Origin of the sequence: Martelella lutilitoris, from assembly GCF_016598595.1 — a bacterium.
Classification (GTDB): domain Bacteria; phylum Pseudomonadota; class Alphaproteobacteria; order Rhizobiales; family Rhizobiaceae; genus Martelella; species Martelella lutilitoris_A.
This window is the reverse complement of sequence record NZ_CP066786.1, coordinates 3222874-3279033: the sequence shown is the minus strand read 5'-3', so window position 1 is coordinate 3279033 and position 56160 is coordinate 3222874. Positions and strand designations below refer to the sequence as shown.

At 62.6% G+C, this 56160-nt stretch carries 53 protein-coding genes and 1 pseudogene (2 of these 54 cut by a window edge); 38 read left to right on the top strand and 16 right to left on the bottom strand.

All coding sequences use genetic code 11. The features are described from left to right. Positions 1 to 2756: the 5' portion of a hybrid sensor histidine kinase/response regulator gene (locus JET14_RS15775; RefSeq protein ID WP_200334725.1), read on the bottom strand. 646 nt of this gene lie to the left of the window's left edge; the window shows 2756 of its 3402 coding nt (coding positions 1–2756); the start codon lies at positions 2754 to 2756; its stop codon lies beyond the left edge, outside the window. Between the two features lie 185 nt (positions 2757 to 2941). Here JET14_RS15775 and JET14_RS15770 point away from each other — a divergent pair, with 185 nt between their 5' ends. The 14 genes and pseudogenes from JET14_RS15770 to JET14_RS15705 all read left to right on the top strand — a co-directional run bounded on the left by JET14_RS15770 (position 2942) and on the right by JET14_RS15705 (position 15633). After that, positions 2942 to 3757: an aspartyl/asparaginyl beta-hydroxylase domain-containing protein gene (locus tag JET14_RS15770; protein ID WP_200334724.1), complete on the top strand. Its 816-nt coding sequence runs from the start codon at positions 2942 to 2944 to the stop codon at positions 3755 to 3757. A 151-nt stretch (positions 3758 to 3908) separates the two neighbouring features. Continuing rightward, positions 3909 to 5204, top strand: coding sequence for an urea ABC transporter substrate-binding protein (gene urtA, locus JET14_RS15765; protein WP_183485739.1), 1296 nt, complete (start codon positions 3909 to 3911; stop codon positions 5202 to 5204). A gap of 91 nt (positions 5205 to 5295) precedes the next feature. After that, the gene (urtB, locus tag JET14_RS15760; RefSeq protein ID WP_200334723.1) at positions 5296 to 6936 is read left to right on the top strand and encodes an urea ABC transporter permease subunit UrtB; all 1641 of its coding nucleotides are present in this window, start codon (positions 5296 to 5298) and stop codon (positions 6934 to 6936) included. Then, a pseudogene (urtC, locus tag JET14_RS15755) lies at positions 6933 to 8021 on the top strand (urea ABC transporter permease subunit UrtC); the annotation flags it as partial. The gene urtB and the pseudogene urtC, both read left to right, overlap by 4 nt. An 83-nt stretch (positions 8022 to 8104) precedes the next feature. Continuing rightward, positions 8105 to 8863, top strand: a complete 759-nt coding sequence (gene urtD / locus JET14_RS15750) for an urea ABC transporter ATP-binding protein UrtD (protein WP_200334720.1) — start codon at positions 8105 to 8107, stop codon at positions 8861 to 8863. Positions 8864 to 9124: 261 nt separating this feature from the next. Further along, the gene (gene urtE / locus JET14_RS15745; RefSeq protein WP_200334718.1) at positions 9125 to 9820 is read left to right on the top strand and encodes an urea ABC transporter ATP-binding subunit UrtE; all 696 of its coding nucleotides are present in this window, start codon (positions 9125 to 9127) and stop codon (positions 9818 to 9820) included. A gap of 254 nt (positions 9821 to 10074) precedes the next feature. Next, positions 10075 to 10881, top strand: coding sequence for an urease accessory protein UreD (locus JET14_RS15740; RefSeq protein WP_246750639.1), 807 nt, complete (start codon positions 10075 to 10077; stop codon positions 10879 to 10881). Between the two features lie 33 nt (positions 10882 to 10914). Beyond that, entirely contained in the window at positions 10915 to 11217 is a 303-nt protein-coding gene (locus JET14_RS15735; protein WP_200334716.1) for an urease subunit gamma, read from the top strand. 10 nt (positions 11218 to 11227) lie between these two features. Next, a complete protein-coding gene (locus JET14_RS15730) occupies positions 11228 to 11791 on the top strand; it encodes a hypothetical protein (protein ID WP_200334715.1) in 564 nt (187 codons plus the stop codon). Beyond that, a complete protein-coding gene (locus tag JET14_RS15725; protein WP_200334714.1) occupies positions 11778 to 12083 on the top strand; it encodes an urease subunit beta in 306 nt (101 codons plus the stop codon). Before JET14_RS15730 ends, JET14_RS15725 begins: the two co-directional genes overlap by 14 nt. A gap of 2 nt (positions 12084 to 12085) precedes the next feature. Beyond that, on the top strand, positions 12086 to 12442 hold the full coding sequence (locus JET14_RS15720; protein WP_200334713.1) for a GFA family protein: 357 nt from the start codon (positions 12086 to 12088) through the stop codon (positions 12440 to 12442). 24 nt (positions 12443 to 12466) lie between these two features. After that, complete coding sequence (ureC, locus tag JET14_RS15715) at positions 12467 to 14179, top strand: urease subunit alpha (protein WP_200334712.1); 1713 nt, start codon at positions 12467 to 12469, stop codon at positions 14177 to 14179. Positions 14180 to 14240: 61 nt separating this feature from the next. Continuing rightward, positions 14241 to 14849: a LysE family translocator gene (locus JET14_RS15710; RefSeq protein ID WP_024708961.1), complete on the top strand. Its 609-nt coding sequence runs from the start codon at positions 14241 to 14243 to the stop codon at positions 14847 to 14849. 244 nt (positions 14850 to 15093) lie between these two features. Next, positions 15094 to 15633 carry a peroxiredoxin gene (locus tag JET14_RS15705; RefSeq protein ID WP_024708962.1) on the top strand — a complete coding sequence of 180 codons (540 nt, stop codon included), beginning with the start codon at positions 15094 to 15096 and terminating at the stop codon, positions 15631 to 15633. A gap of 66 nt (positions 15634 to 15699) precedes the next feature. Here the strand turns inward: JET14_RS15705 and JET14_RS15700 are convergent, their stop codons facing one another. The 6 genes from JET14_RS15700 to JET14_RS15675 form a co-directional block, all read right to left on the bottom strand. Next, on the bottom strand, positions 15700 to 16644 hold the full coding sequence (locus tag JET14_RS15700; RefSeq protein ID WP_200334711.1) for an acetamidase/formamidase family protein: 945 nt from the start codon (positions 16642 to 16644) through the stop codon (positions 15700 to 15702). Positions 16645 to 16657: 13 nt separating this feature from the next. Beyond that, the gene (locus JET14_RS15695; RefSeq protein ID WP_200334710.1) at positions 16658 to 17458 is read right to left on the bottom strand and encodes a FadR/GntR family transcriptional regulator; all 801 of its coding nucleotides are present in this window, start codon (positions 17456 to 17458) and stop codon (positions 16658 to 16660) included. Then, complete coding sequence (locus tag JET14_RS15690) at positions 17455 to 18444, bottom strand: ABC transporter ATP-binding protein (protein WP_200334708.1); 990 nt, start codon at positions 18442 to 18444, stop codon at positions 17455 to 17457. Before JET14_RS15690 ends, JET14_RS15695 begins: the two co-directional genes overlap by 4 nt. Beyond that, entirely contained in the window at positions 18437 to 20377 is a 1941-nt protein-coding gene (locus JET14_RS15685; RefSeq protein WP_200334706.1) for a dipeptide/oligopeptide/nickel ABC transporter permease/ATP-binding protein, read from the bottom strand. Before JET14_RS15685 ends, JET14_RS15690 begins: the two co-directional genes overlap by 8 nt. Further along, complete coding sequence (locus JET14_RS15680; RefSeq protein WP_200334704.1) at positions 20377 to 21321, bottom strand: ABC transporter permease; 945 nt, start codon at positions 21319 to 21321, stop codon at positions 20377 to 20379. The genes JET14_RS15685 and JET14_RS15680 overlap by 1 nt, the downstream gene beginning before the upstream one ends. Before the next feature lie 376 nt (positions 21322 to 21697). Beyond that, positions 21698 to 23257 (bottom strand): ABC transporter substrate-binding protein, encoded by a 1560-nt coding sequence (locus JET14_RS15675; RefSeq protein WP_200334703.1) that lies wholly within the window; start codon positions 23255 to 23257, stop codon positions 21698 to 21700. A 338-nt stretch (positions 23258 to 23595) separates the two neighbouring features. On the opposite strand from JET14_RS15675, the gene JET14_RS15670 reads away from it, so the two are divergent. Further along, on the top strand, positions 23596 to 24834 hold the full coding sequence (locus JET14_RS15670) for a Zn-dependent hydrolase (protein WP_200334702.1): 1239 nt from the start codon (positions 23596 to 23598) through the stop codon (positions 24832 to 24834). Positions 24835 to 24840: 6 nt separating this feature from the next. Here the strand turns inward: JET14_RS15670 and JET14_RS15665 are convergent, their stop codons facing one another. Continuing rightward, the gene (locus JET14_RS15665; RefSeq protein WP_183485794.1) at positions 24841 to 25020 is read right to left on the bottom strand and encodes a hypothetical protein; all 180 of its coding nucleotides are present in this window, start codon (positions 25018 to 25020) and stop codon (positions 24841 to 24843) included. A gap of 150 nt (positions 25021 to 25170) precedes the next feature. Here JET14_RS15665 and JET14_RS15660 point away from each other — a divergent pair, with 150 nt between their 5' ends. The 3 genes from JET14_RS15660 to upp all read left to right on the top strand — a co-directional run bounded on the left by JET14_RS15660 (position 25171) and on the right by upp (position 28100). Continuing rightward, positions 25171 to 26391 carry a phosphopentomutase gene (locus tag JET14_RS15660; RefSeq protein WP_200334701.1) on the top strand — a complete coding sequence of 407 codons (1221 nt, stop codon included), beginning with the start codon at positions 25171 to 25173 and terminating at the stop codon, positions 26389 to 26391. After that, complete coding sequence (locus JET14_RS15655; protein ID WP_200334700.1) at positions 26388 to 27356, top strand: adenosine deaminase; 969 nt, start codon at positions 26388 to 26390, stop codon at positions 27354 to 27356. Before JET14_RS15660 ends, JET14_RS15655 begins: the two co-directional genes overlap by 4 nt. A gap of 114 nt (positions 27357 to 27470) precedes the next feature. Then, on the top strand, positions 27471 to 28100 hold the full coding sequence (gene upp, locus JET14_RS15650) for a uracil phosphoribosyltransferase (protein ID WP_024708973.1): 630 nt from the start codon (positions 27471 to 27473) through the stop codon (positions 28098 to 28100). A 7-nt stretch (positions 28101 to 28107) separates the two neighbouring features. Here upp and JET14_RS15645 read toward each other — a convergent pair whose 3' ends face one another. Both JET14_RS15645 and JET14_RS15640 read right to left on the bottom strand, forming a co-directional pair. Continuing rightward, positions 28108 to 28560 (bottom strand): GNAT family N-acetyltransferase, encoded by a 453-nt coding sequence (locus tag JET14_RS15645; protein ID WP_200334699.1) that lies wholly within the window; start codon positions 28558 to 28560, stop codon positions 28108 to 28110. Further along, entirely contained in the window at positions 28557 to 29507 is a 951-nt protein-coding gene (locus JET14_RS15640) for an aldo/keto reductase (RefSeq protein WP_200334698.1), read from the bottom strand. The genes JET14_RS15645 and JET14_RS15640 overlap by 4 nt, the downstream gene beginning before the upstream one ends. A 168-nt stretch (positions 29508 to 29675) precedes the next feature. Between JET14_RS15640 and JET14_RS15635 the strand changes: the two genes are divergently transcribed. The 3 genes from JET14_RS15635 to ybaK all read left to right on the top strand — a co-directional run bounded on the left by JET14_RS15635 (position 29676) and on the right by ybaK (position 31571). Beyond that, entirely contained in the window at positions 29676 to 30665 is a 990-nt protein-coding gene (locus JET14_RS15635) for a Gfo/Idh/MocA family protein (RefSeq protein ID WP_200334696.1), read from the top strand. A 74-nt stretch (positions 30666 to 30739) separates the two neighbouring features. Then, positions 30740 to 31093, top strand: coding sequence for an ArsC family reductase (locus tag JET14_RS15630; RefSeq protein WP_200334695.1), 354 nt, complete (start codon positions 30740 to 30742; stop codon positions 31091 to 31093). 4 nt (positions 31094 to 31097) lie between these two features. After that, complete coding sequence (gene ybaK, locus JET14_RS15625; RefSeq protein ID WP_024708978.1) at positions 31098 to 31571, top strand: Cys-tRNA(Pro) deacylase; 474 nt, start codon at positions 31098 to 31100, stop codon at positions 31569 to 31571. A 9-nt stretch (positions 31572 to 31580) separates the two neighbouring features. Here ybaK and JET14_RS15620 read toward each other — a convergent pair whose 3' ends face one another. Together JET14_RS15620 and JET14_RS15615 are read right to left on the bottom strand one after the other, a co-directional pair. Further along, the gene (locus JET14_RS15620; RefSeq protein WP_200334694.1) at positions 31581 to 32168 is read right to left on the bottom strand and encodes a hypothetical protein; all 588 of its coding nucleotides are present in this window, start codon (positions 32166 to 32168) and stop codon (positions 31581 to 31583) included. Positions 32169 to 32409: 241 nt separating this feature from the next. After that, positions 32410 to 33198 (bottom strand): hypothetical protein, encoded by a 789-nt coding sequence (locus JET14_RS15615; protein WP_200334693.1) that lies wholly within the window; start codon positions 33196 to 33198, stop codon positions 32410 to 32412. Between the two features lie 182 nt (positions 33199 to 33380). Here JET14_RS15615 and JET14_RS15610 point away from each other — a divergent pair, with 182 nt between their 5' ends. Then, positions 33381 to 34637 (top strand): aminopeptidase, encoded by a 1257-nt coding sequence (locus tag JET14_RS15610; protein ID WP_200334692.1) that lies wholly within the window; start codon positions 33381 to 33383, stop codon positions 34635 to 34637. A 70-nt stretch (positions 34638 to 34707) separates the two neighbouring features. Here JET14_RS15610 and xseA read toward each other — a convergent pair whose 3' ends face one another. Next, complete coding sequence (xseA, locus tag JET14_RS15605; protein ID WP_200334691.1) at positions 34708 to 36192, bottom strand: exodeoxyribonuclease VII large subunit; 1485 nt, start codon at positions 36190 to 36192, stop codon at positions 34708 to 34710. A 111-nt stretch (positions 36193 to 36303) separates the two neighbouring features. Here xseA and JET14_RS15600 point away from each other — a divergent pair, with 111 nt between their 5' ends. The 3 genes from JET14_RS15600 to JET14_RS15590 are packed head-to-tail and all read left to right on the top strand — an operon-like array spanning position 36304 to position 38202. After that, entirely contained in the window at positions 36304 to 36567 is a 264-nt protein-coding gene (locus tag JET14_RS15600) for a spike base protein, RCAP_Rcc01079 family (protein ID WP_200334690.1), read from the top strand. Continuing rightward, positions 36564 to 37853, top strand: a complete 1290-nt coding sequence (locus JET14_RS15595; RefSeq protein WP_200334689.1) for a phage head spike fiber domain-containing protein — start codon at positions 36564 to 36566, stop codon at positions 37851 to 37853. Before JET14_RS15600 ends, JET14_RS15595 begins: the two co-directional genes overlap by 4 nt. Beyond that, positions 37846 to 38202 (top strand): hypothetical protein, encoded by a 357-nt coding sequence (locus JET14_RS15590; RefSeq protein ID WP_200334688.1) that lies wholly within the window; start codon positions 37846 to 37848, stop codon positions 38200 to 38202. The genes JET14_RS15595 and JET14_RS15590 overlap by 8 nt, the downstream gene beginning before the upstream one ends. Positions 38203 to 38303: 101 nt before the next feature. On the opposite strand, the gene dnaA is transcribed toward JET14_RS15590, so the two are convergent. After that, positions 38304 to 39794, bottom strand: a complete 1491-nt coding sequence (gene dnaA / locus JET14_RS15585) for a chromosomal replication initiator protein DnaA (RefSeq protein ID WP_432443088.1) — start codon at positions 39792 to 39794, stop codon at positions 38304 to 38306. An 858-nt stretch (positions 39795 to 40652) separates the two neighbouring features. Continuing rightward, on the bottom strand, positions 40653 to 40919 hold the full coding sequence (gene rpsT / locus JET14_RS15580) for a 30S ribosomal protein S20 (protein ID WP_200334686.1): 267 nt from the start codon (positions 40917 to 40919) through the stop codon (positions 40653 to 40655). Between the two features lie 326 nt (positions 40920 to 41245). Here rpsT and JET14_RS15575 point away from each other — a divergent pair, with 326 nt between their 5' ends. Beyond that, positions 41246 to 42238, top strand: a complete 993-nt coding sequence (locus JET14_RS15575) for a 2-hydroxyacid dehydrogenase (RefSeq protein ID WP_200334685.1) — start codon at positions 41246 to 41248, stop codon at positions 42236 to 42238. 14 nt (positions 42239 to 42252) lie between these two features. Here JET14_RS15575 and mutM read toward each other — a convergent pair whose 3' ends face one another. Next, positions 42253 to 43143, bottom strand: coding sequence for a bifunctional DNA-formamidopyrimidine glycosylase/DNA-(apurinic or apyrimidinic site) lyase (mutM, locus tag JET14_RS15570; RefSeq protein WP_200334684.1), 891 nt, complete (start codon positions 43141 to 43143; stop codon positions 42253 to 42255). A gap of 140 nt (positions 43144 to 43283) precedes the next feature. On the opposite strand from mutM, the gene ubiE reads away from it, so the two are divergent. The 12 genes from ubiE to JET14_RS15510 all read left to right on the top strand — a co-directional run. After that, positions 43284 to 44060, top strand: coding sequence for a bifunctional demethylmenaquinone methyltransferase/2-methoxy-6-polyprenyl-1,4-benzoquinol methylase UbiE (gene ubiE, locus JET14_RS15565; protein WP_200334683.1), 777 nt, complete (start codon positions 43284 to 43286; stop codon positions 44058 to 44060). 9 nt (positions 44061 to 44069) lie between these two features. After that, positions 44070 to 45659 (top strand): 2-polyprenylphenol 6-hydroxylase, encoded by a 1590-nt coding sequence (gene ubiB / locus JET14_RS15560; RefSeq protein ID WP_200334682.1) that lies wholly within the window; start codon positions 44070 to 44072, stop codon positions 45657 to 45659. Between the two features lie 403 nt (positions 45660 to 46062). Further along, positions 46063 to 47358: an RsmB/NOP family class I SAM-dependent RNA methyltransferase gene (locus tag JET14_RS15555; RefSeq protein ID WP_200334680.1), complete on the top strand. Its 1296-nt coding sequence runs from the start codon at positions 46063 to 46065 to the stop codon at positions 47356 to 47358. A gap of 151 nt (positions 47359 to 47509) precedes the next feature. Then, the gene (locus JET14_RS15550) at positions 47510 to 48796 is read left to right on the top strand and encodes an imelysin family protein (RefSeq protein WP_200334678.1); all 1287 of its coding nucleotides are present in this window, start codon (positions 47510 to 47512) and stop codon (positions 48794 to 48796) included. A gap of 62 nt (positions 48797 to 48858) precedes the next feature. Further along, entirely contained in the window at positions 48859 to 50388 is a 1530-nt protein-coding gene (locus tag JET14_RS15545; RefSeq protein ID WP_200334676.1) for a di-heme oxidoredictase family protein, read from the top strand. 14 nt (positions 50389 to 50402) lie between these two features. Continuing rightward, positions 50403 to 51491, top strand: coding sequence for an imelysin family protein (locus JET14_RS15540; protein ID WP_246750343.1), 1089 nt, complete (start codon positions 50403 to 50405; stop codon positions 51489 to 51491). A 5-nt stretch (positions 51492 to 51496) separates the two neighbouring features. Then, on the top strand, positions 51497 to 52582 hold the full coding sequence (locus tag JET14_RS15535) for a DUF1513 domain-containing protein (RefSeq protein ID WP_246750342.1): 1086 nt from the start codon (positions 51497 to 51499) through the stop codon (positions 52580 to 52582). Between the two features lie 43 nt (positions 52583 to 52625). Then, positions 52626 to 53081 (top strand): TspO/MBR family protein, encoded by a 456-nt coding sequence (locus JET14_RS15530; protein WP_200334672.1) that lies wholly within the window; start codon positions 52626 to 52628, stop codon positions 53079 to 53081. A 61-nt stretch (positions 53082 to 53142) separates the two neighbouring features. Continuing rightward, the gene (locus tag JET14_RS15525) at positions 53143 to 53595 is read left to right on the top strand and encodes a PaaI family thioesterase (RefSeq protein WP_200334671.1); all 453 of its coding nucleotides are present in this window, start codon (positions 53143 to 53145) and stop codon (positions 53593 to 53595) included. Beyond that, entirely contained in the window at positions 53596 to 54225 is a 630-nt protein-coding gene (locus JET14_RS15520; RefSeq protein ID WP_200334670.1) for a 5'-methylthioadenosine/S-adenosylhomocysteine nucleosidase, read from the top strand. A gap of 37 nt (positions 54226 to 54262) precedes the next feature. Further along, positions 54263 to 55828 (top strand): glutamine-hydrolyzing GMP synthase, encoded by a 1566-nt coding sequence (guaA, locus tag JET14_RS15515; protein ID WP_200334669.1) that lies wholly within the window; start codon positions 54263 to 54265, stop codon positions 55826 to 55828. A gap of 294 nt (positions 55829 to 56122) precedes the next feature. Next, a protein-coding gene (locus tag JET14_RS15510; RefSeq protein ID WP_200334668.1) for a tyrosine-type recombinase/integrase crosses the window boundary here: on the top strand, positions 56123 to 56160 show its 5' end (the start). It continues 1219 nt past the right edge of the window; the window shows 38 of its 1257 coding nt (coding positions 1–38); it begins with the start codon at positions 56123 to 56125; its stop codon lies off the right edge, out of view.

The following is a 56160-nucleotide window of genomic DNA, read 5'->3' as shown; positions in this document are numbered from 1 at the left end:
GGCCCGTCATAGCCCGCAGCGACGGCGGTGGCACCGGCCGCGCGCGGCGGCTGCGGCCGGTCGATGGAGGCGAGCATGAGGCGTACGGTAAAGCGCGTGCCCGAGCCCTCCCGGCTTTCCACCTCGATTTCGCCGCCGAGCGTGTTGACCAGAAGCCGCGTGATGGTGAGGCCGAGGCCGAGCCCCGGCTTTTCCCTGCCGCCGCCGCGCTCGAACGGTTCATAGATGCGCGAAAGATCCTTCTCGGCGATGCCGCTGCCCGTGTCGGTGACGATAAAGGTCGCCACCTGGCTGCGATAGCGCGCCACAAGCGACACGCTGCCGGTATCGGTGAACTTCACCGCGTTGGAGAGCAGGTTGACGAGGATCTGGCGCAGGCGCTTTTCGTCGGTGCGCACATAGGCCGGCAGGTTGCGGTCGAGCGTGTGCTCGAATATCAGTCCCTTGGCCCGGGCCTGGGTCTCGAACATGTCGATGATCTGGTCGAGAAATTCGGCGAGGTTGATCTCGTTGGAGAAAACCTGAAGCCGTCCGGATTCGATCCGTGAGATGTCCAGCAGCCCGTCGATCAGGCCCGAGAGATAGTCGGCCGAGCGGCGGATCGACTTGATCGCCGGCTGTCGCGCATCGGGTATGGTCGGATCGCGCTCCAGCAGCTGTGCATAGCCGGAGACGGCGTTGAGCGGCGTTCTCAATTCATGCGAGAGGCCGACGACATAGCGGCTCTTGGCGCGGTTGGCGGCTTCGGCGCTCTCCTTCGCGGCCTGGAGCGCGGCATCGGTTTTCTCGTGGGCTGCGATTTCCTTCAAGAGCAATGTCGTCTGGCGCGAGGATTCCTCCTCCGCCACCATGCGGCTGTCATGGGCGAGCACATAAAACCAGGCGATGATGCAGGCGAGCATGGCGAAGACGAAGAACACGATCAGCGCCGTGTCATAGACCACAGAGGCCGTCTCCGGCGCTGCGCGGGCCATCTGGTAGGCGATCATCGAAAGGATCGCTCCGATGAAGGTGACCGAGAGCGCCGCCGTGATGCCGTAGCGGCCAAGCCGGGAGGAAAGCTGCTCGACCAGCCGGGCCGGCAGCAGCGCGCCGGCGACGGTCGCGATCTGCGTGTTGAGCCGGGCTCTGGGTTTGCACAGGTCATGGCAGCGGCTGTCGAGCGAACAGCAGAGCGAGCAGATCGGTCCTGCATAGGCCGGGCACCAGGCCATGTCCTCCGGCTCGAAGGGATGTTCGCAGATCGAGCAGGTGATCGCTGTCTTCGACTGCCAGCCCCGGCGCTGCCTGCGCGCCAGATAATAGCGCCCGCCCGTGCCCCAGGCGATCAGCGGCGAAGCGATGAGGGCGACGACGAGCGCGATGAAGGGGGCGAAGGAAACGGCGAGCGCGCCGAACAACCCGAAATGGGCTACAAGTGCGACGAGGCAGGAAAGCGCCATCGCGCCGAGGCCGACGGGGTTGATATCGTAGAGATGCGCGCGCTTGAATTCGATCCCCGGCGGAGACAGGCCGAGCGGCTTGTTGATGAAGAGGTCGGCGGAGATGGTCGACAGCCACGCCATGGCGACGATCGAGAACACGCTGAGCGAGGCTTCCAGAAGCCGGTAGATGCCGAGCTGCATCAGGAGCAGCGCGATCGCCACGTTGAAGACCAGCCAGACGACGCGGCCGGGATGGCTGTGGGTGAGGCGGGAGAAGAAGTTCGACCAGGCGAGTGAGCCCGCATAGGCGTTCATGACATTGATCTTCAGTTGCGAGACCACGACGAAGGCGGCCATCAGCAGAAGCGCGGCGGTCTCATTCGGGATCATGTAGCCGAAGGCGGTCAGGTACATATGCGCCGGGTCGGCCGCCGCCGTTGCCGGCATGCCGGTGGAAAGCGCCAGCACGGCCAGGAACGAGCCGGCCATCAGCTTCGGCACGCCGACGACGACCCAGCCGGGGCCAGCGAGGAAGATCGCCAGCCGATGGCGGAACTTGCGCTTGCCCGTTGCCGGCAGGAAGCGCAGGAAGTCGACCTGCTCGCCGATCTGCGGCATCAGCGCGAAGATGACGCCGGCTGCCGCTGCAAAGCCGGCCAGCGTGAACGGCGCGGCTGAACCGGGGGCGGCACTTTCCGCCCGTATGCCGCCAAAGGCGCGCCACAGCTCGAACTTTTCGAAGTCCATGAAGGCGATGAAGATGAAGGGCAGGATGTTGAGGATGATCCAGAAGGGCTGCGTGATCAGCTGGAAGCGCGAGATCATCTGCACGCCGTAGGTCACGAGCGGGATCACCAGCACGGCCGAGATGATGTAGCTGATCCACAGCGGAATGCCGAAGGCGAGCTCCAGCGCCCCCGACATGATCGATGCTTCGATGGCAAACAGGATGAAGGTGAAGCTCGCATAGATCAGCGAGGTCACCGTCGAGCCGATATAGCCGAATGAGGCGCCGCGCGTCAGAAGATCGATGTCGACGCCGTGGCGGATCGCATATCTGGCGATCGGAAGGCCGGCGAGCAGCATGACGGCGGAGGCGACGATGGCGGCGAAGAAGGCGTTGGTCGTGCCGTAGGACAGCGTGATCGTGCCGCCGATGGCTTCCAGCGCCAGGAAGGAGATCGCGCCGATGGCCGTCTGCGATATGCGGCTTGAGGAAAACCGGCGCGCGCTCTTGGCGGTGAAGCGCAACGCATAGTCCTCAAGCGTCTGGTTGGCGACCCAGCGGTTATATTCGCGCCGGACGGGAATGATGCGTTGGCGTGGTGTCATGGAGCGTGTGCGGTGGCGGCCCTTGAAAAGAAACTTGGCTTTTTCGAATGTTCAGGCAATGGCTTTCGATGGCAAGCGAAATCGCGGGCCGATTCGCGCCATTCGCCGCACTTTTTCCTTTTTCCGGGGAATGTTAGGATGAAAGCGTTCATTCGAAGCTGCAAAGCCGCAAATAGGAGAGGTTCATGACGAACACCGAAACGAAAAACAATGACGGCCAGAGCTTCGGGACCGACGGCATCGCGCCGATGGAGCGTCCGAGCGCGGTGACGCGGTTCTTCATGGGCGTCGTCAACTGGGCGGAAAAGCTCAATTTCAAGCACGCGATCTACGGCAATCCGCCCGTTTATGACAATGCAACCTTTCCCTGGTCGAAGGAGATCGAGGCGGCAGCGCCCGCCATCCGCGCCGAACTCGACAAGGTGCTGGAACGCCAGAGCGAGCTTCCGAGCTTCCAGGATATCTCCACGGACGTGAAGACGATTTCCGATGACAATCACTGGAAGACCTTCTTCCTGCTCGGCTACGGGCTGAAATCGGAACAGAACATCAAGGCCTGCCCGAAGACCTGGGAGGCGATGCAGAAGATCCCCGGGCTGACGACGGTGATGTTCTCGATCTTCGAGCCGGGAAAGCACCTGCCGGCCCATCGCGGCCCCTATAACGGCGTGCTGCGTCTTCATCTGGGCATGATCGTGCCCGAGGCCGAGCCCGATCAGCTCGCGATCCGGGTCAAGGACCAGATCTGCCACTGGGAAGAGGGCAAGGTGCTGATCTTCGACGATGCCTATGAGCACGAGGCCTGGAACCACACGGACAAGACCCGCGTCGTCCTGTTCGTCGATTTCGTCAAGCCCACGCGTTTTCCCGCCCGCTTCATCAACTGGCTCTTGATGAACATGGCGATCTTCACGCCCTTCATCCGCGAAGGTCTCGACAACCACAAGGACTGGGAAAAGAAGTTCTATGCCGAGGCCGAGGCGCTTCGGAACCGGCCATAAGGCAGCCTTGCGGGCAGTCTTCCACCCTGCCTACGTCAAATGACGTATGTGGGGTTCTCTTTCCCTCGACGATAGTTGTCGCAGGCGTTTTCTGACGGACGCCGCGATTTCCAAGCGCCTTTGAAGGCGACAATCCGTTGAGGGGAAAAACATGAATTTCAAAAAGGCAATGACCGGCGCGGCACTTCTGGCGGCGCTCACCGCTTCGACCGCAACCGGCGCGCTGGCGCAGGAAGACACGATCAAGGTCGGTATCCTGCACTCGCTCTCCGGCACGATGGCGATTTCGGAGACGACGCTGAAGGACGCCATGCTGATGCTCATCGAAGAGCAGAACGCCAAGGGCGGTCTTCTCGGCAAGCAGCTTGAGCCGGTCGTCGTCGACCCGGCCTCCGACTGGCCGCTCTTTGCCGAAAAGGCGCGCGAACTGATCGAAGGCGATGGCGTTTCGGCTGTCTTCGGCTGCTGGACGTCCGTGTCGCGTAAATCGGTTTTGCCGGTCTTCGAAGAGCTGAACAGCATCCTCTTCTACCCCGTCCAGTATGAGGGCGAGGAAAGCCAGCGCAATGTGTTCTACACCGGTGCCGCGCCGAACCAGCAGGCCATTCCGGCCGTCGACTACCTGATGGAAAATGAAGGCGTCGAGCGCTGGGTTCTCGCCGGCACCGACTATGTCTATCCGCGCACGACCAACAAGATCCTCGAAGCCTATCTGAAGGATCACGGCGTTGCCGAAGAAGACATCATGATCAACTACACGCCCTTCGGCTTCTCCGACTGGCAGACGATCGTGTCCGACATCAAGAATTTCGGCTCCGAAGGCAAGAAGACGGCCGTGGTCTCCACCATCAATGGTGACGCCAACGTGCCCTTCTACAAGGAACTCGCCAACCAGGGCATCGCCGCTTCCGATATCCCGGTCGTCGCCTTCTCCGTCGGCGAGGAAGAGCTTGCCGGTCTCGACACCGCGCCGCTCGTCGGCCATCTGGCCGCCTGGAACTACTTCCAGTCCGTCGATACCGACGCAAACTACGACTTCATCGACGCCTGGCATGCCTTCACCGGCGATGACGCGCGCGTGACCAACGACCCGATGGAAGCCCACTACATCGGCTTCAACATGTGGGTCGATGCCGTTGAAAAGGCCGGCACCACCGATCCGGATGCCGTCATCGACGCGCTTGTCGGCGTATCGGTTCCGAACCTTTCGGGCGGCTATTCGGCCATGATGCCGAACCACCACATCACCAAGCCGGTCCTGATCGGCGAGATCCAGGATGATGGCCAGTTCGACATTGTCTACGAAACGCCCGGTCTCGTCGCCGGCGATGCCTGGTCCGATTACCTGCCGGATTCGAAGAACCTGATTGCCGACTGGCGCGCGCCGATGTCGTGCGGCAACTTCAATGTCGAAACCGGCCAGTGCGGCGGTATGGCTGCCGAATAAGAACGGCAACTCGGCTCCCGGCGCGTGTTTCGCGCCGGGTGAACAGGGGGACAGTCCTTTTCGAGGCGGACTGTCAACGTTGGGGGCGCACATGTCCATTTCTTTACTACCGCGCTATTTCAGAACCTTTCTCTTATTTGCAATACTGGTACTGGCATGTGCGCCCTCGCTTTCACGGGCTGCCGATGACGTCGGATCGCTGATCGACCGGTTCTCCGAAGCCCGTAATTTCAACCAGACGGAAGACATTGTTAAGGCGCTTGCGGCCACCGGTGATCCGGCGGTTATTCCGGTCTTGAAAACGCTCGCCGATGGCGATCTCTACTACCGCGAGGATGACGGCAAGGTCTTCATGACCGCCGACGGCGAATCCCGTCGCAACCTGCTTCTGATCGACCCGCTGACCGGCGAAGAGCTTGGCGAGATGTCCAAGCGCGAACTCGAGAAGATCAAGGTCAACAACAATCTGCGCAGCGCCATCGATGCCGCCCTTGCCGGCATGACGCTGATGAGCCCCGATCCCGCGGTTCGCCTCTCGGCCGCCCGTTCCATGATGGATGCGCCGAGCGAGGACAATCTGGCGCTGATCGAAGAGGCGCTTGCGGCCGAAGAGGACGGCGAGATTGCCGCAGTCCTTGGCAAGGCCCGCGCCATCTCCATCCTGAATTCCTCCCGTCCGATCGAGGCCAAGGCCGAAGCGATCGACGACATCGCCGCGATCGGCGGTCGCGATGCGATCTCCATCCTTCTCTCGGCGCGCGGTTCGCTCGACCCGGAACTGCAGGACGAGGTCGATGCCGCCCAGGCGAAGATCGAAAAGCGCCTTGCCTTCTGGGACGCGGCGCAGAATGTCTGGTACGGGCTGTCGCTCGGCTCTGTGCTGCTTTTGGCGGCGATCGGCCTTGCCATCACCTTCGGCGTCATGGGCGTCATCAACATGGCGCATGGCGAAATGGTGATGATCGGCGCTTACTCCACCTTTATGGTGCAACAGGTGATCCGCACCTCCTATCCCGGCCTGTTCGACTGGTCGCTGGCAATTGCCCTCCCTGTTGCCTTCCTGATCACGGCCGCCGTCGGCCTCGTGATCGAACGCGGCGTCATCCGCTTCCTCTATGGCCGCCCGCTGGAAACCCTGTTGGCCACCTGGGGCGTTTCGCTGATCCTGCAGCAGGCGGTTCGCAGCATTTTCGGCCCGACAAACCGCGAGGTCGGCAATCCGTCCTGGATGTCCGGCGCCTTCGATCTCGGCGGCCTCGTCATCACCTGGTCGCGGCTCTGGATCGTGGTCTTCTCGCTTGCCGTCTTCCTCGGCCTTCTGATGCTGATGAAGCGTTCCGCCTTCGGCTTGCAGATGCGGGCGGTAACGCAGAACCGGCGCATGGCCGCCTCCATGGGCATCCGCACGCCCTGGGTCGATGCCTTCACATTTGCCCTTGGATCGGGCGTTGCGGGGCTTGCCGGCGTCGCGCTGTCGCAGATCGACAATGTCTCGCCCAATCTCGGCCAGTCCTACATCATCGATAGTTTCATGGTCGTGGTCTTCGGCGGCGTCGGCAATCTCTGGGGCACCTTCGTCGGCGCCTTCTCGCTCGGCATCCTGAACAAGTTCCTCGAGCCCTATGCCGGCGCCGTTCTCGGCAAGATCCTGGTGCTCGTCTTCATCATCCTGTTCATCCAGAAACGGCCGCGCGGTCTGTTCGCACTCAAGGGAAGGGCGGTTGAATCATGATTACGGCCTATATTCTCCGCTCGCTCGACCGCAGGGTTTCGATCGCGATTGCTATTCTCTTCTGCATTGCCCTTCTGGTGCCGGTACTGAACCTTGTCATCCCGGCGGGCAGCCCGTTTCACCTGCCGACCTATCTGGTCTCGCTCTTCGGCAAATATCTCTGCTACGCGTTGCTGGCGCTCTCGCTTGATCTCGTCTGGGGCTTCTGCGGCATTCTCTCGCTCGGTCACGGCGCCTTCTTCGCGCTCGGCGGCTATGCCATGGGCATGTACCTGATGCGCCAGATCGGTTCGCGCGGCGTTTACGGCGACCCGGTCCTGCCGGATTTCATGGTGTTTTTGAACTATCAGGAACTGCCCTGGTTCTGGCACGGCTTCGACATGTTCTGGTTCGCCATGCTGATGGTGCTTCTGGTGCCCGGTGCGCTGGCCTTCGCCTTCGGCTGGTTCGCCTTCCGCTCAAGGGTCAACGGCGTCTACCTGTCGATCATCACCCAGGCGATGACCTATGCCCTGCTGCTCGCCTTCTTCCGCAACGACATGGGCTTCGGCGGCAATAACGGCCTGACGGACTTCAAGGACATTCTCGGCTTTTCCGTGCAGGCCGACGGCACGCGCGCGGCGCTCTTTGCAGCCTCCGCCATCTTCCTTGCCATCGGGCTCTTCATCACCTCGGCCATCGTCCGCTCCAAGTCCGGCAAGGTGCTGGTCGGCGTGCGCGATGCCGAAAGCCGGGTGCGGTTCCTGGGCTACCGGGTGGAAAACTACAAGCTCTTCACCTTCGTCGTCTCGGCCATGATGGCGGGCGTTGCCGGTGCGCTCTACGTGCCGCAGGTCGGCATCATCAATCCGGGCGAATTCGCGCCGGCCAATTCCATCGAAGTCGTCATCTGGACCGCCGTCGGCGGGCGGGCAACGCTGATCGGCCCGATCATCGGCGCCATTCTGGTCAATGGCGGCAAGACGATCTTCACCGGGCTTTTCCCCGCCTTCTGGCTGTTTGCGCTCGGCGGTCTCTTCGTTGCCGTCACCCTGTTCCTGCCCAAGGGGATTGTCGGCACGATTTCCGACCGGTTTTCGAAAAAGGGCAATGACGCGGCGGCCCGCAACGAACGCTCCGAAGAGGCCGAGGCCGGCATGGACGTAACCCCGAGCGAGGAGGGTGCACGATGAGCCCGATGGAAAAACGCGCGAAGAGCCTGCTCTATCTCGACAATGTCTCGGTGTCCTTCGATGGCTTCAAGGCGCTGAACAACCTGTCCTTCTTCATCGAACCCGGCGAGTTGCGGGCCGTCATCGGCCCGAACGGCGCGGGCAAGACGACGATGATGGACATCATCACCGGCAAGACCCGGCCGGATACGGGCGAGGTGTTCTTCGCCGACACGATCGACCTCACCCGACGTGACGAGGCCGACATCGCCCAGCTCGGCATCGGCCGGAAATTCCAGAAGCCGACGGTGTTTGAGAGCCACACGGTCTGGGACAATCTGGAACTGGCGCTCAACCGCAGGCGCGGCGTGTTCTCCACGCTGTTCTACCGGCTGACCAGCGAGGATCGGACCCGCATCGAGGACATCCTTGAGACGATCCGCATGACGGCGCGCAGGCAAGAGCTTGCCGCCAACCTTTCCCACGGTCAGAAACAGTGGCTCGAGATCGGCATGCTTCTGGCGCAGGAGCCGAAGCTTCTCCTGGTCGACGAACCCGTCGCCGGTATGACCGACGCCGAGACCGTGGAGACCGCGCACCTTCTGCGCGAAATCGCGAAAACGCGCGCCGTCGTCGTCGTCGAACACGACATGGGCTTCGTCCGCGATCTCGGCGTCAAGGTCACCTGCCTCGCCGAGGGCTCCGTCCTGGCCGAGGGCTCGATCGACTACGTCTCGAACGATCCGAAGGTCATCGAGAACTATCTGGGGCGGTGAGGGGATGGCGGGTCAGAGGAAATGGACACCTTCGTCAAGCCGCCTGGATCCTCGGGTCAAGCCCGAGGATGACACGTTGGGAAAGGTTCGCGCTTTCTCTGCACCTTTTTCTGCGGAGGATAATGTTGATGAGATCGCTTTAGTGGCGCCGCGCACACCACCCGCGTCATCCTCGGGCTTGACCCGAGGATCCAGGCGAACAGCCGTGGCATCGGCCAAACCGCTCCGACCTCTTCATGCTTTCCAGAGAGAACACTCGCCATGCTGACCATCGATAACGTCAATCTTCACTACGGTGCGGCGCAGGCGCTGCGGAATGTCTCGCTTTCCGCCGATATGGGCAAGATCACCTGCGTGCTGGGCCGAAACGGCGTCGGCAAGTCGTCGTTGCTGCGCGCCGTCACCGGCCAGCATCCGACATCGGGCGGCGCGATCAGTTTTCAGGGCGAAAAGCTCGATGGGTTGGCGCCCTACCACCGGGCCAAGCGCGGAGTCGGCTACGTGCCGCAGGGGCGCGAGATCTTCCCGCTGCTGACGGTCCGGGAAAACCTGGAGACCGGCTTTGCGCCGCTTGCCGCGCGCGACCGCACGATCCCGGACGACATCTTCAGCCTGTTTCCCGTGCTGCAATCCATGCTGTCGCGTCGCGGCGGCGATCTTTCCGGCGGCCAGCAGCAGCAACTCGCCATCGGCCGCGCCATGGTCACGCGACCCAAAATTCTGGTGCTGGACGAACCGACGGAAGGCATCCAGCCCTCGATCATCAAGGATATCGGCCGGGCGATCCGATACCTGCGCGACAGTACCGGCATGGCCATTCTTCTGGTCGAGCAATATCTCGATTTCTGCCGCGAACTCGCCGACCAGGTCTATATCATGGATCGCGGCGAGATCGTCCATCACGGACCCGCCGACACGCTCGATACGCCGGAGGCGCGCCGCCACCTGACTGTCTGATGCTTCCGCGCGCAGCCTGCGGAGAAAATGTGCGCGTCAGGCGGGCATGTGCTGCTATTGTGTCCACAAAACCGGGATGCCTGAGCCGCGGATGCCTCGGTTTTCAGCGAAAAACGAAATCCATTTCGCTGGCGGCACGAAACTTGCTTTTCCTTGTGTGAGAAGAAAATACGAGGTCAATCAATGTGCGGTCAGAGAAAATGCGGCTTGGAGGAAGCGTCCCCCGGGACGGAGTGGACGTCTTGATACGAGACATGCCGGGACGGGCGCAGCGCACCTTCGGCAGGGGCGAGATCAGGGCCAAGCTTTCCGCGGGCAGGACGCGGCTTGATGAGTTCTATCAGGAGGGGGCTGCCAAGATCCGCATCCCCGAGAGCTTCGACGGGTCCATGGAGGCCGTGCTGATCAATACCTCCGGCGGGCTGACCGGCGGCGACCGACTGCAATGGGTGATGACGGCCGATCCGGGCACGACGCTGACGGTGACCACGCAGGCCTGCGAGAAGATCTACAAGTCCGACAGCGGTCCGGCGACGATCGAGAGTGAATTGCGCGTCGGCGAGGGGGCGCGGCTCGACTGGCTGCCGCAGGAGACCATTCTTTTCGATGAAGCCGCGCTGCATCGCCGGCTTGATGTCGACCTTGCCGAAACGGCCGAGTTTCTGGCGATCGAGGCGGTGCTCCTCGGCCGCAAGGCGATGGGCGAGGCGGTGCGGCGCGGCCAGTTCCGCGATCGCTGGCGGGTGCGCCGGAAAGGCACGCTGATCCATGCCGAGGATGTGCGCATGACCGGCGATATCGAGAATCTCGTATCGCAGGCCGCCGTGCTCGGCGGCGATGTCGCCTTTGCGACGCTGCTCTACTGCGGGCCCCGCGCCGAGGCGCTGATGCCCAGGGTGCGCGAGGCCCTCGGGACGTCTGCCGGCGGCGCCAGCGAATGGAACGGCAAGCTTGTTGCCCGCGTCGTCGCCCCCGACGGCTATCAGTTGAGAAAAAGCCTGATTCCCGCCTTAAGGGTCTTGCGGGAGAATGAAAATCTGCCGAAAGTCTGGCATCTATGAAATCCGCAAGCTGTGACAGCGAGAGAGTGACGCATGAACCTGACGCCGCGTGAGAAGGACAAACTGATGGTTTCCATGGCCGCCATGGTGGCGCGCCGCAGGCTCGAACGGGGCGTCAAGCTCAACTGGCCGGAAGCCGTCGCGCTGATCACCGACTATGTGGTCGAGGGTGCGCGCGACGGCCGCCCCGTGGCCGAGCTGATGGAGGCGGGCGCCCATGTGCTGACCCGCGACCAGGTGATGGAAGGCGTGCCGGAAATGATCCACGACGTGCAGGTGGAAGCAACCTTCCCCGACGGCACCAAGCTGGTGACCGTGCACGAGCCGATCAGGTGAGGGCGGCAGTATGAGCGCTCTTGATGAGCAGCAGTCGGCCTACTTAACGACGGAGATGAGCGAGCTTCGTCGGCAGATCAACGAAATCAGCCAATTGATCAACCGAGTCCAGTTGTTCGCAGTTACGAGTGCTGGAGCTGTTTATGCCATTGGTTTCGGCTACAGCGACATAGAAGGTGACTGGTGGAAACGCAGCCTTTTTGTTCTTCCTCCGGTGCTGAATACTTTTCTGTATTTCCAGTACGTATCCCTTTGGCAAGAGGCTGCTGAAATTCGCGATTACATCGTGCTTATCGAAAGACGAGTCTTGGGGCACGTTAGCGGGTATACTAGATTCTATCGTGCCCGTCGATCTGAGCGCGGCAAGAGTTCGGTCAGGAGAGTCCGGACCTTTTGGTGGCTGGGTTTAACCCTTATTCCGGTCTTCGTAGGGGTCTCGCGCGAGATTGGTGTGGCGGTAACCTCGCGGCACGGTTTTGGAATGGAGGATTATCTTTTATGTTTGGCTATCGTCGCTCCTGCATTGGTATCACTTTGGTATATACTTGGAGGCTTTGAAAATGATCCCCGGTGAAATGATCCCCGCAGAGGGCGAAATCGAGATCAATGCCGGTCTGCCGACCGTCACCGTCACTGTCTCCAATACCGGCGACCGGCCGGTTCAGGTGGGCAGTCACTACCATTTTTTCGAGGCCAATCCGGGGCTTGCCTTCGAGCGCGACAAGGCGCGTGGCATGCGGCTCGATATCGCAGCCGGAACGGCCGTTCGCTTCGAGCCCGGCCAGACCCGCGACGTGACGCTGGTGCCCTTTGCCGGCAACCGCACGGTCTACGGGTTCCGACAGGAAATCATGGGGAAGCTCTGACAATGGCTGTTCGGCACTACCACGGAAGCTGTCAGTGCGGAGCTGTCGATTTCGATGTTGATATCGAACTCGGCCACACCGTCACCTGCAATTGCTCGCGCTGCAGGCGTCTCGGTTCGGTGCTGGCGTTTGCGCCGCGCGAAGACTTCACGCTGAACAGCGGCGAGGACAACCTGACCGAATACCTGTTCAACAAGCGCCAGATCCATCACCTGTTCTGCAAGACCTGCGGCATCGAGAGCTTTGCCTATGCCACGGGCCCCGACGGAACGGCGATGGTGGCGGTCAACGCCAATTGCCTTGACGGGGTCGATCCCCGCAGCCTCAGCTCACAGCATTACGACGGCGCGGCCGTATAAATTTCCCGCCCCAGGAGGAACTCCATGCCTTTCAAGATGTCTCGCGCCTCATATGCGTCCATGTTCGGGCCGACCACGGGCGACAAGGTGCGCCTTGCCGATACGGAACTCTTCGTCGAGGTGGAAAAGGATTTTACCCGCTATGGCGACGAGGTGAAGTTCGGCGGCGGCAAGGTGATCCGCGACGGCATGGGCCAGAGCCAGGCGTCGCGCGCGGAAGGCGCGGTCGACACGGTGATGACCAATGCGCTGATCATCGACCACTGGGGCATCGTCAAGGCCGATATCGGCATCAAGGACGGCCGCATCGCCGGCATCGGCAAGGCCGGCAATCCGGATACGCAAGCCGGCGTCGACATCATCGTCGGGCCGGGCACGGAGGTGATTTCGGCCGAGGGCAAGTGCGTCACCGCCGGCGGCATGGACGCCCATATTCACTTCATCTGCCCGCAGCAGATCGAGGAGGCGCTGATGTCAGGCCTCACCTGCATGCTGGGCGGCGGCACGGGGCCGGCTTATGGCACATTCGCCACCACCTGCACGCCCGGTCCCTGGCATATCGAGCGGATGATCCAGGCCGCCGACGCTTTCCCGATGAATCTCGCCTTCTCCGGCAAGGGCAATGCCTCGCTGCCGGGCGCGCTGGAGGAGCAGGTGCTTGGCGGCGCTGCCGCGCTGAAACTGCATGAGGACTGGGGCACGACGCCGGCGGCGATCGACAACTGCCTCACCGTGGCCGACAAATACGACGTCCAGGTAATGATCCACACGGATACGTTGAATGAATCGGGCTTCGTCGAGGATACCGTGGAGGCCTTCAAGGGCCGCACCATCCACGCCTTCCATACGGAAGGGGCGGGCGGCGGCCATGCGCCGGACATCATCAAGATCTGCGGCCTTTCCAACGTCATCCCGTCCTCGACCAACCCGACGCGGCCCTATACGGTCAACACGATCGCCGAACATCTCGACATGCTGATGGTCTGCCATCACCTGTCGCCGTCTATTCCCGAAGACATCGCCTTCGCCGAGAGCCGCATCCGCAAGGAGACGATCGCGGCGGAAGACATCCTGCATGATATCGGCGCCTTCTCCATCATCTCTTCGGACAGCCAGGCCATGGGTCGCGTCGGCGAGGTCATCATCCGCACCTGGCAGACGGCCGACAAGATGAAGCGTCAGCGCGGACGTCTGGCGCAGGAGACCGGTCAGAACGACAATTTCAGGGTGAAGCGCTACATCGCCAAATACACGATCAACCCGGCGATCGCCCACGGACTTTCCCACGAGATTGGTTCGGTGGAAGTGGGAAAACGGGCCGACCTCGTCATGTGGAACCCGGCGCTTTTCGGCGTCAAGCCGGAGATGATCATCATCGGCGGCACGATCGCGGCCGCCCAGATGGGCGATCCGAACGCCTCGATCCCGACGCCGCAGCCGATGCATTACCGCTACATGTTCGGCGCCTATGGCAAGTCGCGCACCAATTCCTCCGTCACCTTCGTCTCCGAAGCCTCGCTCGATGCCGGCCTGGCCCACAAGCTGGGCGTTGCCAAGCAGCTTCTGCCGGTCAAGAATACGCGCGGCGGCATTTCCAAGGCCTCGATGGTGCACAATTCGGCAACGCCGGACATCTCCGTCGATCCGGAAACCTACGAGGTGCGCGCCGATGGCGAGGTGCTGACCTGCGAACCGGCGGATGTTCTGCCGATGGCGCAGCGGTATTTCCTGTTTTAGAGGAAGCTCGGACGGAGGCGGCCTGAAAGGGTCTCCTTCCTTGCTATCAAAGGGGCCAAGCATGACCGCATGGGAAGTATTCATACCGGCCTGTTTCGCGCTCAACTGCGCGCCGGGACCGAACAATATGCTGGCCTTTTCCAACGGCGCGCGGCTCGGCGCGGTGCGTGGCCTGCTCGGCGGCATGGGGCGGATGCCGGCCTTTGCCTTTCTGATCGCGATCACGGTCGCGGGGCTCGGCGCTGTTCTTGCCGCGTCCGCCACCGCCTTTCTGGTCATCAAGCTCGTCGGCGCGGTCTATCTCGTCTATGTCGGCATCCAGATCCTCATCAAGGCGAGGGCGCTTGCCGAGATGCAGGCGCTTGACGCCAGCATTGCCGCGCTGATGCGGCGCGATTTCTCGATCGCGATCACCAATCCCAAGGCGATCGCCATCTTCACCGCCTTCTTTCCGCAGTTCATCGTCGAGGGCGGGCCGATCTGGCCGCAACTGACGGCCATGGGCCTTGCCTTTCTGGTCATGGAGGTCGTTGCCGTCTGCCTCTATGTCGCCGGCGGCGCGCTGCTCGGGCGTTTCATCGCATCCAGCCGGGTGTTCGTGCAGCTGAACCGCGCCGTCGGCGCGGCGCTGATCTTCGCCGGCGGTTCGATGGCGCTCGCGCGTCACTGAGCGCGGGCGCTGTCGGGGTGCGTCGGAATGACGCAGTGCCATCGGGTTGAATGGCGCCTGACCGCTATCACATTGAAACTGCTTGGCTGAGATGAGGGAATTGCCATGCGTTGCGCGCATGGCAGCCATCAGATTGGAATAATTCTAAGGTTGTACCTTTATTCCGATTTGAAAATTGATAAAATCCCTCAACCTTTCCAAAACAGAATTCCTTCTCAAGGGCTGAAGACAACAGGAGATTGAGATGATCGGTCGCAGAGTTCCGAACGTAACCTTCCGCACGCGTGTTCGCGATGAAAGCATCGAAGGGCCGAACCCGTTCCGCTGGCAGGACATGTCCTCGGACGACTACTTCAAGGGCAAGCGGGTCATTCTGTTTTCGCTGCCGGGCGCCTTCACGCCGACCTGCTCGACCTACCAGTTGCCCGACTTCGAGAAGCTTTTCCCCGAGTTCCAGGCCCAGGGCATTGACGACATCTACTGCATGTCGGTCAACGATGCATTTGTTATGAACGCCTGGGCCAAGGGCCAGAATCTCGAGCACGTCAAGGTCATCCCGGACGGCTCCGGCGAATTCACCCGCAAGATGGGCATGCTGGTCAACAAGGACAATCTCGGCTTCGGCATGCGCTCCTGGCGCTACGCTGCCGTGATCAATGACGGCGTCGTCGAGAAATGGTTCGAGGAAGAAGGCTTCTCCGACCTGTGCGAGACCGACCCCTACGGCGTCTCCGCGCCGCAGAACATTCTGGAAAGCCTCAAGGGCGAATCCAAGGCCGCCTGAGGCCTGCAATATCGACGTGACGTGATTACGAGGCGGTCGGCTTTACGGCCGCCTTTTTCAATGGCCCTATCCAAACACGATCCGCGGAAAATAGAACGAGACCACCCAGTTGGGCGCGTCGACGATTTCGCTGATCTTCAGGTCGCCGGCGACCGAACAGAGCATATAGGCGTCGGCTGGATCGAGATTGCGGGTCTTTGCCAGGCGGTCGATCATGTTCGAGACAGCCACGCGTGCCGCCTCCATCAGGTCGGGCCCGATACCGGTGGTCACGTCATAGCCGGCGCCGTCGAGGTGACGCGCAATGGGGCCGGGTGTGACGAAATACGGCGTCTTCGGCGCGGCGCCTTCGATCACGTCGACGGTGACGGAAACATCCATGGCGCTTTCGATGGCGGTGCCGCAGACCTCTCCGTCGCCCTGGGCGGCGTGGGTGTCGCCGATGGAGAGCAAAGCGCCCTCGACTTCCACGGGCAGATAGAGCGTGGTGCCGGCCGCGACGTCGCGAATGTCCATATTGCCGCCCACATGGCGCGGCGGGATCACCGCGTGATTGCCGGGTTCGGCCATGGCGACCCCGATCGTGCCGATGAAGGGACGCAGCGGAATGCGCGCCAGCGCATTGAAAACGGCCGGTTCCGAGATATCGGTCTCATAGTTCCAGAGCTTCAGCCGCGGCCCGGAGAAATGATCCGCCAGAAGGCCGAATCCGGGAATGATCGCCGTCCAGCCAAAACCCGAAGGCGCGAATTCATTGATGGTGACCCTGAGTGCGTCGCCGGGCCTTGCCCCTTCGACATAGAGCGGACCCGTCAACGGGTTGGCCTGGCCGGGCTCCGCCGTCAGGATATCCGCTGCCGTGCTCTCCGGGCCATAGTGCCCGTTGCCGGCATCGCGGCAGGAAAACGCGACCGTCTCGCCCGACCGGGCGACGAGAACAGGATCGATCGACCGGTCCCAGCCGAGATGGCCCTGATGGTCGTGGATCGTGTGTGCGCATTTCATCGGCATTTCTCCCGGCTCGTCACGCGTGGTCGCTGTCGCGACCCGGCTTGCGCGATGCGTTCAGGCGTTCGCGCTCAAGCATGTAAGCCTCGGCCTCGACCATATGTTCCGCCATGATGGCGCGCGCTTTCGCCGCGTCCCTGGCGCGGATCGCCTTGATCAGCTCGATCTGGTAGAAAATACCTGTCTCGCGCAGGCCCGGATTGCGCTCCTCATAGATGGCCCGGCAGATGGGAAGATCGCGCAGAAGGTTGAGCAGCAGTCCGCAGGCAAAGCCCAGGACCGGGTTTTGCGCGTGGCGGGCAAGTTCGGCATGAAAATCGAGCTCGGCAAGACGCTGGATATACTCCTCTTCCGCCGTTTCCGCCTCGCCCTCGTAAAGCCGGATCTTGTCCTGCAGCGACTGAATGGCGGAGGCCGGCAGATGCAGGGCGGCATCGGCGGCCAGTTCGGGTTCCAGCGTCTTGCGCAGCGCGTAGATATCGGCGATCGACGGCGGCGCCTGGAGGAACAGGCTGGTCACGGTCTGAATCGCCTCGGCCGGCTGTACGGCGCGGACGAAGATGCCGCCGCCCGGCCCCGTCTTCGAGGCAATCAGGCCCTGGAATTCGAGGATTTTCAGCGCTTCGCGCACGGTTCCGCGCGAGGCCCGCAGGGCATCTTCCTCGAGCCATTCAGGCGGCATGCGATCCCCGGGCTTCAGGTCAGCATCGATCATCCGGTCGCGCAGCATGTCGGCAATCACATCGGGGCGCTTGCGCTTCTTCTCCGCGAAGGGCGGGCCGAAGGCCTGCCGGCTTTCAAGACTGGGGTTGCTCATGCCGTCCTTTTCGTCATCGGGTGGAAGCAGGCGGCCTTGTGGCCTGCTTCCCCCATCGCCTCGTCGATCGGCGGAACGGAGCGCCGGCACGCATCCGTTCCGCTCTGACAGCGGGCGAAGAAGGCGCAGCCCGGCGGCGGATTGTATGGGTCGGGCAGTTCGGCTTCCCGGTCACCGCCGGAAACAGCCTTTCGGCCGGGCGCCGGGGCGGAGTTCAAGAGGAGATGCGTGTAGGGGTGGAGCGCGTCGGAAAAGACCTGATCGCGCGTGCCGAGCTCGACGATCCGGCCGAAATACATCACCGCCACCCGGTCGGAGATCGACTCGACCACCGAGAGGTCATGGCTGATGAACAGGTAGGTGAGCCCGAACCGCGCCTTCAGATTGTCCAGAATGTTGAGCACCTGCGCCTGTACCGAGACATCGAGCGCGGAGACCGGCTCATCGAGCACGATCACCTCCGGATTGGCGGCAAGCGCCCGCGCGATGCCGATCCGCTGGGCCTGGCCGCCGGAGAATTCATGCGGGTAGCGGTCAAGGAATTCCGGCGCCAGGTTGACCGCGTTCATCAGTTCTTCGAGCCGCTTTTGCCGTTCGGCCTTGTTGAGTTTCAACAGGTGGATGAGCGGGGCTTCCAGGATGGTGCGGACCTTTTTGCGCGGGTTGAGCGAGGAGACCGGGTCCTGAAACACATATTGCACCTGCCGCGCCAGCGCGCGCGGGTTCTTCCGCGCTTCCTCGACCAGATCCTTGCCTTCGAAGGAGATCTTTCCGCCCGTCGGCATGTCGAGGCCGGAAAGCAGGCGGGCAAGCGTGGACTTGCCGCAGCCCGATTCGCCGACAATGCCGAGGGTCTCGCCCTTTCTCACGTCGATGGTGACATCCTGAACGGCGTGTACGGCGGGAAGCTTCCTGCCGAACAGCGTCTTGCCGCCGCCGAAAGTGCGTTCCGCCCGGTCGATTGCGATCAACACATCCTCAGCCATCGGCGGTCTCCCTGTTGAGCGGGTGGAGGCAGCGCACGCCGCGCTCCTCGCCAAGTTCGGTCATGGCGATATCGCCGCTGCGACAGTCGTCCTGAACGAAAGGACAGCGGTCGGCAAAGGCGCAGCCGTCCGGCAGGTTGTTGACCACCGGCGGACGTCCTTCGATCGCATCAAGCCGGCGGTCGGGTTCTCCGAGCACGGGCACGCATTCGATCAGCTTGGCCGTATAGGGATGGGCCGGACGCTCGAGGATTTCCTCGGTCGTGCCGGTCTCGACGATGCGACCGGCATACATCACCGCCACCCGATCGCAAATGGCGGAGACTACGCCGAAATCATGGGTGATGAACAGGATCGCCGTATCGCGCTCCTTGCGCAGCCCGTTCATCAGTTCGAGGATTTGCGCCTGCACGGTCACGTCGAGCGCCGTCGTCGGCTCGTCGGCAATGATCACCTTGGCGTCATTGGCCAGCGCCATGGCAATGGAAATACGCTGGCGCATGCCGCCGGAGAGTTCGTGCGGGAAGGCCTTCAGCCTTTCCGCAGCATTGGGAATGCGGACCGATTCCAGAAGCGCCGCCGCCTTGTCGCGCGCCTCCTTTTTCGACACTGGCTGGTGCGCCTGGATGGCCTCGATCAGCTGGTCGCCGACGGTAAAAAGCGGGTGCAGCGTGGACAGCGGGTCCTGAAACACATGGGAGACATCACCGCCGCGCAACTGGCGAATGCGCTCGTCGCTCGCGGCAAAGAGGTCCTCATCGTCGAGCCAGGCCGCGCCGCCGGCGATGCGTCCAGGCGGCGTCGGCACCAGGCCCATCAGCGACATGGCGGTGACCGATTTGCCGGAACCGGACTCGCCGACAAGGCCGACGCATTCGCCCTGGCGCATGTAGAGGTCGACCCCGCCGACGGCCTTGTAGATGCTGCCGCCGATATGGAACTCGGTGCGCATCTCCTGGACGTCCAGTACCGTTCCGGGCCTCTGCCCGCGATCGGGCACGCTTTCGCGCTTCACCGCCGTGCGCGCGCCGGGACGCGCAAGCGCGCCGGACTTCAGCCGGGGGTCGAGCACATCGCGAATACCGTCGCCGAGAAGATTGATGCTCATGACGAGGGCAAAGATCATCAGGCCCGGCACCATGGAGACATAGGCATCGGTGAACAGCACCTTGCGGCCGTCGCCGAGCATGGAGCCGAGATCGGCCTGCGGCGGCTGGGCCCCGAGACCGAGGAAGGAGAGTCCCGCCGTTTCGAGAATCATCCAGCCGATCGTGGTCGACATGGTGATGATGATCACCGGCAGCACGTTCGGCAGCACTTCGCCGAAAAGGATGGAGACGTGCGATTTGCCGGATAGCCGAGCCGCATCGACGAATTCACGTCTTGAGAGGCCGAGCGTCATGCCGCGGATGTTACGGGCAAAGAAGGGGATATTGACCACGGCGATGGCGTAGAGCGCGTTCAAGAGGCCGGGGCCGAGAACGGCGACGATCGCGAGCGCCAGCAGGATGTAGGGAAACGCCATGACCATATCGATGCCGCGCATCAGGATATTGTCGGTGCGCCCGCCCGCGTAGCCCGCGACAAGCCCGATCAGGGACCCGAAGAACGCGGCGATCAGCGTGGCGGAAACGCCGACGGCGAGGCTTACGCGCGTGCCCCAGATGAGACGCGAAAGCAGATCGCGGCCGAGCGCATCGGTGCCGAGAAGATGGCCCTCGGTCAGGGGCGGAGAAAGGCGTACCGACGGGTCCGTCACATTCGGCGCCTGCAGCGGCAGGATGGGGGCGGCCAGCGCGATGAGCACGATGATGGCGAAGACAATCAGGCCCGCGGTCGCCAGCGTATTGTTGAACAGGAGCTTCAGCGCGCTCGGGCGGTCGCTCTTCTTCGCCTTGTTGCGCGGCGCGCTGTCTGCAGTGGCATCGGTCATCAGCGCAACCTCGGGTCAAGCATGGTCTGGACGACATCGGCGGCCAGATTGAAAAGCACATAGGCGGCTGCAACGATCAGTACGCCCCCCTGGACCGTCAGCAGGTCGCGGGTGGATATCGCGGTCACCAGCATGGAACCGATGCCCGGCCACTGGAACACGGTCTCGATATAGACCGCGCCACCGAGCACGAAACCGGCCTGAATGCCGAGGACCGGAATGACGGAGACAAGCGCCGCCTTGAAGGCGTGGCGCATGATCACCCGGCGCTCCTTCAGCCCCTTGGCGCGGGCGGTGCGGATATAGTCCTGACGCAGCACTTCGAGCATTGAGGTGCGTGTCAGCCGGGCGACAACGCCGGTTGCCACCACGGACAGGGTAAAGGCGGGTAGGATCAGGTGTTTCAGCAGATCGATCGGTCCGCCGCCGCCATAGATCGCATACATGCCGCTTGCCGGCAGCCATTGCAGCTTGACGGCGAAAAGCAGGATCAGGAGCAGGCCGAGCCAGAAGGAAGGGACCGAGATGCCGATCAGCACGAAAAAAGTGACCAGCTTGTCGGTGAGGCCATACTGGCGCACCGCCGAGACGATGCCGGCCAGAAGGCCGAGGATGGAACAGAGAATGAGCGAGGTGCCGGCAAGGATCAGCGTGTTGCCGAAACGCTCGGTGATGATGTCGATCACCGGCCGGTTCTGCGTGTAGGAACGGCCGAAATCGCCCTGGAGAATATTGCCGAGCCAGATGAAATATTGCTGCACCAGCGGCTTGTCGAGGCCGAGCGCCTTGTTGACGCGGCCGACATTTTCCGGCGTGGCGTAGGAGCCGAGGATTGCCGTCGCCGGATCGCCGGGGATCATCGCCATGATCGCGAACACGATCACGGTCAGGCCGAGAAGCACCGGAATGACGGTCAGCAGCCGCCTGAGGATATAATGCGCCATGGCGTGTTCTCCGTGGTGGCCATGCGATCAAGGGCAAACGGCGATTGCCGCAAAGCCCCCCAATCTTCTCGCCCCGGAGGGGAGAGATGTCGCGAAAGCGACAGTGAGGGGGAGAGTATCCCCTCGAACGCCCTCACGAGACGAGATGCCGCGCCACCCTCACTGCCCCTTTCGGGGCATCTCTCCCGCCAGCGGGAGAGAGTATTGGGAGTGAGGAGCAGCTTCCGAATGCGGCTGCTTGTTCTTCTCGCGGGGGGAGGCGTAAGCCCTGAAGGCCGCAGTCTCCGTGCTCTCGGATAGGGTCCACCCCTCTCTGTCGCTTTCGCGACATCTCCCCCTTAAGGGGGGGAGATTGATGGAGGCTATGCGGCCCCGCTCAGTTCGGCTTTGCCACCTTCTGCAGCAGCAGGAAGAACGACGGCTGGAGCTTGAAGTTCTCTACGCTCGCCTTGGTCACGGCGTTCTGTTTCCAGTTGGCGACGAAGGCCCAGGGGGCATCGTCCTGCACGATCGCCTGCATCTCTTTGTAGAGCTCGGCGCGCCTGGCCTGGTCGGTGGCGGTGCGGGCTTCCTCGAGCAGTTTGTCGACCTCCGGATTGGAGTAGTAGCCCGAGTTGAAGCCGCCCTTGTCGGGGAAGGCATCGGTCCTGAGCGCCAGGAAGGGCAGGGTGTCCGGATCGTTGGTCATCCATGCCATTTCCGCCATGTCGGCCTTGCCTTCGAGGCCGGGGTTCACCTTGCCGAGGAAGGTGTTCCACTCATAGGTCTCGATCTTGACCGGCATCCCCACGGCTTCGAGATCGGCCTGGATCTGGGTGGCCATGGCCTGCGGTTCCAGCATGCCCGAACCGCCCTCGGTGACGTAGAAGGTCAGCTCCGAGCCGTCATAACCGGCCTCTTCGAGCAGCGATTTGGCCTTCTCCGGATCGTAAGGATAGGGCGAGAGGCTTTCGTCATAGGCCCAGGCGAAGGCCGGTGGCGTTGGGCCGGCGGCAACATCGGCCGTGCCCTGAAGAATGTCGTTGACGATTGCTTCCTTGTTGATGGCGTAGTTGACGGCCTGGCGGATCTTCTTGTCGGCGAAGACGCCGTCCTTGAGGTTCAGGATCAGGAACCAGACATGCGGCCCGGCCTGCTCATAGACCTTGTAGCGGTCGCTGTCGGAAAACTGCGACAGGGAATCCGGCGGCACCTCGACCATCACGTCGAGCCCGCCTGACATCATTTCGGCAACGCGGGTATTGGCATCGGTGACGGGGCGGAAAACGACAGCCTCAAGCGGCGGCGCGCCGTCCCAGTAGTCGGCGTTCTTGGAAACGACGACCTTGGAATTCGGGTCCCATTCCTCGAATTTGAAAGCGCCCGTGCCGGAAGGATGACGGCCGAAATCGGCGCCATATTCCTTGACCGCCGCCGGCGAGACGATCAGGCCGGTCGGATAGGCGAGGTTGGAGAGGAAGGGGGCGTAGGGTGCAGAGAGCGTGAACTTCACCGTCATGTCGTCAACCACCTCGACGGTGTCGACGGAGGAGAAGAAGAAGGACAGCGGGAACGGCCCGGTGTCGTAATATTCGCTGTTCTCATCCAGCATGCGGTCGAAGTTGAACTTCACCGCCTCGGCATTGAAGGGCGAACCGTCATGGAAGGTCACGCCCTCGCGCAGCTTGAAGGTGTAGGTCTTTCCGTCCTCGGAAATCTCCCAACTCTCTGCAAGCGCAGGCTCAACCTCAAGCGTGCCGTCCTTGTAGCGCACAAGGCCGTCATACATGTTCACCAGGATGCGGAAATCATTGACGGCGGTGTCGACGGCCGGGTCGAGCGATTTCGGTTCGGCGATCTGGCCGACGACCAGAACATTGGGCGGGGTCTGGGCGATCGCCGGCGCGCCGATGGCGAGCGACGCGGCAGCCAGCGCGGCTGCGAGAAGGCGTTTCATCAATCGGTTCTCCTCTGTTGGTATTTCATTAATTAATTATGAAAATTCTGTAATTTACAAGGATTGATCATAATAAATTACAACCCTGTCTATTCTCCACGCGGAATGGCGAAGAAAAATCAAAAACTTAGTCGTAGCTCCGGTCCAAGCGAAAATGACGTCACGCGGCCTGCCGGCGCTGTCAATGCGCGCTGTGAAAGTCGCGCGCCTGCGGCTCCGTCGTTCTTTCGGGCAGAGCGGAGGCGCCGCCGCGATTTGCGGGTTGCCGGGAATTATCATAATAAATTGCCCGATGGGAAAGCCGCCTTGCGGCAGATAACAAGGGGAGGCCGGCAGCGATGAACAGCAAACCGAAGATCAATCCCGGGCGGCTCAGGGCCCTTCTCGACGGCATCAGCCGTTTCGGCGCCGGAAAACCCGGTGCGGGGTTCAACAGGCCGGGTTTTTCCGATGCCGACATGGCCGTGCGCGACTGGTTTGCCGGGGAAATGCAAGACGATGGCCTTGTTGTGACGCGCGACGGCGCGAACTCGGTTTTCGGGCGTTTCGGCGGGTCGGACGGCCCTTCGATCATGGTCGGCTCACACCTTGATACTGTCGTCGACGGCGGCGCCTTCGACGGGGCGCTGGGCGTGGCTGTCGCGCTGGAATGCGTGCGGGCGATGAAGGAGGCCGGCGTGACGCCTTCCGTTCCCGTCGAGGTCGTGGCGACCTCGGAAGAGGAGGGCCGCTTCGGCGGCATGCTCGGGTCGCAGGCAATCGCCGGCCTGGTGACGGCTGGATGGCTGTCATCCGCCGCCGATGCCGACGGCGTGCTGCTGGCAGATGCGATGCGCGCCCAAGGACTGGAACCGGAAGCCGTGCTCGGCGCTGCCCGGCCAAAGGGCTCCGTCAAAGCCTTTCTCGAACTTCATATCGAGCAGGGGCCGGTGCTGGAGCGCGAGGGGATCGCGATCGGCCTGCCGGAAGGCGCGACCGGAATCGTCAACCTGCAGGTCACGCTGAAGGGCACGGCCAACCATTCCGGCACGACGCCCATGGACATGCGCGCCGACGCCTTTGCCGGCCTTGCCGAGATCGCCGTTCAGATCCCGGACATGATCGCGCAGTCGCCGTCCGAGATCGCCAGGATCACGATCGGCAAGGTGGAGCTTGTGCCCAACCATCCGCATACGGTGCCGGGCGAAGCGATCTTCTCCGTGATCATCCGGGATGCCTCGGAAGGCGTCATGCGCGGCCTGCAAAGGCTGTTCTACCGCGCGACGGCGGCGGTCGCGGCAAAACACGGCCTTGCCCACGAAATCGAGGAAAAGAGCGTCATTGCGCCGGTCGCTTTCGACGTCGGGCTTGTCGATCTCCTCTCCGAGGAAGCCGCGTCACTCGGCCTTCCGGCCAGACGCATGATCTCCGGCGCCGGCCACGACGCGCAGACGATGATGGCGCTCTGCCCCTCGGCGATGATCTTCGTGCCGAGCCGCAACGGCATTTCGCACGCGCCGGAGGAATATTCCGAATGGGCGGATATCGAAAAGGGCGCGGAACTCATGCTGGCGGCGTTGATGCGGCTTGCCGCCTGAGCGGGATCAACTGACGGCGTAAAGCCGGAGAGCGGCGAAGATCACCAGAGCGGTTGCGGCCAGGAGGACGCCGGCGATCAGCGCCAGTTCGCCGGCCTGGCTTCCGGCCTCGCCTTTTCTGCTGCTGCTTCTTTCGGGCATGACAGTGCTCGCCTTGATCGTGTCGATGGCTGTCAGCATGATCATCCTGCCTTCCTTCGGCGTTAAGAAACATGGTTATCATCTTCTAAACACATGGAAACCGGCTCTGGTTCCCCGGCCGCAAGGGCGTTTGCCATCAGGAATGCCAGACGATAGAAGAGGAAAACGATTTTTCAGCGCAGGATTGAGCGTCCGATGGCCCGTGCCTTTCTCTATGTTCTCGATTCCTTCGGCATCGGCGGCGCGCCGGATGCGAAGGCCTATGGCGATCTCGGCGCCGATACGCTCGGCCACATCGCCGAGTTCTGCGCCGCGGGCCTCGGAGATCGGGCGGGTCTGCGCTCCGGCCCGCTGAAATTGCCCAATCTTTCCGCGCTCGGCCTTCTGGAAGCTGCGAAGCTTGCGACACGGCATTATCCCGCCAGCATGGAACAGCCGGAACGGCTTCTGGGTCGCTACGGCGCGGCGAACGAGGTTTCGCGCGGCAAGGACACGCCTTCGGGCCATTGGGAGATTGCCGGCACGCCGGTGATGTTCGACTGGGGCTATTTCCCCGATCAGCCAGACTGTTTTCCGCAAGAGCTTCTCGACGCGATCTATCGCGAGGCCGGCATTTCCGGCAGCCTCGGCAATTGCCACGCTTCGGGCACGGAGATCATCAAGCGCTTCGGCCAGGAGCATGTCTGGACGCGGCGGCCGATCTTCTACACCTCCGCCGACAGCGTGTTCCAGATCGCCGCCCACGAATATCATTTCGGCCTCGAGCGACTGCTGAAACTCTGCGAAGTCGTGCGCGAACTGACCTATGACCTCAATATCGGGCGCGTAATCGCGCGTCCCTTCATCGGGGAGACGGCCGAAACCTTCAAGCGGACGGGCAACCGCCGCGATTTCTCGATCGCCCCACCGGAGGAAACGCTGCTCGACCGGTTGACGGCGGCAGGCCGCAACGTGCTCGCCGTCGGCAAGATCTCCGACATCTTTGCCGGCAAGGGCGTGACCCGTCTGATCAAGGCGGACGGCAATGATGCGCTGGTGACGGCCAGCCTGAAGGCGATGGACGAGGCGGGCGAGGGCGACCTGGTGTTCACCAATCTCGTCGACTTCGACATGGTCTACGGCCACCGCCGGGATGTGGCGGGCTATGCGGCCGCACTCGAGGCGTTCGATGCCCGCATCGAGGAGATCGCCGCGCGAATGAGGCCGGGTGACATCGCGGTGCTGACGGCCGACCACGGCTGCGATCCGACCTGGCGCGGTTCCGACCACACCCGCGAGCGCGTGCCGGTCCTGGTCTTTGGCCCGGGGCTTCAGCCGGGATCGCTGGGCCTGCGCGAGACCTATGCCGATATCGGCGAGAGTATTGCCCATCACCTCGGGCTCGACCCCGGCAGATACGGAGCATCCTTCCTGTGACGACACCGAAAGCCGAACTCCACTGCCATATCGAAGGGGCGACGCCGCCGGCCCTTGCCGCGCGCCTTGCGACAAAATACGGCATCGATCTTTCCGCCTGGCTCCGCGACGGCCGTTATGTCTGGCATGACTTCTCGAGCTTCATCGCCTGCTATGCCGCGATAGCCAATGTCTTTCGCGCCGAGGAGGATTTCGCCGCCCTTGCCGAGGCCTATCTCGGCGAGCTTGCCGCCGATGGCGCGATCTATTCCGAGCTGTTCGTCTCGCCCGAACAGGGACTTGCCGCCGGTCTTTCCCGCGATGCCTATATGCGGGCGATCTCTGCCGGCATCGATGCGGCGAAGGCGAAAACCGGGATCGAGTGCCGCATGGTGATGATCGGCGAGCGGCATATGGGTCCGGAACAGGTGGAGGGGGCTGCGCGCTATGCCGTTGCCTGCGGCTTTCCGCTGCTGACCGGTTTCAACATGGCGGGCGACGAGCGCATGGGCCGCGTCGCCGATTACGCGCGCGCCTTCGACATCGCCCGTGACGGCGGACTGAAGCTGACGATCCATGCCGGCGAAGTCTGCGGACCGGATTCCGTGCGTGATGCGCTGGATCTTGTGCGGCCCGACCGGATCGGTCACGGCGTCCGGGCGGTCGAAGATCCCGAACTGGTGCGAAGGCTGACCGACGAAGGCGTGGTGCTGGAGGTCTGTCCCGGCTCGAACATCGCGCTTTCCGTCTATCCGTACTTCCGCGCCCATCCGCTGCGCCAACTGGTTGATGCGGGCGTTCGGGTGACGCTCAATTCCGACGATCCGCCCTTCTTCGGCACGTCGCTGGCGCGGGAATACGAGATCGCGGAGAGCGAACTGGGATTCTCGCCGGAAGAGACCGCCCGCATGACGGAGACGGCGATTGCCGCCGCCTTTGTCGACGAGAAAACGCGCGAAAGGCTTCTTGCCCTGCTGCGCGGCTGAAACAGTGGAAAAATCGGCGTTTCGGCGCGAAGGCGGGCGCGGTGCTTGCCGCGCCGGCCCCTTTTGCGCCATAGAAGGTTTCAGCACGGAACGATCAAAGCGGGATTGAAGCTCATGGACGGCGTAACGGTCATCGACCACCCCCTGGTTCAACACAAGCTGACGAAGATGCGTCAGAAGGACACGTCCACGGCCGGCTTCCGTCGGCTGCTCCGCGAGATTTCGACGCTGCTCTGCTATGAGGTGACGCGCGATCTCGAACTCACCATGGAGACGATCGAGACGCCGCTGACGACGATGGAAGCGCCGGTTCTGGAAGGCAAGAAGCTGGTCTTCGCCTCCATCCTGCGCGCCGGCAACGGCCTGCTTGAGGGCATGCTCGACCTCGTGCCCTCGGCCCGCGTCTCCCATATCGGCGTCTACCGCGATCACGAGACGCTGGAAGCGATCGAGTATTTCTTCAAGGCGCCGGAAGATATCGGCGAGCGGCTGGTGATCGTCGTCGATCCGATGCTGGCGACGGGCAATTCGTCGATCGCCGCCATCGACCGGCTGAAGGAGCGCGGCGTTTCCAATATCCGCTTCCTTTGCCTCCTGGCCGCGCCCGAGGGGATCGAGCATTTCCGCAACAGCCATCCGGACGTGCCGGTCTACACCGCCGCCATCGACAGCCATCTGAACGAGAAGGGCTATATCGTGCCGGGTCTCGGCGATGCCGGCGACCGGATGTACGGCACCAAGTAAGAAGCCTTCATCCCTTCAGTGGCAGGCGGTATCGTACGAAATCGTCGGCCTTGTCATAGCGGTCGTAGAGCCTGCGCGCCGTCTCGTTGTCGGAATTGGTGTGCCAGTAGAGGTTGGTCCAGCCATCGCGCTTGCCCATCGCGATCAGGTCATCGATCAGCCGTCTGCCGATGCCGCGCCCGCGCATGGTTTCATCCACGAACAGGTCCTCCAGATAGCAGGCGGGCTCAATCGCCCATGTGCGCGGATGGAGAATGCAGGTGGCAAAGCCGACCGGCTTGTCACCGAAAATTGCGAGCCGGGTGAAAACGGGAACGATCGGGTCTGTAATGCGCGACCATGTGGTTTCTGTCACTTCCGGACCGATCGCGCTGCCATAGAAGGTCAGGTAACCCTGCCAGAGGTCAAGCCAGCCCGGCTTGTCCGCGGCCACTGCCGTACGGATGGTTATGCTGCTCATTCGCCGGCTTCCTGAAGCAGCTGCAACGCCTCTTGCGAAAGCTCGATCTCCGGCGCGCGCAGGAGCGTGTCCATCTGCTCGAGCCGCGAGGCGCTGGCGATCGGCGCGGTGACGCCGCGCCGGGTCATCAGCCAGGCCAGCGCGATCGCCGCCGGATGCTCGCCGGTATCGGCGGAAACCGTCTCCAGCGCCTTGAGTATCCGCTTTCCGCGATCGTCGAAATACTTCGCCACACCGCCGCCGCGCGCGCTGCCCGCAGTGTCGTCGGCGGATTTGTACTTGCCGGTGAGAAAGCCGGATGCGAGGCTGAAATAGGTGATCACGCCGATATCGTGCTCGACGCAGAGTTCCGCCAGCGCGCCCTCGAAGCCGGAGCGGGCATAGAGGTTATATTCCGGCTGCAGCACGTCATAGCGCGCCCGGCCGGTATGTTCGGCGACCCTCAGCGCTTCCTCAAGCTGCGCCGCGTCAAGGTTCGACGCGCCGATGGCGCGGACCTTGCCTTGCTCCCGCAGCTTGGTGAAGGCCGTGATCGTCTCCTCATACTCGGTCTCGGGGTCCGGCCAGTGCGCGAGGTAGACGTCGAGATAGTCGGTCTGCAGCCGGCGGAGCGAATCTTCGACGGCCTGCATGATCCAGTCTTCCTTCAGCCCCTTCTTGCCGGGGCCCATCTCCGAGCCGACCTTGGTAATGATGACGACATCCTCGCGCTTCACGCCGCCGCGCTTCAGCCAATTGCCGATGATTGTCTCGGACTCGCCGCCCTTGTTGCCCTCGGCCCATGCGGAATAGACATCGGCCGTGTCGATGGCATTGAAGCCGGCGCCGACGAAGCGGTCCAGCAGCGCGAAGGAGGTCTGTTCATCCGCCGTCCAGCCGAACACGTTGCCGCCGAAGACGACAGGTGCGATGTCGATATCCGTTCTGCCAAGTCTTCGCATGTGCATGTTCTTCTCCCGGGTGCTGGTGACGTCGCTGTTCCTAACGTAGGTTGCCCGTCCCCGCATGGCAATGGAGCCCACGGGCGGCGAGGCCGTGAACTGGCTATCGAGCCGCTTGCACACCCGCCTGCCGGTTCCTATGCTGGCCGCCGAAATAACAGGTGAGGATTCCCCATGTTGCGTTTTGGTATAGTCTCGACCGCCAAGATCGGTCGCGAACTCGTGGTGCCGGCAATCGTCGACGCGGAAAATGCGGTGCTTGCGGCCGTTGCCAGCCGCGATCTGGAGCGGGCGCAGGCGATGGCGACCCGTTTCGGCGCGCCGCATGCCTTCGCCTCCTACGAGGAGATGCTGGCGAGCGATACGATCGACGCGGTCTATATCCCGCTGCCGACCTCCCAGCATGTGGAATGGGCGATCAAGGCGGCGGACGCCGGAAAACATGTCCTGGTGGAAAAGCCGCTGGCGCTGAAGGCCGGGGACATCGAACCGGTGATCGCCGCGCGCGACCGCAACAAGGTGCTGATCAGCGAGGCCTTCATGGTTACCTATGCGCCGGTCTGGACCAAGGTCCGCGCGCTTCTGGCCGACGGCGAGATCGGCGAGCTGCAGCATGTGCAGGGGGCGTTTTCCTATTTCCTGCGCGATGCGACCAATATGCGCAATATCCCGGAACTCGGGGGCGGCGGCCTGCCGGATATCGGCGTCTATCCGACGGTGACGACCCGTTTTGCCACCGGAGAAGAGCCCGAACGGCTGCAGGCGACGGTGCGCTATGACAGCGAATTCGGCACGGATATCTATGCCTCCGTCAAGGCGGAGTTCCCGGGCTTCGAGATGAGCTTCTACGTCTCCACCCAGCTCGCTAACCGTCAGGCCATGGCCTTCCACGGCACCAAGGGTCTGATCGAGGTGGTCTCGCCCTTCAACGCCAATCGCTGGGGCGAGGAAACGGTGCTGCTCTCCAACCAGAGCCACTCCGAGACCCAGGCGTTCCGTTTCCAGGACAGCCGGCAATATGTCCGCGAGGTCGAGGCGTTCTCGAAGGCGGCTGCCGGCGGTGAGGTCGAGGTGTTCTCGCTGGAGGATTCGGTGAAGAACCAGCGCGTGATCGATGCGATCTACCGCGCCGGCAAGCTGGACGGCGGCTGGGAGACGGTTTGATCGCTGACGGGCGGATTATCACTGGATCGCAGGCGGCCTGAAAGACCGCCTGCCTTTTTTGAAAGATCGAGGCCATGGCGACGACGCTTTACGGCATTAAAAACTGCGACACGATGAAGAAGGCCTGGACCTGGCTTGATGCACACGACGTCGCCTATGCGTTCCACGACTACAAGAAGGCCGGCATCGATCGCGCGCGTCTTTCGCGCTGGTGCGATGCGGCGGGCTGGGAAAAGGTGCTGAACCGCGCCGGCATGACCTTCCGCAAGCTGGACGACGCCGAAAAGCAGGGCCTCGACCGGGACAAGGCGATCGCGCTGATGCTCGCAAACCCATCGATGATCAAGCGCCCGGTGCTGGAGGACGGCGACCGGCTGATCGTCGGTTTCAAGCCGGATGACTACGCGGCGTTTTTCGGCAAGGCGTAAGACGATGGCGAAAACGACGCAGGCGACCCGGTTTCTCGACAAGGCCGGTGTAACCTACACGATCCAGCAATATGACTATGACCCGAACGCCTTCAAGGTGGGGCTGCAGGCGGCCGAGGCCATTGGCGAGCCGGCGGAACGCGTGTTGAAGACGTTGATGGCCGAGGTCGACGGCAAGCCGGTCTGCGCCGTTCTGCCGTCGAATGCCGAGGTCTCGATGAAGAAGCTTGCCGCCGTCTTCAAGGGCAAGCATGCGCATATGCTGGATGTGCCCGCCGCCGAGCGGCTTTCCGGCTATCACGTCGGCGGCATCTCGCCCTTCGGCCAGAGAAAGCGCGTGCCGGTGGTCTTTGAAGCCGCCGCCCTTGGCCACCCTTACGTGATCATGAATGGCGGCCAGCGCGGCCTTCAGGTGAAGCTTGCGCCGGCCGATGCGGTGAAAGCGCTCGGCGCGGAAACGGCGGGCATTATCGCATAATACCAAGGGTCAGATCGGATCGCCCCGCGCTGCCTCGCGCGCCTTTGCCAGCGCTTCGGGCGCGAAGTCCGAGCAGGGCGGGCTGGTCTCGATCACGGCGTAGAGGTCATTGCGCTTGATGGCGTCTTCGACAAAGGCGAGCCGGTCCTTGCCCTGAAGCGCGATTACGGTGTCGCGCAGGATCGGCGCCGGCTCGTTGCCGTAGCGGCGTGCCTGCCGGGCTTCGACATAATAGCGGATATCAGGATTGAGCCGGATGTCGGACCAATCCTCGACCTCCGCAAGTGCCGGAAGCGCGAAATAGTGGCCGGTCGCGGCATAGCTGACGAGCCTTTCAAGAAGCTTGTAGATCCTGAAATCGACCGACGTTTCGGGCAAACGTCCGCGTTTGCCGCAGAACAGCCCGTCGGGCGGCGTTGCGTAATCGTAGGAATAGAGTGTGCGCAGTTCTTCGGTGGCCTCAAGGACGATGCAGAATGCCGAGGCCGCGCGGTCTGTCTTGAGGACATGGACCTTCCAGGCTTCCAGTCCATCGTTGAACGCGTGCGTGAATGCGAATTCGGGATAGCGTCTGTTGTAGATCAGATACTCGAACATAATGCGAGCTGCGCAGTTTCTGAATCTGTTCCCGACAGCTTCCAGATCGGCAATCATGGCGTCCTCTTCTGCGCTGTATTCTTCGGTAAAGTCCGGGTGAGGGTGGTCTGCGAAAGACCAGTTTTCGGTTGCCTGGACCGGTAAGAACGCCGCGAACAGAAACAGACAAGCGGCAGACAATGAACGCAGCAAGCTTCTCCCCGCAAATTCCTGTGGCGCTCGGTCAACAAGACCAGTCAGGTTAACGCCTCCATATTGTCTCAACATCCGGCGCCTCTTTCGGCACGATCTCGTCCGACCACGGTGCGCATTCCGGCGAGGTTTCGATCACCCCGCGGAGATCGTTCCGCCCATAGGCCTTTTCGACCTCATCGAACCTTTCCTGCCCCATATCAGCGATCACGATCTCCCTGAATTCCGGCGAAAGGGGCTTGCCGGTCTGCCAGGCGAGCGTGCGTTCGAGGAAATAGCGGATATCCGGATTGAACCGCGTCGTCACCGTGTCCTCCCCGAGCCGGAGGAAGGCCTCGACGGCGTCCCTGTTCAGCGTTTCGGCATATTCCGTCATTTTCGCCAGCAGCGTTGACAGACGCTGTTCGGCCTCGGATGCCGGTTCCCTCGCGAGCTTTCCGCAAAAGAGGTCGGGAAAAGGCCCCTCATCGAAAAGAAGGTCATCAATGGCGACTTCCAGCAGGCCGACCACGCAGCCGCTCGCGTCATTGCTGCCAAGGCTGACCATGTAATCCATCCACCGTTTGAGGGCGACATCGGTCGGAGCGCCGGCGGCGTAGTCCGGATAATGCGCCTTGTAGATGGCGAATGCCGCCTGAAGCCGGGCGGGGCAGCGTCGCGGCCAGTCCAGATCGTCTGCCTGGCGGAGAAGATCCCTTTCGGAAGGGGCAAGCTGGTCGCCGTAGGGTTGTGGGTGTTCATCGAAGGACCAGGAAGGTTCACTGGCGGCCAACGGGCCGGCTGCCGAGAAAAGAGCCGCGAAAAGACCGAGCGCCAGAGCTTTTGATCGAAAGGACATTCCTTGCCGTCTCCCCTCACTGATGGAAATGTTACCCAGGGTTGAATTGAGGCGATTTTCAATCACGTGTCAAGCGATGCACGGTGGGCGAAAGGTCCCTCGTTTGTATCGCGACGGCGCTTCAATTCTTGTCCAAACCACACTAGATAGGTCTCAAGACAAACCAACTGCGTGAGGCCCTCATGACCGTCGAGACCAGACTTCCCCATCCCATCGATCTCAAAGCGCTGGAAAAACTGGCGGAAGTGGCGGTGCATGTCGGCATCAATCTGGCGGAAGGGCAGGATCTGGTGATGACCGCGCCGATCGAGGCGCAGCCCTTGACGCGGCTGATCACCCGCCATGCCTACCGGGCCGGCGCGGGCGTGGTGACGACGATCTTCTCCGATCCGCAGGCAGCGCTCGAGCGTTTCGAAAACGCCCACGATGCGAGTTTCGACAAGGCGGCGAACTGGCTCTACGAGGGCATGGGCATGGCCTATGAGCGCGGCGCCGCGCGGCTGGCGATTGCCGGCGATGACCCGATGCTGCTTGCAGCCCAGGACCCGGAAAAGGTCTCGCGCGCCAACAGGGCGAATTCGACCGCCTACAAGCCCGCACTGGAAAAGATCGCCGGTTTCGACATCAACTGGAACATCGTCTCCTATCCCTCTCTGGCCTGGGCCAAGACTGTGTTTCCCGATGACCCGGACGCCATGGCGGTGGCGAAACTGGCGAAGGCGATCTTTGCGGCTTCCCGTGTCGACCAGCCGGATCCGGTCGCCGCGTGGAAGGAGCATAACGACAATCTCCATGCCCGTTCCGCCTGGCTCAATGGCAAGCGTTTCTCGGCGCTGCGCTATTCCGGGCCGGGCACCGATCTCACCATCGGGCTTGCCGACGAGCACGAATGGAGCGGCGGCGCTTCGATGGCCAAGAACGGCATCATCTGCAATCCGAACATCCCGACCGAGGAAGTGTTCACCACCCCGCACCGGCTCAGGGTGGAAGGTCATGTCTCCTCGACCAAGCCTCTGTCGCATCAGGGCACGCTGATCGACGATATCCGCGTTCAGTTCGAGGGTGGGCGGATCGTCCATGCCGCGGCCGCCAAGGGCGGCGACGTCCTGAACAAGGTGCTGGATACGGACGAAGGCGCGCGCCGTCTCGGCGAAGTGGCGCTGGTGCCGCATTCCTCGCCGATTTCGGCAAGCGGCATCCTGTTCTACAACACGCTGTTCGACGAGAACGCCTCCTGCCACATCGCGCTCGGCCAGTGCTACTCGAAATGCTTCATCGACGGCGACAAGCTTTCCGCCGAAGAGATTGCGGCCAGGGGCGGCAATTCCTCGCTGATCCACATCGACTGGATGATCGGCTCGGACAAGATCGACATTGACGGGCTCGATGCCGAGGGCAACGCCACGCCGGTGATGCGCGGCGGCGAGTGGGCTGATTGAGGGCGCGTTCAGCTCTGCCCTTGATGCAACCCCGGCTCCGGGCCGGGGCTGCGACCGTATAAGACGCCGCTCAGAACAGGCTGCCCTGTTCGGGCGGTTTTGTTTTGGCGGCTGGCTTCTTCCGCGGCTGCTTAGGCTTTTCTGGCGTTGCCGTTTCCTTTGCCGGCTCTGCGGTTGCGGCAGCACTTTCTCCTGTCACAGCGCTGACGCGACCATCGGCGAATTCGATTTCGACGGGTTTTCCCTGACTGAGTCCCTCGGCGCGGGAGATTGGCTTGTTTTCCTCGTCGCGGATCACGGTAAAGCCGCGCGCGAGCACATTCTTGTAGGACAGCGAATTCAGCACGCGGTGTTGGCCGGAGAGCGCTGCGCGGTGAGCCTTGAGGTTTGCGGAGATCGCCGTGTCGGCACGCGCCGCCAGAACCGAAACCTGTTCGCGGTCGCGCGCCATCATCATCGAAAGCCGCTGCGGCATGCCGGAAAGGCCGGAGGCGCTGCGCTCGAATGTCCGGCGCTTGTTGATTGTGTTGAGTTCCAGCGCCCGCGTGAGCCGCAGCGCGGCCTCATCGAAACGGCGGCGGGGAAGGGCGAGCAACTGGTCGAGCGAGGGCAGGCCACGGGCAAGGCCGGTCAACGTCTGGCGGCGGAAATCCATGAGCCGCGTCATGGCCGAGGAGAGCCGCGCGGCCTGCCGCGCCTGGTCGGCGACGAGTTCCGCTTTCACCGGAACCGCGCGTTCGGCAGCGCCCGTCGGGGTCGGCGCGCGGTAGTCGGCGGCATGGTCGATCAGCGTCCAGTCGGTCTCGTGACCGACGGCGGAAATCAGCGGGATATCGCTTTCATAGGCAGCGCGCACCACGGCCTCGTCGTTGAAGCCCCAGAGGTCTTCCAGCGAACCGCCGCCGCGCGCGACAATCAGCACATCCGGCCGCCTGATCGGGCCGTCCGGCGCCAGCGCATTGAAGCCGCGAATGGCAGCGGCCACGGCATCGCCCGAACCCTCGCCTTGCACCTTGACCGGCCAGACGACGACATGGACCGGAAAGCGATCGGTGATGCGGTGGAGAATGTCGCGGATGACCGCGCCGGTGGGCGAGGTGACGACGCCGACGACGCGCGGCATGAAGGGGATCGGCTTCTTGGCCTCCGCGTCGAACAGACCTTCCGCAGCAAGCTTCCTGCGCCGTTCCTCCAGGAGCGCCATCAGCGCGCCGGCGCCGGCGGGCTCCAGCGATTCGATGACGATCTGGTATTTCGAGGCGCCGGGGAAGGTGGTGACCTTGCCGGTCGCGATCACCTCCATTCCTTCCTCAGGCTTGATCTTCAGGCCCGAGAATACGCCGCGCCAGATGACCGCGTCGATGCGCGCGCGCTCGTCCTTCAGCGAGAAATAGGCATGTCCCGAGGAATGCTGGCCGCGAAAGCCCGAAATTTCGCCGCGCAGGCGAATGCGGTCGAACCGGTCCTCCACCGTGCGCTTGATCGAGCCGGAGAGCTCGGAAACGGTAAACTCGGTCAGGTTCGTGGCTGATTCGGCGTCAAAAAGATTGCTCATGGTTTCAGTCTAGCCGATTGATCCCCGTCTTTCACCGTTGATCCCCTGAAATCCCCGCCCGCTGCGGCTCTGGCAGACTCTCCGAAATCAACGTCCAACAGGAGAACTGCCATGACAGATCGTTTTTCCTCACGCAACGCCACGCCGACGAGCCCGGCCTATGACGGTTTCGAGATCACGCCGGATGACGCCGTTCCGCTGGAAGAGGTCACGCGGGCCATCTATGTCGGCATCGGCGGCAGCATGACCGCAACCCTGATCTCCGGGGAAACGGTGACATTCGAAAACCTACCCTCCGGCTTCGTTCTGCCGGTTCGCATCAGCCATGTGCTTGTGACCGGCACGACAGCAGGCGCACTGGTGGGGCTGGTATGAGGATCGCGAACGAAATATCCGTGCCGGGCGCTGATCGGGGCGCCGGCGGGTTTCAGGTCGCGCCGGAGCTTCGAGCCGACGCGGCCGGCGGCGGGAATTTCGGACCGGCAGCGGTGCTCGATTTTGCCGGCAGCCAGTATGCCCTGACGCGTATCCCGTTATCCGGCATCGCTCCGGCGTCACCGTCCGAACTGGCGATCCTCTCCGCCGTTCCCTTCGATCGTATGGTCTCTTTCACCCGCCCCGGCAGTGCCACCTATGTCGGTCCTGGCGGCATGCTCAGGATCGCGGCGGCAAACATGCCGCGCTTCGACCACACCAACGGGCGGCAACAATTGCTGCTCGAAGGACCAGCAACCAACAAGGTGCTGTGCAACAATGCCAATCCGACCGATCTGACCGGCATGGGCGGCTCCGGCGCGCCGGCTGTGCTTTCGGTCGTTGACGATACGGCTGCCCTGTCCGCCGCAGGGCTTTCCGAGGTCTGCGCGTCCGGAAAGGTCTACAGGCTGGACAACACGGCCGGGACGGCGGATGCCTTTGCCGTTGCGGCGGGGGACGCGGGCAACACGGCACTTCACTCGATCTCGGCCTATGTGCGCGCGGCGGCGGGCGAGGGCTATCTGCGTATCAGCGGTGTGGTCAACAGCCCCAGTTTTACGAATGCCGCCTATCAGCGGGTGACGCTCGACGGATACGCAACAACGACCGGTGCGACCTTCAGCGTCCGGGCACGACCCGGCGCGGTGGTGTACTTCATCCTTCCTCAGTTCGAGCAGTCCGCGGTGACAAGCTCTCCGATCGTCACAAGCGGCGGCAGCGCCGTCACCCGGCCGGCCGACAAGGCGCGGCTGAGCGATCCTGTTGCCGCGCTTCTTCAGCGGGACAAGGCCTCCCTGCTGGTTCAATTTGAAGGCCTTGTCGGATCTGTCGGCCGGATCATGGGCGGGGCAAGCTACTATCCCTTGCTCGGCTTTTCCGGACCAGATCTTCTGGTCGACCAGACGGTGGCTCTTGCGTCCGGGCTCGCCAAGCCGCTGCCGCGCGCAGGCGCTGCCTTTCGTTTCGACAGGGCCGACGACACGATCGGCGGTTCCTACAAGGGCAACGCCGTCGTTTCCCAAAGCCGAGATCTTCTGTGCGACACAGCCAAGATCTATCTCGGCCGCGACGAGAACGCGACGACAGCCGACCGCTTTGCCGCCGGCTGGTACGATCAACTGGTGATCTGGCCGTTCCGGATGACCGATGCAGATCTGCAAGCGAAGGCGGCGCCCTATGCGTGATGTGTTTCTGAAGTTCGAAGACCATGCCGAGGCATTGGCCGCACTCAATGCAGCCGGTGTAACGGTCCCGTACGAAGAAGAGGGCGAGGCCCGCCTTGCCTATCGTGACACCGGCCTTCCGGCAGGGATGCTGGCGCTCAAGCCTGTCGGCGCGGCCTGCGACGGTCTCGTCTACGCTCCGACCGGGGAGACGCGGATGGACGGCGATGGCAATGCGCATGCGGAGATGGTGGCCGTCGCCGGCTACCACGTCAATCTCCGCCTGACTGAGGCCGAGGCGCTGCCGGCGGAACTGGCGGCGCATGTGGTCACGCCGGCGCCGCAAACGCCGGCCGAGCGCTTCGCCTGATGAAAATGAAAAATGGCGACCCGTCGGGCCGCCATTTCCGATCATCCTATCCGCGCATCAACTGGAACGCTCCCTGATGTCTGCCGCAGGCAGCAGCGGAGCTATTCGTTGATCAGCCGCTTCAGCAACTCGACTTCCTGCGAGAGCTTCTGGTCCTTTTCCAGAAGATCCTCGATCTTGCGCACGGCATGCAGAACGGTCGTATGATCGCGTCCACCGAAGCGGCGACCGATTTCGGGGAAGGAGCGCGGGGTCATGGTTTTCGCCAGGAACATGGCGATCTGCCGCGGCTTGACGATCACCCGCGTGCGGCGGTTGGAAACAAGTTCCTGGCGCGTCACGCAGTAATGTCGGGCGACCACGCGCTGGATGTCTTCGATACGCACCCGCTTCGGTTCGCCCGTTCCGACAAGATGCACCAGCAACTCGTCGACCCGTTCGATCGAAAGGTCCGGCTCGAAGGAGCGGCGGAACAGAAGCTGGTTGAACGCGCCTTCCAGTTCGCGGCCGCTCGCCGTCACCTTGCGGGCGACATGGTCCAGGACGTCTGCGGCGATATCGATCGACGGGTCTTCCTGGCGGGCGAGGGCGAGCCTGCGCTTCAGCATTTCAAACCGCATGGCATAATCCGGGGCCTCGATCTCGAGCGAGACGCCGCCGGTGAGCCGCGAACGCACGCGCGGATCGAGCGATTCGAGTTCCCAGGGCGCGCGGTCGGCGGCGACGACGACCTGTTTTGCGCTGTCGAGCAGCGTGTTCAGCAGATGGCAGAACTCGTGCTGGATCATCTTGCCCTGCAGGAACTGCATGTCGTCGATGACCAGAAGATCGATATTGCGCAGCGAATCCTTCAGTGTCAGCGCGTCATTGTCGCGGATCGCGGTGGCGAACTTCCACATGAAGTATTCGGCCGTCAGATAGACCACGCGCTGCTTGTCAGGGGAGGCGAGAGCGGCGTTGGCAATGGCCTGCAGAAGGTGAGTCTTGCCGAGGCCCACTGAGGAGTGGATGAAAAGCGGATTGAACCGGACCGCCGCCATGCCGGATTCGGCAATGGTCTTGGCCGCGGCGAAGGCCACCCGATTCGACGAGCCCTCGACGAAGCTGTCGAAGGTGAAGAAGGGATCGAGCGGCGAACCGAAAACGGTTCTCGGGCCCTGCGCCGCGCCCCGCGCAGACCCGCCCTCGGGCTCGGGCATCAGCGGCTGGTCGTTGACGGCGCGGGGAACCGGGCGCACGGCGGCCGTCTGCTGGGGCAGCACCGGCTTCGGCTTTTCCTCGGGAACCTGCGGACGCTGGGCGCGCGTTGCCGAACGCACGAGCACCTCGACCTTGAGCACCTGCGGGCGCTCGGAGCGTGCCAGTTCGCATAACAGGTCGAGATAGTGGTTGTTGATCCACGACTTGAGGAATGCGGTCGGGACCGAGAAACGGATAACGCTCTTTGAAGAGGAGTGCAGCTTCAGCCGCCCGAACCAGCTTGCATAGACATCGGCGCCCACATGAGCCTTGAGCGCCGTGCAGAAGCGCTCGAAAAACTGATTGTCGGTACTCAAGGCCGCGTCCGGTGCTTCATCATGTTCCCCTTTCAAGACCTCTGAAGCGCCTGCACCCTGCTCAGGGCTCGAAGTCACCGTCCTCGTTCTCATTCCTTGCCGCCTTTCGAAAGTCATCACACAGGCGCAAGCGCTTTTTGCGCTAGCGGCCCGTTTTTCCCTTTGACCCCGGTCAGGGGCCTTTCGTTGAAACTGCCCGGGTCAAAGCCGGGCTTGGGACAATCCCTGCACAAGCCAGCGCCCTTCCTCGTAAAGGGTGATGCTGGCCGCAAAGTGTCCGGTCAGTCGTTCTCGTCCGTCTTGGTCCCCACTTGCTTTCCGGCCTGAAAAAGGCACACAATAACCGAACCGGATTTCACGAAGAAATCCGATGTGCAACCTATGATTGTTGGAAGGACGAAGCCAAAACGACCTCGCTTCCAGCTTCAGGAAGACAACACGCTCCTGGAGAACGCGCCCCTCCCGACAAGGTCGGGAGCTCAATCCGTCCGCTGATGTGGGAAGCATTTAGGCAAGAACGGCCGTCAATTTCAACAAGGAATTTTACGCGAATCGCTGCCGCTCGCATTGACTCAAGGGGGCGATTTTGACTCGCTTGCCGGGCTCTCAAAAGAATCGCTTTTGAATCAACTAGATTCAGAAGGCGCTCATTTTTCGGAGCCGATTCGGGGTCGAAAAAATAAAATCTCTTGACGCGTTTCGGGGGCGCGAATTCGGGCCAAAATTGGTTGAAATGTGACCTTCCTCCCGCAACCTATTGAAATCACGTTAAAAAAGTCGTCATTTTTGTGACATGTGGCTGAAACGCGATTGTCATGAAGGGCAAGCCTATGAAGAAAAACAAAAAACCCGGCCAGGGGCCGGGTTCTTAAAAAAGCTGATACCTGTTCGCTCTCAGGCGCTCAGTGCATTGACCCGCTGAGCGAGACGCGAAACCTTGCGCGAGGCCGTATTGCGATGCAGGACGCCCTTGCTGGCGGCGCGGGCGATTTCCGGCTCGGCGGCCTTCAGCGCTTCCTTCGCCTGATCGAGATTGCCGGCTGCGAGCGCCTCCTCGACCTTGCGGACGAAGCCGCGAACACGCGAGCGGCGGGACTTGTTGATGGCGGTACGGCGGGCCATTTTGCGCGTCGCCTTTTTCGCCGAAGTTGTATTGGCCATATAAGTCTCTCTTCGAATGTGGTCGCAAGCTCCGGCATCGGCGGCGCGCCGTCAAAGGCCAGGGTCGCTTTTCTGCCGGGAGCAATCGATGAAGCTTTGCAGCTTTCAACACTGTGGTGCGGGCATATAAAGGCAAACGGACGGTCCGTCAATGAACAATTGAAGAAAAGACCCGCCGCTGCCGCTGGCCTCTCGCCGCAATGCTCCTGCTGCGGCGTGTCGCGCCATTGCCATTGCGCCGGTCAGTTCTAAACTTCATGAAGGATTAAGAGCCGCGGAGGCCCCTTCGGCCCCGGCACAAGACAGAAGGCAAAGGGTACAGCAACATGCGCGTCACAGTCTTTTCGGCCAAGCCCTATGACGAGGAATTCCTCAAAGCCGCCAATGAGGGGCGTCATGACCTGGTGTTCACGGAGGCGCCGCTGCATGCGCCGACGGCCAAGCTCGCCGCAGGCTCCAAGGCCGTCTGCGCCTTCGTCAATGACGATCTCGGCGCCTCGACGCTGTCAGAGCTGAAAGAGGCCGGGGTCAAGCTCGTGGCGCTCAGATGCGCGGGCTTCAACCGGCTCGATCTGACGACCGCCGATCATTTGCAGATGGCGACCGCCCGGGTGCCCTCCTATTCGCCCTATGCCATTGCCGAACACACGCTGGCGCTGGTGATGACGCTGAACCGCAAGATCCACCGCGCCTATAACCGGGTGCGGGAAGGCAATTTCGCGCTGAACGGGCTTCTGGGCTTCGACCTGCACGGCAAGACGGTGGGCGTGGTCGGAACCGGCGGGATCGGCCGCAACGTAATGCGGGCCTTTTCCGGTTTCGGCTGCAAGATCCTTGCCTTCGACCCCTATCCGAGCGAGGAGGCCATCGCGCTCGGCGCGCGCTATGTCGAAAAGGACGAATTGCTCGAGCGTTCGGAAATCATCACGCTGCACTGCCCGCTGACGCCGGAGACGCGGCATTTCATCGACGAGGATGCGATCGCCGCCATGCAGCGCTGCAGGATGCTGGTCAACACCAGCCGCGGCGGCGTCATTGATACGCTCGCCGTCATCGAGGGGCTGAAGTCGGGGCGAATCGGCGCCCTGGCGCTCGATGTCTATGAGGAAGAGGAGGACCTGTTCTTCCGCGACCTCTCCTCCACCGTCATCCGCGACGATATCTTCGCCCGGCTTTTGACCTTTCCCAATGTGCTGATCACCGGTCATCAGGGCTTCTTCACCGAGGAGGCGCTCTATAACATTGCCCATACCACGATCGGCAACCTCACCGCCTTCGAGGAAAAGGGCGCGGCGCTCCATCCGATCGACCGGCGATAGAGCGTTCTATCCCATCATCCCTTCTGGCAGGCCGGACAATAGAAGGTCGAGCGGCCGGCCTGCACGGCGCGGGCTACCGTGCCGCCGCAGTCCTCATGCGGACAGGGCGCGCCGGTGCGGTCGTAGACGGAAAAGGAGTGCTGGAAATAGCCGAGCGTGCCGTCCGTCCTGCGGTGGTCGCGCAGCGTCGAGCCCCCGGCCTCGATCGCCTCGGCAATGACGGCGCGGATTGCCGGGACAAGCCTCTTCAGCCCTTCCTTCGGCCTTCCCCTCGGCGTGACGAGGCGGCCCGCGGCGCGAAAGGGCGAAAGCCGCGCGCGCCACAAGGCCTCGCAGACATAGATATTGCCGAGGCCGGCGATATTGCGCTGGTCGAGGAGTGCGGATTTGACGGCTTGCGTCTTGCCGGCAAAGCGAGTGGCGAGGAAATCGGCATCGAGACTGTTGCCGGTCGGCTCCGGTCCGAGGTCGGCAAAGGCCGGGTCTGCTTCCAGCATTGCCTTGCGCGCAAGCTTGATGAAGCCGAAACGGCGCGGATCGTTGTAGACAATGCGCCGCGCCGGAGCGCCGGAAAGGTGAAAGATCACGTGGTCATGCAGCGCCTTGACGTTGCGCGGCGCATGAAACCGGCCCGGCAGGTGGGCATCGTCCTCCTCCTCGACGCGCCAGGAACCCGACATGCCGAGATGGGCGATGATTGTGGTGCCGTCATCGAGGTCGATCAGCAGGTATTTCGCCCTTCGCCCCAGGGCGACAATGGTTCTGTTCGCCGCAGTATCGACAAGGTTTTCGGGGAAGGGAAAGCGAAGGTCGGCGCGGTTGAGAACGAGCTTCTCGATCCGGCGACCCTCCATGGCGGGCGCCAGTCCGCGGCGGACGGTTTCGACTTCGGGCAGTTCCGGCATCTTATTTTAAGCCTTTGGCGTTTCGCTTTATTCCGTTTCGGTTTATAGCCGCACTGTCGGCGGGCGACAGCAATAGCGCAAGGTTTCGGCTTTCGCTATGCTCGCCTGAAATTTCAATCGGGTAACAGATAGGTGCGAATATGGCTGAAAGCCGGACCGGTGCGCAGGGCGGCATGGAAACCTCTTTCGGCTTCAAGGACGTCGCTGATGGCGAAAAGCAGCCGCTCGTCAACGACGTCTTCCACAAGGTCGCCAAGCGCTACGACATGATGAACGACCTGATGTCGGCAGGCCTGCACCGCGCCTGGAAGGACGGCATGGTGAGCGCGCTCAATCCGCCGCCGAACCCGGATTACCGCGTGCTCGACGTTGCCGGCGGCACGGGCGATATCGCGTTTCGCGTCGTCAAGGCCTCGCGCGGGCTGGCGCGGGCCACGGTGCTTGACATCAACGGCTCGATGCTTGCCGTCGGCGAGGAGCGGGCGGCGAAGAAGGGGCTTTCCCGCAACCTCACCTTCGTCGAGGCGAATGCGGAGGACCTGCCGTTCGACGACAAGACCTTCGATGCCTATACGATCGCCTTCGGCATCCGCAATGTGCCGCATATCGACAAGGCGCTGTCTGAAGCCTACCGCGTCTTGAAGCGCGGCGGGCGGCTTCTGGTGCTGGAATTTTCCGAGGTCGAGGCGCCGATCCTCGACAAGGTCTACGAGGCCTGGTCCTTCCATGCCATTCCGCTCGTCGGAAAGGCGGTCGCCGGCGACGGCGAGCCTTACCGGTACCTGGTCGAATCGATCCGCAAGTTCCCGAGCCAGACGGATTTTGCCGCGATGATCGAGCGCGCCGGTTTCTCGCGCGTCAAATTCACCAATTATTCGGGCGGCATTGCCGCCCTTCACTCAGGCTGGAAGCTTTAGGCACGGCTCATGGGCGCGTTACGATCCTATTTCAATCTGCTCGGCGTTGGCTGGGTGCTGGCCCGCGAAGGCGTGATCAACGCGCTGCCGTCGGAAGGCCTGCCGGCCTATGCGCGGCTGGTGAAGGCGCTTCTCGTGCCGTTTGCCCGGCCGAGCGCGCGCAAGAAGGACCGTTCCGACCGCCTGGGCAAGGCGATTTCGCGGCTCGGTCCCTCCTATGTGAAGATGGGCCAGTTCCTCGCGACCCGGCCTGATGTGGTCGGCGATGGCTTCGCCAATGATCTGGCGCAGTTGCAGGACCGCATGCCGTTCTTTTCGGTCGAGGCGTCGAAGGCGACAATCCGCAATTCGCTCGGTCGCCCGGTCGAGGAGCTCTACACATCGTTTGGCGATCCGATCGCTGCCGCCTCGATCGCGCAGGTGCATCCGGCCGAAGTGCTGGATCGCGACGGTTGCCGGCAGAAGGTCGCCGTCAAGGTGATCCGCCCCGGCATCCGCCAGCGCTTTCAGGAAGACCTCGGCGCGATGTATCTGGTCTCGCGCATGCAGGAGCGCTTCATCCGCTCCAGCCGACGGCTGCGCCCGGTTGATATCACCCGCACGCTGGAGCAGACCACCAAGATCGAGATGGACTTGCGGCTCGAGGCGGCGGCCATTTCCGAGATGACGGAGAACACGGCCGAGGATCCCGGTTTCCGCTTGCCGAAGGTGGACTGGGAGCGTACCGGCCGAGATGTCGTCACCATGGAATGGATCGACGGCGTCAAGATGTCGGACCTCGAAGGGCTGAAGAAGGCAGGGCATAACCTGGAGGAACTGGCGGTCACGCTGATCCAGTCTTTCCTGCGCCACACGCTGCGCGACGGCTTTTTTCACGCCGACATGCATCCCGGCAATCTCTTCGTCGACAATGACGGCATGATTGTCGCCGTCGACATGGGCATTGTCGGCAGGCTCGGAAAGAAGGAACGGCGGGTGCTCGCCGAGATCCTCTACGGTTTCATCACGCGCGATTACATGCGCGTGGCGGAAGCCCATTTCGAGGCGGGCTATGTTCCCGCGCACCACAACAAGGCATCCTTTGCCCAGGCGATCCGCGCCATTGGCGAGCCGATCCATGGCCAGTCGGCCGAGACGATCTCCATGGGCAAGCTTTTGACGCTGTTGTTCGAGATCACCGAGATTTTCGAGATGTCGACGCAGACGCAACTCATCAACCTGCAGAAGACCATGGTGGTGGTGGAGGGCGTGTCGCGCATGCTCGATCCGCATTTCAACATGTGGAAGGCCTCCGAGCCCGTGGTCGGCAAGTGGATCGAGGAAAATCTCGGCCCGAAACGCGTGCTCGCCGACATGCGCGAGGGTATGCACGCGGTGCTCAAGATCGCCGAGGCGATCCCGGAAATCGCCGACAAAACGGAGAAATTCCACAACGAGATCATCGCCATGAGCGACAAGGGCCTGCGCTTTGACGAGAATACGGCCGAGGCGATCGGCCGCGCCGAAGCGCGGCATACGCGCTCGGGCCGGGTGGCGCTGTGGCTGATTGCGGCGGTGATGGTCTATATCGCCGTGGTGGCTTCGGTGGCGGTCTTTTGATGGCGGCGTGTTCTTTCGGTGCGGCGGCGTTTCTCCGCCACCTACATGATTTGGTTCAATCTTGCCCTGGCGAGGTTTCTGCGGCCTTTCCTCCCTCCGCAGCGTCATCCTCGGGCTTGACCCGAGGATCAAATCACCTCTCTCTGCGGGCGGCGTATCGGTCGCACCGCCATATTGCGCCGTCGAGCTCGAACAAACCTGCGTTGCCGCTCTGGTTTGCGGGGTTGGATCCTCGGGTCAAGCCCGAGGATGACGCCGAGGGCGGGGAGGGACAAAGCATACCGCCAGCGCGGCGGCAAAGCGCGGCTGAACGCCGACATGAGCCGCATAGTCCCCTCAAGGGGGGAGAATGGAACGCGTGCGACCAGCCCCTAAGCCTATTCTCATCCCACGGAGCATAACCATGCGCATCGGCGGGCGTCTTCAAGGCGCGATCGAAATTCTGACGGATGTCGAAGAGCGGCGGCGGCCGATTGCCAATGCGCTGAAGGACTGGGGCACGGCGCATCGGTTTGCCGGCTCCGGCGATCGCGCGGCCATCGGCAATATCGTCTATGACGCGCTGCGGCTGAAGCTTTCCCACGCCTGGCTCATGGATGACGATAGTTCGGCAGCCCTTGCCCATGCCGTCCTCTTCCGGCAATGGGGCATTGCGCCCGAGGCGCTGGCCGAACGGCTGGATGGCGACAAGTTCGCGCCCGAGCCCTTGTCCGATGCCGCGCTCAAGGCCTTTGTCAGCCGCAACCTGGCCAACGCACCGGATCATGTGCGCGGCGATCTGCCCGCGTGGATTCTGCCGGCCTTCAAGGAGAATTTCGGCGAGAACTGGCTGGCTGAAGCCGAAGCGCTGAACCTGCGGCCGCCGCTGGACCTGCGCGTCAACACGCTGAAGGCCACGCGCGAGAAGGTGTTGAAGGCCCTTGTCCGCAGCGGCGCAGGCGAGGGCGGCATCGCGCCCGAGGCGATCCGCATTCCGCCCGGAAGCGGGCCGGACCGGCTGCCCAATGTCACCGCCGAGCTTTCTTTCCAGAAGGGCTGGTTCGAGGTGCAGGACCAGGGCTCGCAGATCGTGGCGAAACTGGTCGGGGCGAAGGCCGGCGATCAGGCGCTTGATTTCTGCGCGGGCGGCGGCGGCAAGACGCTGGCGCTGGCAGCTGCGATGGAGAATGCCGGGCAGGTGCACGCCTATGACGCCGACCGCACCCGGCTTGCGCCGATCATCGAGCGGCTGAAGCGGGCGGGCACGCGCAATGTACAGGTCCACGACGCGCTGGACGGGCTTTCCGGCCTTGAGGCGCGGTTCGATCATGTTCTGGTCGACGCACCCTGCACGGGCACCGGCACCTGGCGCCGCCGGCCGGACATCAAATGGCGGCTTTCGGAGAAGAACCTCGAGGAGCGCACCGCCCAGCAGGCCGAGGTGCTTGTCGATGCCGCGCGCTTCGTCAAGCCGGGCGGGCATATGGTCTACGTCACCTGTTCGCTTCTGCCGGCGGAAAATCAGGATCAGATCACGCGGTTCCTGCAAGGCGAGACGGGCAGCGGCTTTGCGGCCGTGGATGTCGAGACCGTCTGGCCCGCCATGTTCCCCGGCGTCGCGGCGCGGCCTCATGTCTCCGGCGCAGGCTTTGCCACCCTGACGCCGGCGGCAACCGGGACCGACGGGTTCTTCTGTGCGATTCTGGTCCGGAAATCCTGATTTCAGCGCTTTGCCTTGACGATCATCAAGGCCGATATGCGGCCTTTCTGCTTATTGTTCGTTCAATAACTGGATTATTTGACACAAGTTTGTTTTTCCTTCATGTAGGCCGCGATCAACCAATCGTGAACTCATTGAAGGAGAGGGATTCATGAAACGCACGACAACCATGCGCGTTGCGCTTTCCGCTTTTGCGGCCTCGACCGCTCTTGCGGCCATGCCGGCCTTTGCGGCGGACGTGACGCCGGAAGAGGTCGTCAAGCATTATGCCGGTGTCGCCCATGCCAAATATCAGGACAGCCTGACGACGGCGCAGGAACTCGACAAGGCAATCCAGGCCTTCATCGAGGCCCCGAGCGAAGAGACGCAGGCCGCCGCCAAGGAAGCATGGATTGCCGCCCGCGTTCCCTATCAGCAGACCGAGGTCTACCGCTTCGGCAATCCGGCCGTTGACGACTGGGAAGGCAAGGTCAATGCTTGGCCGCTGGACGAGGGCCTGATCGACTACGTCGATGCCTCCTACGGCATGGAAAGCGACGAGAACACGCTCTACACCGCCAATGTAATCGCCAATCCGCAAATCGAGATCAACGGCGAGCCGGTCGATGCCAGCGAGATCACGCCGGATCTTCTGGCCAACACGCTGCATGAGGCCGGCGGTATCGAGGCCAATGTCGCGACCGGTTATCACGCCATCGAATTCCTGCTCTGGGGCCAGGACCTGAACGGCACGGATGCCGGCGCGGGCGAGCGCTCCTACACAGACTATCTTTCGGGCGATGATTGCACCAACGGCAATTGCGACCGCCGCGCCGCCTATCTCTCGGCTGCGTCCGAGCTGCTGATTTCCGATCTGGAAGATATCGTGGCGGCCTGGGAAGAAGGCGGCGAGGCCTACGCCTATGTGACCGAGGATCCGACACGCGGCGTTGCCGCCATCCTGACGGGCATGGGCTCGCTCTCCTATGGCGAACTCGCCGGCGAGCGCATGAAGCTCGGCCTGCTGCTGCATGATCCGGAAGAAGAACATGATTGCTTCTCCGACAACACCCACGCCTCGCACCTGAACGATGTCATCGGCATCCTGCAGGCCTATACCGGCGACTACGTTCGCGTTGACGGCACGGAAATGACCGGCGCTTCGGTCTCCGATCTGGTTGCTGCCAAGGACGCGGCGCTGGATGAGGAAATCAAGGCGAAGCTCGTCGACACGGTCGAGGCGATGGAAGCCATGGCGTCGCGCGCCAATAACGTCGAGGCCTATGACCAGATGATTGGCGAAGGCAATACGCAAGGCAATGCCACCGTTCAGGCCGCCATCGACGGACTGATCGCGCAGACCCCGTCGATCGAGCGTGCGATTGCAGCACTTGAACTCGGCCAGATTGAACTGGAAGGCTCCGACAGCCTGGACAATCCGGACGCTGTCTTCCAATAAGAATAGCAATGGCGGGGCCCGCGCATGTCGCGGGGCCCGTCCTCCTTTTGACGTGAAAGACCATGACGATACGGTATTCGAGAACTCTTCCTCTGGCGGCGCTTGCCGCCTTGTTCGGTTTTGCGGCACTGGCCCAGGACTGGCCGCTGCCTGAAACGCGCGATGATCTCGATGCCAAGGACAAGGCCCGTGTGGAAAAGGTCACCGAGCCGACCGATGACTTCTCCAAGGCCGAACGCTTCGAGACCATGCAGGGCGGGGCGGCGACCACCAAAGCCACAGTCAACCGCGATGTGTTTTCCAAATCCTCCGCCAATATCACCTTCGCCGAGGAAGAGACCTTCAAGCTCGGCAATGCGCTGTTCCGCAAGTTCTGGGTTTCCTCGCCGTCTTCGACGCAGGCCTCCGACGGGCTCGGCCCGCTGTTCAACGCGCGCTCCTGCCAGAGCTGCCATTTGAAGGACGGGCGCGGCCATCCGCCGGAAGGCGACAGCGATGCCACCTCGATGTTCCTGCGCCTCGCGCGGCCCGCCCGCACGCCGGAGGAGCAGGCGCGCATCGATAGTTACGAGACCATCAATTTTCCTGACGAAGTCTATGGCGGCCAGTTCCAGGATTTCGCCGTGCCGGGCCTTTCCGCCGAAGGTCATATGAAGATCGATTATTCGGAAAAGCCGGTGACGCTCGGCGACGGCACGGTCGTTTCGCTCCGCGAGCCGACCTATAGCGTGACCGATCTGGCCTATGGCCCGATGGGCGAGGACACGACGCTTTCGCCGCGCATTGCCAACCAGATGATCGGCATGGGGCTGATCCAGGCGATCCATCCGGCGGATATCCTGTCTCAGGCCGATCCCGATGACGCGGACGGCGACGGCATTTCCGGTCGTCCGGCGATCGTCAGCGATCACAGGACCGGCGAGGTCAAGCTCGGCCGCTTCGGCTGGAAGGCGCAGAATGCCAGCGTGCGCGACCAGTCCTCCGGCGCCTTTTCCGGCGATATCGGCATTTCCTCGCCGGACGCGCCGAACCATTGGGGCGATTGCTCCGAGACGGAGGCCGACTGCCTGGCAATGCCGCACGGCGCCCAGGCGCGGCTTGGCGACAGCGAGGCGCCCGATCCGGTGATGGAACTCGTTACTTTCTATTCCGAAAACCTCGCCGTGCCCGCCCGCCGCGATGTCGACGATCCCGAGGTTCTGCGCGGCAAGCAGGTGTTCTACGAGGCCGGCTGCACCGCCTGCCATACGCCGAAATACGTCACCAGCCGCGATGCGGAAAACGCGGCCCATCGCTTCCAGCTGATCTGGCCCTATTCCGATTTCCTGCTGCATGACATGGGCGAGGGGCTTGCCGATCACCAGCAGGTGGGTGTCGCCGATGGCTATGAATGGCGCACCGCACCGCTCTGGGGCACGGGGCTGACGGAGGTTGTCAGCGGCCACTCCTTCTTCCTGCATGACGGCCGGGCGCGCGACCGCACCGAGGCGATCCTGTGGCATGGCGGCGAGGCGCAGGATGCGCGCGACAATTTCGCCAATGCCTCGAAAGAGGACCGAGACGCACTGATCACATTCCTGGAATCGCTTTGAGACATGGAGTTGTTGTGAGACATCTTGCCGGAACCGCCTTCGCCGTCCTTCTTGCCTTGCCGCTGGGAACCGGCAGTGCGCGGGCCATGAACGAGGACGCCGTGCCGATGGTATTGGAAAAGGCCGTCGACGGTTTTATCCGTCCCGGCTATCACGCCTTCGAAGAAGCCTCCGGCGCCATGGCCTCGGCAATGGGCGCCTTCTGCGCCACGCCGGACGAGGCGACCTATGGGGAGGCTGAGGCGGCTTTTGACGAACTGGTCAGCGCATGGTCGCATATCGAGATCGTGCGCACCGGCCCGGTTATCGACGACCACCGGTTCGAGCGTATTCTCTTCTACCCCGACCGCAAGAGCATCGGGCTCAAGCAAGTCCAGGCGGCCATCATCGAAGAGGATGAAACCGCCACCGGTCCCGATTACCTGCCGGAAAAGAGCGTCGCCATGCAGGGATTGCTGGCGCTCGAATTCGTGCTGTTCGGCACGCAATACGAGACGATGTTCGATGCGCCGGAGAGCTATCGCTGCCGCTATGGCGCTGCGATTGCGGAGAACATCGACACGATTGCCGGCGAACTGGCGGAAGAGTGGGATGCGCCCGATGGGGTCGCTGCCCACTGGAAGAAACCGGGGCCTGACAACCCGCTGTTCCGCACGAATGACGAGGCGCTGACGGCGCTGCTCGGCGTGCTGGTGCACGGCATGGAAACCGTGCGCGACTATCGGATCGAGTATTTCTATCGCGGCGAGGAGGGCCCGAATATTCCCACCCGCGCGATCTACTGGCGCTCGGAAAACACCTGGCCGTCGATTCTCGCCAACCTGGAGGGACTGCAGGCGCTCCTGAACGAATCGGAGATGGTTGATCTGCTCGATGAAGACGTGCGCTCCATCGTCTCTTCCATCAACTTCCTGTTCTCCTCGGTCGAGGGCGTGGTCGGCAACATGAACCCGGATATCGAGGTCGTGCTGTCGGATTCCGACCAGCGTGCCAAGCTCGATTACCTGCTGATCAACACCAAGGACCTGATCCTGAGGCTCAACGACCGCTATGGCGGCGCGATCGGACTTGGCGCGGGCTTTTCCTTCTCCGACGGGGATTGATGTTCATGCGCTCGCCGCTCCTTGACCGTCGAAGTTTCGTCAAGGCGGCGGGTGCCGCCTTTCTGGCGGGTCTCGCACCGGCCTCCGCCTTCGCTCTGTCGCGCGCCGACGCGGTCTATGCCACCGGCATCCGCAGGCCCGACCGCAGTTTCGCGCTGGCGCTGATGAGCGAGGCGGGTGATTTCATCGCCGAGATCGAACTGCCCGACCGCATCCACGGTCTCGCCGCGTCGCCCGCAACGGGTGAGGTCGCGGCCTTCGCCCGCCGGCCCGGCACCTTCATCCTGGTGTTTTCACCGGATGGCAGCGGCGGGCAGTTCCTCATCAATTCCGTTGCCGACCGGCATTTCTACGGCCACGGGGCGTTTTCGCCGGATGGCCGGTTTCTCTATGCCAGCGAGAATGATTTCGAAAACCGTTGCGGCGTGATCGGCATCTATGATCGCCGCGATGGCTATCTCAGGATCGGCGAATATCCGACCTATGGCATCGGCCCGCATGATCTGGCGGTCTCGCCGGACGGGCGCTTTCTGGTGGCGGCCAATGGCGGCATCGAGACCCATCCGGATTTCGGCCGCACCAAGCTCAATCTCGACCATATGGAGCCGTCGCTGGCCCTGATCGATGCGGCGTCCGGCACGCTTGTCGAAAAACATGCGCTGCCGGCCGATCTTCGCCAGCTTTCGACACGGCATCTGGCAATCGGCGAAAAGGGACGCGTGTGGTTCGCCTGCCAGTATGAAGGCCCGCGCAATGCGCTGCCGCCGCTCGTCGGCCGATTTTCCCCCGGCGAGGCGCTCACCTTTGCCGAACTGCCGGACGATATCACCATCGGGCTTGGCAATTATGTCGGCGCCATCGCCTATAATCCGCGCGACGGGCTGATCGGCCTTTCCTCTCCGAAGGGCAAGGGGATGGTGGCAAGCGTTGACGAGGCGACCGGTCAGATGCGCTCTTCGCGCGTTCTTGCCGATGCGGCGGGCATTGCGGCGGCAGACCATGGCTTTGCCGTCGGCACCTATGGCGGGTCGTTCAAGGGCCGCCATCATGATGTCGCTTTCGATCAGCATATCCAGCGCCTGAATGAATAGGTCGACTGGACAACAGGGTTTCGCGCGCTAGATCGGTCTCGCCATGAAAAACATTCTTATCCATGCCGTCTTCATCGTCGGTGTCGTCATTGCGGGTTTCATTGTCGGTATCGTCAATGTGCCGGGCGAATGGTACCAGTCGCTCGCCAAGCCGCCCTTCAATCCGCCGAACTGGGTCTTCGCGCCCGCCTGGAGCCTGCTCTATGTGCTGATCGGCTGGGCCGGCGCGCGGCTTTTCATCGCCCGGCCGCAAACCTCCGGCGCGCTGACGCTCTGGTCGGCGCTTCTGGTGTTGAACCTTGCCTGGTCGCCGCTCTTCTTCGGCATGGAAATGCCGGCCGCGGCGCTCGTGGTCGTGGTCGCGCTCCTTGCCGGCATCCTTCTGTTCATCGCCCGCACCTGGGGCAAGGACCGGCCTTCGGCCGTGCTCTTCGTGCCCTATGCGGCCTGGGTCGCCTTCGCCACGCTGCTCAACGCCTCGATCGTTTACCTCAATTGATCTTTCCCGCTTGTTGGGAATAGGCGACCGTGCCAATCTTTGGCGCAAGACGAGGTGAGGCATGGCGAATTTCGAGCACGGCGATTTTCACGCCCGGATCATGAACAGTTTTGCAAGCCAGGGCGCGATGGAGATGCTCGGGGCGGAGCTGACCCGCATCAGCCACGGCGTGGTGGAAATCGAGCTGCCGTTCGATCAGAAACTGACGCAGCAGCACGGCATTCTCCATGCGGGCGTGATCGCGACGGGGCTCGAGACCGCCTGCACCTATGCCGCCTATACGATGGTCGACACCGATGCCTCGCTGCTCACCATCGAGTTCAAGGTCAACCTCCTGTCGCCGGGGCGCGCCGGGCGGTTCCTGTTTCGCGGCGAGGTGACGAAGCCCGGCACAAACATCATCGTCACCGACGGGCGCGGTTATGCGATCGGCGAGGACGGTCCGGCGAAGCTGATCGCCTCCATGTCCGGCACATGCATGGTCGTGCGCGACCGGGAAGGGTTCCAGGGGTAGATGCTCGATCGGGTTGCCGGAAAGGACGTTCTCTTCGTGATGGCGGCCGAGGCCGAATATGGCGAAAGGCTGAAGGCGCGGATTTCGCCGCTGATGGCGGGCGTTGGCCCGGTCGAGGCCGCGATTTCGCTGACCAAGGCGCTCACCATCTCTGCCGCGGCCGGCAGGCTGCCGGCGCTCGTCGTGTCGCTCGGTTCGGCCGGTTCGGCCACGCTGGAGCAGACGGAGATCTATCAGGCCGCCTCGGTCTCCTTTCGCGACATGGATGCCTCGCCGCTCGGTTTCGAGAAAGGCCGGACGCCGTTTCTGGATATCCCGGCCGAAGTTCCGCTGCCGTTCACCATCCCCGGCCTGCCGTCCGCGCGCCTCTCGACGGGCGCCAATATCGTCTCGGGCGCGGCCTATGAGGCAATCGACGCCGAGATGGTGGACATGGAGACGTTCGCGCTGCTGCGCGCCTGTCAGGTCTTTGGCGTGCCGCTGGTCGGCCTCAGAGGCATTTCCGATGGCCGGGAAGAGCCCAAACACGTCGATGACTGGACGCAATATCTCCATATCATCGATGAAAAACTCAGCCATGCCGTCGATCGGCTGGAAAGCGCCATTGAAACGGGCGCGATTCCCCTCTAAACGCAGCTTTTAGCTTTCATCGAGCGGAAGGCCTCCCATGACCGCAGACATCTCCCATCCCGATTCCGTCCTGATCATCGATTTCGGCAGCCAGGTCACGCAGTTGATCGCGCGTCGCGTGCGCGAGACCGGCGTGTTCTGCGAGATCGTGCCGTTCCAGAAGGCCGAGGAGGGGTTCGAGCGGCTGAAGCCGAAGGGCGTGATCTTCTCCGGTGGGCCGGATTCCGTCACGCGGGACGGCTCTCCGCGCGCGCCGCAGGCGGTGTTCGACAGCGGCGTGCCGATCCTCGCCATCTGCTACGGCCAGCAGACCATGTGCGTGCAGCTCGGCGGAACCGTGGAAGGCGGCCACGCCGCGGAATTCGGCCGCGCCGATGTCGAGATCCTGAAGGCCTCGCCGCTGTTCGAGGGCATCTGGGATGTCGGCAAGAAATATCCGGTATGGATGAGCCACGGCGACCGCGTCACCCGCGCGCCGGAAGGGTTCGAGGTGATCGGCGTCTCGCCGCACGCGCCCTTTGCCATCTGCGTCAACGAGGAGAAGCGCTACTACACCACCATGTTCCACCCGGAAGTGGTGCACACGCCCGACGGCGGCCGGCTGCTTTCCAATTTCGTGCACAAGATCGTCGGCCTGAAATCCGACTGGTCGATGGCGGCCTACCGCGCCGAAATGGTGCAGAAGATCCGCGATCAGGTCGGCGACAAACGCGTGATCTGCGCGCTGTCCGGCGGCGTCGACTCATCCGTTGCCGCACTCCTGATCCACGAGGCGGTCGGCGACCAGCTCACCTGCATCCTCGTTGACCACGGGCTGATGCGCAAAAACGAGGCCAATGAAGTGGTCGCGATGTTCCGCGAGCACTACAATCTGCACCTCATTCATGTCGATGCGGTCGACCGTTTCGTTGGCGAGCTTGAGGGCGTTGCCGATCCGGAAACCAAGCGCAAGATCATCGGTCGCCTGTTCATCGAAACCTTCGAGGACGAGGCGAAAAAGCTCGGCGGCGCCGATTTCCTCGGCCAGGGCACGCTCTATCCCGATGTGATCGAAAGCGTGTCCTTCTCGGGCGGCCCCTCGGTCACCATCAAGTCGCACCACAATGTCGGCGGCCTGCCCGAGCGCATGAACATGCAGCTTGTCGAACCCTTGCGCGAACTGTTCAAGGATGAGGTCCGCGTGCTCGGCAAGGAGCTCGGCCTGCCCGACAGCTTCATCGGCCGTCACCCTTTCCCGGGACCCGGCCTTGCGATCCGCTGCCCCGGCGGCGTGACGAAGGAAAAGCTCGACATCCTGCGCGAGGCCGACGCGATCTATCTCGACGAAATCCGCAAAAACGGCCTCTACGACGTCATCTGGCAGGCCTTCGCCGTGCTTCTGCCGGTGCAGACCGTCGGCGTGATGGGCGATGGCCGCACCTATGAATATGTCTGTGCACTGCGCGCCGTGACCTCGGTCGATGGCATGACGGCGGATTTCTACCATTATGACATGAACTTCCTCGGCAAGGCTGCGACCCGCATCATCAACGAAGTCCGCGGCATCAACCGCGTCGTCTACGACGTGACCTCGAAGCCGCCGGGGACCATCGAGTGGGAATGATTCAGACCCATCCGAACGCCGCCTACTTCGCGCTGAAATGCGATCTAACTGACTGAAAATAAAAATAAATTCCTTCTATGCCTATCGACATCTATCGGTGGGCATAGATCGCGTTTGGCAGCCTCGCTGACGGGCCTCGCCCCCATTGATCAAACGGAAAAACGAAAGTACCGTCAGGAGCAATGAGGCTCGTGACGGTACTTTTCTTGATCTAAGACGCTGAATTAAAAGTGTTTTCGACGCTGACGGCCTCCAAAAACCGCGTGACGGTACTTTTCCGTTAGGAGGCCCGAAATGTTGACCGATGCAGCACTTAAGTGTTTGAGACCAAA

Excerpts from the sequence above, each read along its gene's own strand:
- JET14_RS15620 (WP_200334694.1), bottom strand. The coding sequence starts at position 32,168 with ATGTTCGAGTATCTGATCTACAACAGACGCTATCCCGAATTCGCATTC.
- upp (WP_024708973.1), top strand. The coding sequence starts at position 27,471 with ATGGACGGCGTAACGGTCATCGACCACCCCCTGGTTCAACACAAGCTG.
- urtD (WP_200334720.1), top strand. The coding sequence starts at position 8,105 with ATGAGCCCGATGGAAAAACGCGCGAAGAGCCTGCTCTATCTCGACAAT.
- rpsT (WP_200334686.1), bottom strand. The coding sequence starts at position 40,919 with ATGGCCAATACAACTTCGGCGAAAAAGGCGACGCGCAAAATGGCCCGC.
- JET14_RS15725 (WP_200334714.1), top strand. The coding sequence starts at position 11,778 with ATGATCCCCGGTGAAATGATCCCCGCAGAGGGCGAAATCGAGATCAAT.
- urtB (WP_200334723.1), top strand. The coding sequence starts at position 5,296 with ATGTCCATTTCTTTACTACCGCGCTATTTCAGAACCTTTCTCTTATTT.
- mutM (WP_200334684.1), bottom strand. The coding sequence starts at position 43,143 with ATGCCGGAACTGCCCGAAGTCGAAACCGTCCGCCGCGGACTGGCGCCC.
- JET14_RS15555 (WP_200334680.1), top strand. The coding sequence starts at position 46,063 with ATGCGCATCGGCGGGCGTCTTCAAGGCGCGATCGAAATTCTGACGGAT.
- JET14_RS15630 (WP_200334695.1), top strand. The coding sequence starts at position 30,740 with ATGGCGACGACGCTTTACGGCATTAAAAACTGCGACACGATGAAGAAG.
- JET14_RS15665 (WP_183485794.1), bottom strand. The coding sequence starts at position 25,020 with ATGATCATGCTGACAGCCATCGACACGATCAAGGCGAGCACTGTCATG.
- ubiE (WP_200334683.1), top strand. The coding sequence starts at position 43,284 with ATGGCTGAAAGCCGGACCGGTGCGCAGGGCGGCATGGAAACCTCTTTC.
- JET14_RS15695 (WP_200334710.1), bottom strand. The coding sequence starts at position 17,458 with ATGAGCAACCCCAGTCTTGAAAGCCGGCAGGCCTTCGGCCCGCCCTTC.
- JET14_RS15600 (WP_200334690.1), top strand. The coding sequence starts at position 36,304 with ATGACAGATCGTTTTTCCTCACGCAACGCCACGCCGACGAGCCCGGCC.
- ubiB (WP_200334682.1), top strand. The coding sequence starts at position 44,070 with ATGGGCGCGTTACGATCCTATTTCAATCTGCTCGGCGTTGGCTGGGTG.
- guaA (WP_200334669.1), top strand. The coding sequence starts at position 54,263 with ATGACCGCAGACATCTCCCATCCCGATTCCGTCCTGATCATCGATTTC.
- JET14_RS15700 (WP_200334711.1), bottom strand. The coding sequence starts at position 16,644 with ATGCCGATGAAATGCGCACACACGATCCACGACCATCAGGGCCATCTC.
- xseA (WP_200334691.1), bottom strand. The coding sequence starts at position 36,192 with ATGAGCAATCTTTTTGACGCCGAATCAGCCACGAACCTGACCGAGTTT.
- JET14_RS15520 (WP_200334670.1), top strand. The coding sequence starts at position 53,596 with ATGCTCGATCGGGTTGCCGGAAAGGACGTTCTCTTCGTGATGGCGGCC.
- JET14_RS15640 (WP_200334698.1), bottom strand. The coding sequence starts at position 29,507 with ATGCACATGCGAAGACTTGGCAGAACGGATATCGACATCGCACCTGTC.
- JET14_RS15590 (WP_200334688.1), top strand. The coding sequence starts at position 37,846 with ATGCGTGATGTGTTTCTGAAGTTCGAAGACCATGCCGAGGCATTGGCC.
- JET14_RS15720 (WP_200334713.1), top strand. The coding sequence starts at position 12,086 with ATGGCTGTTCGGCACTACCACGGAAGCTGTCAGTGCGGAGCTGTCGAT.
- ureC (WP_200334712.1), top strand. The coding sequence starts at position 12,467 with ATGCCTTTCAAGATGTCTCGCGCCTCATATGCGTCCATGTTCGGGCCG.
- urtE (WP_200334718.1), top strand. The coding sequence starts at position 9,125 with ATGCTGACCATCGATAACGTCAATCTTCACTACGGTGCGGCGCAGGCG.
- JET14_RS15670 (WP_200334702.1), top strand. The coding sequence starts at position 23,596 with ATGAACAGCAAACCGAAGATCAATCCCGGGCGGCTCAGGGCCCTTCTC.
- JET14_RS15730 (WP_200334715.1), top strand. The coding sequence starts at position 11,228 with ATGAGCGCTCTTGATGAGCAGCAGTCGGCCTACTTAACGACGGAGATG.
- urtA (WP_183485739.1), top strand. The coding sequence starts at position 3,909 with ATGAATTTCAAAAAGGCAATGACCGGCGCGGCACTTCTGGCGGCGCTC.
- JET14_RS15710 (WP_024708961.1), top strand. The coding sequence starts at position 14,241 with ATGACCGCATGGGAAGTATTCATACCGGCCTGTTTCGCGCTCAACTGC.
- JET14_RS15535 (WP_246750342.1), top strand. The coding sequence starts at position 51,497 with ATGCGCTCGCCGCTCCTTGACCGTCGAAGTTTCGTCAAGGCGGCGGGT.
- JET14_RS15575 (WP_200334685.1), top strand. The coding sequence starts at position 41,246 with ATGCGCGTCACAGTCTTTTCGGCCAAGCCCTATGACGAGGAATTCCTC.
- JET14_RS15635 (WP_200334696.1), top strand. The coding sequence starts at position 29,676 with ATGTTGCGTTTTGGTATAGTCTCGACCGCCAAGATCGGTCGCGAACTC.
- JET14_RS15770 (WP_200334724.1), top strand. The coding sequence starts at position 2,942 with ATGACGAACACCGAAACGAAAAACAATGACGGCCAGAGCTTCGGGACC.
- JET14_RS15685 (WP_200334706.1), bottom strand. The coding sequence starts at position 20,377 with ATGACCGATGCCACTGCAGACAGCGCGCCGCGCAACAAGGCGAAGAAG.
- JET14_RS15545 (WP_200334676.1), top strand. The coding sequence starts at position 48,859 with ATGACGATACGGTATTCGAGAACTCTTCCTCTGGCGGCGCTTGCCGCC.
- JET14_RS15615 (WP_200334693.1), bottom strand. The coding sequence starts at position 33,198 with ATGTCCTTTCGATCAAAAGCTCTGGCGCTCGGTCTTTTCGCGGCTCTT.
- ybaK (WP_024708978.1), top strand. The coding sequence starts at position 31,098 with ATGGCGAAAACGACGCAGGCGACCCGGTTTCTCGACAAGGCCGGTGTA.
- JET14_RS15735 (WP_200334716.1), top strand. The coding sequence starts at position 10,915 with ATGAACCTGACGCCGCGTGAGAAGGACAAACTGATGGTTTCCATGGCC.
- JET14_RS15660 (WP_200334701.1), top strand. The coding sequence starts at position 25,171 with ATGGCCCGTGCCTTTCTCTATGTTCTCGATTCCTTCGGCATCGGCGGC.
- JET14_RS15610 (WP_200334692.1), top strand. The coding sequence starts at position 33,381 with ATGACCGTCGAGACCAGACTTCCCCATCCCATCGATCTCAAAGCGCTG.
- JET14_RS15595 (WP_200334689.1), top strand. The coding sequence starts at position 36,564 with ATGAGGATCGCGAACGAAATATCCGTGCCGGGCGCTGATCGGGGCGCC.
- JET14_RS15740 (WP_246750639.1), top strand. The coding sequence starts at position 10,075 with ATGCCGGGACGGGCGCAGCGCACCTTCGGCAGGGGCGAGATCAGGGCC.
- JET14_RS15550 (WP_200334678.1), top strand. The coding sequence starts at position 47,510 with ATGAAACGCACGACAACCATGCGCGTTGCGCTTTCCGCTTTTGCGGCC.
- JET14_RS15675 (WP_200334703.1), bottom strand. The coding sequence starts at position 23,257 with ATGAAACGCCTTCTCGCAGCCGCGCTGGCTGCCGCGTCGCTCGCCATC.
- JET14_RS15645 (WP_200334699.1), bottom strand. The coding sequence starts at position 28,560 with ATGAGCAGCATAACCATCCGTACGGCAGTGGCCGCGGACAAGCCGGGC.
- JET14_RS15530 (WP_200334672.1), top strand. The coding sequence starts at position 52,626 with ATGAAAAACATTCTTATCCATGCCGTCTTCATCGTCGGTGTCGTCATT.
- JET14_RS15705 (WP_024708962.1), top strand. The coding sequence starts at position 15,094 with ATGATCGGTCGCAGAGTTCCGAACGTAACCTTCCGCACGCGTGTTCGC.
- JET14_RS15680 (WP_200334704.1), bottom strand. The coding sequence starts at position 21,321 with ATGGCGCATTATATCCTCAGGCGGCTGCTGACCGTCATTCCGGTGCTT.
- JET14_RS15690 (WP_200334708.1), bottom strand. The coding sequence starts at position 18,444 with ATGGCTGAGGATGTGTTGATCGCAATCGACCGGGCGGAACGCACTTTC.
- JET14_RS15525 (WP_200334671.1), top strand. The coding sequence starts at position 53,143 with ATGGCGAATTTCGAGCACGGCGATTTTCACGCCCGGATCATGAACAGT.